The organism is Corynebacterium sp. ES2730-CONJ, from assembly GCF_024834055.1.
Lineage (GTDB): Bacteria > Actinomycetota > Actinomycetes > Mycobacteriales > Mycobacteriaceae > Corynebacterium.
Map to the genome: position 1 here is coordinate 1 of NZ_JANUXZ010000006.1, position 57671 is coordinate 57671.

Genomic DNA, 57671 nt, shown 5'->3' on the forward strand with positions numbered 1-57671 from the left:
TGAAACCAGGATCAATCATGAACTTGGTGTTAGCCGGAACATCAACAGCATCACCATTAGCATCCGTGAAGGTAGGAGTCACCTTCGAAGGAGTACCAGGAACAACCAACTGCTTCTCATAAGCAGGTTCCAACTCATCAGCAATTAGGCCAGCGAAGTCGAAGACTGCTGAAGCCAACTGATCAACCTTCTTATTTTGCCTAGCCGCATCGGGCACCTCGGCGATGACAGGGACTTCTACAATGCCGGTAGGTCGATCGCTCCCTAGGCTCCGCCAAGAAACAACACCCGTGGCAGGGTCTACTTCGAATCCCTCTGGAGCACCGTCGTCGAGACGGTAGGTTGTGGACGCAGGCGCGTCGTCCTTCTCAACAACATTCTTGGTTGTTGGATCGTCGAAGGTCGGTCGTTGGCTACTCGCCTCTTTAGAGTCATCGGGAACTTCCACCGGCTCGTAGGAAGGAACTGGAACCGTGGAGACAACCAGGGAATCGATCGAGATGATCTTGCCGCCCGATTCTAGTTGAGCGGTGAAGACATCTCCGGCAACCGCTGTATCCGGGATTTCAAAGGTGCAAGCTCGGGCCATACTCAAGCTAGTTAGCCCGTCGCAACGCTTAACTTCCTCCCTGCCATTCTTTTTCCAGACTATGGAGGATCCGCCACTGCCAATGATTCCCTTGACGCTGAGCTTGGCAAGGCCACCGATTGGTGCGGGTCGGTCGGTGGAGTTGTAGTTTGTAATATCCAAGCTAGGCGCGACATAGCGATTCAAAGCGTAGTGGACATTAGAGTAGGACTCTTGGATTGGCCGCCAAAGAGGCTGGGCGAGAGGCTTAACCAGGTTCGACCCCTGCGTTGGGTACTTGAAGATAGGCAGCGTGAAAGCGCTATAGGCTGGCAGGAGGTTACCGTCTGGATCCTTCACAAAACCATAGAGATACGCTTTGCTCAAGTCAACCTCTGGGCCGAACTGAGTGACGTAGTTACCCTTAGAATCGGTTTGCGCCGTTACTGTTGCCGCGATGTATTCAGGATGTGCCTCAAGGAGCCGCTTGAAGGCCCTGGGTTGCTCACCTATCTCAAGGTCGAGAATTTTCTCAGCTTCTCGGCCGCCCTTTTCGGTTAGCGCAGAGGTTACAACCGTATACGAGTCGGCGGGCGTATCTTTACCAACGATACCGTTGTATACCGGGCCTGAGGCAAGATCAGAGCCGCCGGTTTCATGCCATACACTGCCTCGGACCTGATTGCGTGATCCAACTCCTCCAGTGGTCCCCGGTGGCGTAGCAACCCACTCACTCTCAGGTCGAGTCAAGTATTCGCCTGGAAGCTCGGTCATCATTACGGTCCAGTTGTTGGCATACTGCCCAGCTAGAGTGGTAACCGAGTCCGAGAACATCGTAAGTCCGTTAGCCCCGCTAGGGCGTGCATAGACATACGAAGGCACGTTCGAGCCTGCATTCCGCAACTCGACCAGCGTATTGCCCGTAACTTCGTCAACCAAAGGTTCGATCCAGACACGGACTAGTGGGTTACTAGACAAAGATATTTTAAGGGTGTGGACAGTACCACTTTCGTCGGTCCACTGCGGAATAGCAAAAGCATAGGCGCCGTTACTAGGAGCTCCGGGGAAGTTATCGTAGGTTCTGGTTCGGTAAATCGGAGAAACCTGCCCATCGGTATCTACCCACTGCAGATACACAGGGGTGCCATCTGGCAGTGCCCGGTTCCCGCCTCCGTTGAGCGCTGAGGTACTGTTGTTCAAAACAACACCGTAACCCGTGACTGTAGTTCCACCGTTGTTTCGGTTACGTACTTGCTCAATTTTATTCCAAGAATTCCAGTACCACGGGTTATCAACACCTTCAACGGATACCGTAATCTCACCGGTCAAATCGTTGATGCTAACTTGATACCCCTCAGGAGCCTGGTATCCATCAGCAATTTTGAAGGTTAGTCCGCTTGGGGCATCAACCGGAGAACCGTCCAGTCCTCTAAATGTCGGAGTTACTGTTGCTCGGGACTGCGGGGACACCAACTTTCCGGCGTATACAGGCTGAATCTCGTCAGCAGTGGTGCCAGCACCGGAATCAGGTGCTGGATTGGGCTGACGAGAAGCTCGTCCAGCGTCTGCGATTCCGTCGTCATTAGCATCGAGGTCGAAGTGCGCACTAGTCTTGTCGGTCGAGCTGTCCGCGTATGTTACCTCAACTGGGACGTCGAGGCGCGCCGCTGCGTTAAACCATTTTTGGCTAAAGGCGTCTGCATGAATGGCATTAGCAGTGCTAGCTCCGGGTTTCGCATTCAAACTATTAGCCACAGTTTGTTCTTGAGCAAACGCCACCTGAGTCATAGGAACTAGGGACATATTGCCGATGAGGGCGACGGCCGCCAGAGAAGCCAACGCCCGACGTCCGGCCACCTTTCGAGAGTTGCGTCCTCTGGGGTTCGCAAAAGATCCCCTCGCATGATTATTTCTTACCACTATTTCCATATCTCCTTTTCGAGATCCATCATGGCCACGCTTAGTCAGCTTGGCTGAATTATTTCAAGCACCATTTACTGACGCTACGGAGTTAGTATAGTCGCAAATGAAGTTTTCGCTAATATTTTCTTATATCCGCTTCAGTCCCATCTCAAAACACCCCATGATTGGGGCTCTATAATCCAGCATCCTTAAGGAATTCCCTGCTACTAGCTGTCCTCTACTGTCTCAACTTGTATGGTTCGTTTTAACGGGATGACTTTAGCGTTGATGGCAAATCATAAACATAAAAATCAACTCGGAGCTTTGCTTGTATGTAGATCCCTAAGATCGAGATAATCATCACAGTCCCAAATCCGAGAGCGACGTCTACATTTTCGAAGCCTGTCGGCTCCTTTAACAGGTCCACACAGTGACATTCTCCCAAACCTCTTCCACGAATCCTCTTCAAAGGGCTCTGAGGCACCACAGACCTCAGCTTCCGAGGAGAGAATCCCGACTCCATAAACGGGGATCAAAGTGGTGGCACTCCCCTACTCACACTGAGTCGCCCTTACGGTCACCAGTGGCATATTGATTATTGGTTGCTCATGAGCTTTATTCCCACCGATCTCGGACAGATTGAGCAAACACGACAGGCCAATCTATTACTATTCACCAGTATGGAAAAATCTTGGTTAACAGAAATTGAGAAAAAGTTCTCCGCCTCAGCAGAAATACCGGCTCCCGTTTTTAAGCGTAACTCTGAGTTCCTGACCCCGTCCCAGGGTTCACGCTATCAACTTTCCGCTCTTTATTATGACACTCCAGATCTCCGCCTCTGCCGAACGCGCATCACTTTGCGGTACCGTTATGGAGGGAAGGACGAAGGGTGGACCCTGAAGTTACCAGGAGAACGGGGTCGCATAGAGATCCACTCCTCCGCACCTGCTGATTGCGGTACACCTAAGTATTTAACCGACTTTATTGTTGCTGTTACTCGTGGAAAAGAATTAGTGCAGGTGGCAAGGATCGATAATCAGCGCGAAGAAACCGCTCTCCACGATAATGACGGTGTTGCGCTTCTGGAATTCTGTGATGACCATGTCAACACAGAATGCTTCATACCAGGCGGAAGAAATCTCACTTGGCGGGAATGGGAAATAGAACTAACCCAACCAGCCTTAGAGCGCAACGATGCATTCTTATTAATGGAGTCAGCGGCAGAAATTTTAAAATGTGCAGGCGCTCAACCTGCTAGCAGTCCATCAAAGCTCAGAAGCGCCCTTGGGCAAGCCTTTGACTTAGCCCCTACTCCACCACTACCTGCCTCACTGGATACCTGTTCTCCTGTTCATAACCTGTGGGAGATATTAGTACAAGCCAAAGACCAATTAATTGCCAGCGATATTGGATGGCGTTTGGATAAGGAAAACTCTCTCGAATCTTTAGGGACAGCGATCAATACACTTCTACAGTCACTAAGCGCTACGACAGACTTCTTTACAGCAGATCGATTGCAAGTTTTAGAACAAAGCCTGAGGACCCTAGCCAACAGCATCCAGCGCTGTCGGGAAGTTGGATTGGTTACGGATCTCGTCGACCGGGAATTTAGTTCCATCCTCCAAGAGGGTGTTGTTGATTCCGAGAGCACTTACACCATTACTCGGAATCTTGAGAACGAGCTGAGATCCCGCCTTCAATTCATGATCGCCCAGTTCACTCATCCGAGCTACTACGAGCTGCTCGATGAGCTCGACGCATTCCTATCCGATCCTCCCCTCGTTACCGCAGTATCAGCCGCTATTAAATACGATGACGGCCAAAATAATGACGCTCTCGCGGGAGGCCGCAAACGAAGTTTGGAAATCCTCAACAGGACTTACGAAAACCTATATCACGAGCTACGTGCCACTGATCAGCGGCTTAAGAATTCTCGAAACACACCGCACCATGTTGAACTATTATCCGAAATAGTAAATCAAACTCAGCAATTAGCTTTACTTGCTGAGTTATTGCCGAAGGACGGCGAAACCATTACCTCGAGCAAACTGGTTGCAAAAAATATCTGCGGTGCTCGGGATTACCTCGCAGGCCTCAATATGATCTCGGAAGCACAGCAAAGCGATGGCTTCAGCAGCGAAAGAGCCTACGTATATGGAATGGCCCTCCAGCGGGTCCGCCAATTCTTTCTAGAGGCGCTCGAGGAATACCATCGGGCGATGAATCGGCTCATAGAATGCGAAGGTGTCTAAGGAGAGCCCCAGTCATCGTCATCCTCTGCATCATTCTCGTCAGCTATTCGATTACGCTCCCGAGCGATTGCGAGCGCTTCCTCAGCTTCCTCGTAAGAGCCATAGGGGCCGAGGCGGTTGCTGAAACTACTGAGCTTGCCATGCTCCACTGCACCAGTTTCAATATTGTAATACCACTGGGTGTGTCCTCCATTGAGTGGAGTAATTTTCCGGGTTGATTCATGGGAAGACATTGGCCTACTTCCTTAGGTGATTAACTACCGCGCCAACTACTTATACTATGGACATTAGAGACTCTTACAGTAGTTACAAAGTATAGGTAAACGCATATGTGCTGAGCTTAAAGGAGATTGAAACTATGTCCATATGGTCCCCCACTCGTCCCCAGCCTTCGCAGCTCGTGCGGGACCTTACCGAACTCCATGTGGATCATTATGGGAAACGGCCGGATGCCATCGCAAGTGCTCCGGCTACGTGGGCTCTAATCGGTGACGGTACTGATCACGCTCAGGGGCTGACTCTTATGGGCTTAGGTCATCTGCGGTCAGCGGTGGCAGCAAGTCCTCGCTCAGATTTTAAAATCTCCGTGCACCTACATTCTCCCGATATCGCTAAAGCTGATTATTCTCACTCACACACGGAAAGCACTAAAGGCGATGAGGCTAACAAACACACGGGCGATATCACTCACCGTCTCATCAATGTAGTGCAATCACTCATGCAACGCCAGATGCTATCGCGGGACACTCAAGGCTTTGACATTACCATTTATAGCGAAATCCCATCTGGAGTGGGTTTGGGGGCTATGGCGGCCATTGAGTGTGCCTTCGCTTATGCGGTAGCTATGGAGCCCGAGGATATTTCCCATGCCCCCACCAAGGCTAAACTCGCCGAAGTGCTGCTTCAAGCGGCCACCTCCACGAGCACGTGTCCGCCACTTCGAGCCCGTTATACCGCCATGACGAGGGGGTTGGGTGAGATGACCAATATAATCGATTATGCGGACTTCTCCGTAACGCAGGCGGCTCCAGCGATCGGATCCGACACGGGAACACAGTCGTTTATTATCGCGCCATCTCAATTTGAATATGATGCTACCGAGATGACACAGCGGGAAGCCTTCGTGGACTACGCGACACGAGCTTTCGCTACGGATTCCTTAAGATCACTCCCCGACTTTGATACGCGAATTCTTTCGTGGCTAAAGGCGGTGCATAAGGTAGGGGCACACCAGGTTATACCCGAGCTCACCTATGTGCCAAGTGTAGAGAAGGCCCGCGTGTGGTTGGATTTTTACAGCGCCGAATTAGTGTTGGCACAAAAAGTTACCTCGCTACTTCGCTCGCGACGCCTCAGCGACGTGTATTCGCTACTCAATGCTTCTCATGATTTGATGGTGACAAATTTGGCTCTGAGCCATAATGAATACGAACTGGCTCAGCTTGTTCTCGACCGTGGTGCGCTCAGTGCACGGGCAACTCGAGCAGGTATTAGCAACGCTATTGTATCGATAGTTTCTGAAAAAAGAGCGAACAATATCGCCGCCGATTTAAGCGCGGACGGCCTCATAGTTATTCCGATGCACCCAGGAGAGCCTGCCCTGAAGCATTAACTCATGCACATGGTATTAAAGGCGAATGAGTCGGCCGATAAGCCGGATTCTGTCCCGATATACTCGGGGGCGATCATCCATCTGGGCCCTCTATTGCTAGAGACCTCAAGCAGCTACCCCGCAGACTCGGAAGAAAGCTCCTAATTGCGCCTGCGGCAGGCACACCCCCTATTCCTAGGGATGATGCGCCCTCTTGCCTTGCTCCCGGTGGGGTTTACATAGCCACCTGTGTCACCACAGATACTGGTGCGCTTTTACCGCACCCTTTCACCCTTACCGCTGCGCCCATATATGCACGCAGCGGCGGTTTCCTTTCTGTTGCACTATCCCTCAGGTCACCCTGGGTTGCTGTTAGCAACCACCGTGCTTTCTTGGAGTCCGGACTTTCCTCGGCGCATCGTCTAATCTCACCCCATGAGGATGAGTAGATACGTTGCGCCGCGATCGCCTGGCCGGCTCATTCGCGATTCAAAATCTTACCCCATTGACTTAATTCTTTGAAAGATAAGACGTGTTATTGAATTCGCGCATACAGCGTGGCCCGTCCGAATAAAACTCCACAGTCGACAGCGATGCCAGATCTAGATATAAGTGATACACCATCGACGGAGCACCCCCAAGGACTGCCCTGATAATGGATTTAATAGGGGTGACATGGCTGACAATCACAACGGTATCACCAGCGTGCTCCGCTAGCACTTCATTAAGACCGGCCATCACGCGCTCATAAGCTGTGCTAAGGGATTCTCCCCCGGGGGCTGCAATCTCTGGATTCCCCAGCCACGACTGGTGAAACTCAGGATCTTTATCGTGGGCTTCTGTAAAACTCAACCCATCAAAATCTCCAAAATCAAGCTCTACAAAGGCATCGACGGTGGTGACCTCTAGGCCGAGTTCCGCGGCTACCGCCTGGGCAGTCTCCTGGCAGCGCTTAAGGGGGGAGCTGATAATGGCGCTGATATCGTCTCGATTGCGGAGATACTGCGCAGCGGCGGCAGCCTGCTGGGCACCAGTCCCATCAAGGGGTGGATCGCTGCGACCCGAGTATCGCTTGTGCGCGGAATACTCAGTCTGCCCATGACGCAAAAGCAGGAGCCGTGTGGGCTGCGTGGTCGCGCCATTCCACCGAGGAGTTGCCCCTTGGAACTCTTTGTGATCGCTGCCATTAAGATGCTGATTCTCTTCAGCTGGCTGAGATATTGTGGGGGCTTGAGCTGCGGATGTTTCCGGTTTCACGGGGGAATTCGGGGGAAGATCCACGTCGAAGATCAGCTGAGAGCCCGCCTCAGGGATGACACTTGGTTTCCGGTCACGAGACTTAGAGCGAGCTGGCGCAGTCGGCTGCGAGTCTTTACCACGCTCGCCCTGAGTAGAACGAGCCGATGTTCCGGAGGATTTCAGGTGTGAGGTATCTGTATCCGGCTGCTGTGAGGAGGACGGGCTAGGTTGCGGCGCAGCAGTATCACCTGTTGGTTTTCGGTCACCGTTAGATGCCAGAAAACCAACCGCAGCACCTTTGGCAAGGGCGTCCATGGCCTCATTTGCGAGGGCATCAGCGGCGGCATTGTCCTTGCGGGGCACCCATGTAAAAGTCACGCTCTTAAAAGACTTCATGACCCCGCGACACTTCAGGGCGAGCTCTTTCATATCGGGGTGCTTGATTTTCCAGCGCCCCGACATTTGCTCCACAATCAGTTTGGAATCGAGACGAAGATCTAAATCACTCGCCCCTAATTCGCGAGCCGCTATGAGCCCATTGAGCAGGCCATAATACTCGGCAACATTATTAGTCGCTGTACCCACACAATAAGCAATGCGCTGTACAACGTTGTTATCTGCGTCGTAGATGACGGTGCCCGCGCCGGCCACGCCCGGGTTTCCTCGCGAGCCCCCGTCGGAATAGATCACCAGCTTCATCTAGGCCCCTTGGATATTGCGGATGAGATAGGAGCCACAATCGGGGCATTGGGGGAGCTCATCGGCCGGGGTACGGCGGATCTCCGAGAGATCGGCAGGGGGCAGGATGATAAAGCACCCACCGCAACTGCGACCATTGAATTGGGCGGCGCCTACTCCATTCTCGAGGCGCTGCGCCTCGTATTCTGCAATAACATCGGCGGGGAGAGCCTGTCTAATCTCAGTAATGCGCGAGGCTCGATCGATAAGAGTGGTATCCTCACCTAGATTCTCAAGAGCCTTCTCAGCGTCTTCCACGCGTTTATCGGCTGCGGCGAGATCAACACGACGAAGATCGATATTGGAGCGCAGCGCGTGGATGTGGTTGTGTGCTTCCTGGAGTTCGCCGGTGAGATCGGAGATTCGCGCATTAGAGGAATACAAGTCTTTTTCTAAGTCCTTGCGCAACTCCCTATCGGTTGCGGCAGAGAGCTGCCGTGCGGAGTCCTCCTTGCGGCGGCGCATCTTGCGCTCTTCTTCTTGGATACGCAGGATTTCCAATTCCATATCGTCGACAGCGAGCTGTGCTGCAGCGAGGGAATCACGAGCACGGCTGCGAATTTTCTTCGCAGCGTCTACTTCGCTTTGTTCTGCCGAGACCGCTGGAGCGATCCCGGTATCGCTAATGCGCTCAGCCGTGGCAAGTTCGAGGAGTAAGGGTTGCAGGTGGGATTCTAGTTTCACGGTTCGGTTTTGTCCTTGTGCCTTTTGGTCTAACTATCGAGTTCTCTTCTCACCCTAGTTTCGCACCTCATCACGGTATGCGGTATGTCCACCCAAGTGCGATGGCCCGCTGTTGACGATTATCGGGGGAAAATCCGCTCGTCATAAGCGCCAATACGATTAACAGCAGCGAATCACAATCGGAGATCGAGGTGGGCTGGAGTGTCTACAATTTTAAGGCTACTGCACATTGTTGAATCTGTAACTTCGTGCTGCGTATGCGCATGGGTTGCAGCCTTAAAATTCTGCTCCTCGCTTTATCACTGCACAGACAATTATGAGGCTATGACCAGCTTGCTACCCGGTAAGACAGTACAGGATTACCGTCGCTAACCGGTTGGGTGGGGGCCAAGGTAATTGGAGCAACAGTGTCCCTGATTCGATTTCTGCCGCCGCGTTTTTCTTTTCTCATGCGCTATGATGCGCCCACCCACGGTACGTGGAAATCTAAAGACCTTAAGAGATCTCGCAGAAGAGGATAACAAGGGGGTCCTTTGGTATGCACAAATAAAAGCTGCTCCTCCACTCTGAACATTTGAGAGCAGATTTCAGGGGATGACCTTGCGCCAGAACTTGAACAGTCTGCTATCCCGCGAAGATGAAGCGGTGCGAAGATTGAGGCTGGTAAAGGGATGGAGCGCATTTTCTACTATCTCTCCAGCCTCCACGTCCCAGGAGTAAAAAAGGGGGCCTTGGTAAGCCCCCCCTTTTTTCGCTTACGCGGCATCAAGCACCGCCAGTTCTCCACCGTAAGGTGCACATCCTGCACACCCGGTCTTGGGCTCCTTGGCCGTGAGTGCCTCCGCTGGTGGGTGCCTCTGATTGTGGGACTTAGTGTTCTGGGTGTGCCGAGAGCGTCCACGGATCGGTCCGACAGTTTAAAACCTCAATATCAAGCTCGGGGTGGGCCTGGCGGAGGATCTCTTGTGCTTGTAGGGTCCAGGGATATTCGCTAGCCCAGTGGGCGGTATCAATAATCAGCGGACCATCGGCGCGCAGGTGCTCATCCACAGGGTGATGGCGCAGATCGCTCGTGAGATAAACATCTACACCGAGTTGTCGCACCTTCTCTAAGAAACTATCGCCCGAGCCGGAGCTCACAGCGATCGTATGCACCATGCGCTCTGGGTCACCTGCGGCTCTAATCCCCCACACCGTCTCAGGCAGTGCATTGGCGACCTGTTGCACGAAATCAGCAAAGCGCATGGGCTCTGGGAGCTCGCCGATTCTACCCAGACCCGGCGCGCTATCGAGCTGCGTGGTGGGGGCTAGTGGGGTGATATCAAAGGCTGGCTCTTCATATGGGTGCGCGCTGCGGAGAGTGTCCATAAGGCGTGCGCGCAATCCTCGCGCGGCGACGAACTCAATGCGGACCTCCTTGAGGGTTTCTTTTTCTCCGGCGGTCCCGATCGTGGGGTTGGCATATGTGCCAGCCCGGAATTCTCCTTGCCCCTCCCATTGGAAGGCGCACTCGGTATAGTCACCAATTGCTCCGGCGCCTATGGCAAAAAGTGCTTCTTTTAAGTCTGTGGCATGCTCTGGGGGAATATGGACTCCCCATTTATCGAGGGAGTCGCGCTGCGGTGCAATGGGGCGCCCTGGGGTGATTCCCACCAGCTCGGCTAATTTGTCATTGACTCCGGGGCGAGCGCTATCGGCATTGGTATGGGCTGAGAATAGAGCGCAGCCCGAGCGGATCAGTGTATGCACGATGCGCCCTTTGGGAGTATGAGCGGCCACGGAGGTGACCCCGCGCATGAGGAGGGGGTGGTGGGTGATAATCAGGTCGGCGCCGCGCGCGATGGCTTGATCGACAACGTCATCGGTGCAGTCGAGGGCGAGGCATATAGTTTTCACTTCTGCTTCAAGGTCACCACATACCAGCCCGACGGCGTCCCAGCTTTCGGCAAGATGGGGCGGGTAGGCCTGATCGAGGGTGCGGATTATATCTTTAAGGTGCATCATATTCGCCTATATCTTTGGGGAGAAAACTATCTGTTTTTTGTCGAGCTGTTCCCACTCTAAGTGCCAATACTAAGAGCTAACAATCATATCGTCACCGCGGACGGCTGTTATGCGAACCAACTGTGACCACGGGGCGCGCTTGAGGGGTTCGTATCTAGCAAGACCTCTTCGCGGAAGGCGCCAATCAGCTTTTCAACCTCGGAACTATCTCTGAGCGCTAACCGCCAATATCCTTGGTCAAGACCAGGGAAGCTCTCGCACCCTCTGATCGCGATTCCTCTTAAGCGAAGCCTTCTTCGTAGCTGCTCATTCCCCCCACGAACCAGCAGGAAGGGGGCGGAAGAGTTACTAGCTATGGTCAGACCCGCTGCTTCTAGCTGTGGAATCATTGCCGTGCGCCTGGCGCTCATCTCTGCACGAGCTAGCTCTAGATGACCCTGAGGTATCCCTATTTCAAAGACAGCGCGCGCCGCAGCGATCGCTAGGGAGCTCACCGGCCAATGGGCGCGCCGACGGCATAATTCCCGCAAGGTAGCGGGGTCAGCTATGAGGTAACCGACTCGTAGACCGGCGAGCCCCCAGGTTTTCGTTAGCGAGCGCGCCACGATCACTCGCCCTGGACCTGCTGCTGCTATAGCACCGACCATAGAGTATTCTTCGCTCACACAATCGAGGAAGGCTTCATCAACGACGAGCGTTCGGCCTGGCTTCCGCAGCGTGGCCAGCTGCGCCGGAGTAAGAACCTGGCCTGTTGGGTTCGTGGGGTTGCCAATAATCACCATATCGATGTGATCGGGAATCTCAGGCAGCTGATCAAAGGGGGGATCCACGATGAGCTGCTCTGGAGTGTAGCCAGCGTCGATAAGCATGAGCTCGGGTTCGCAGAAGCCAGGGTGGATCACCGCTGGGTGCGCTGGTTTGAGGTGAGGTAGCATCGCGAAACCCTCGGAGGCGCCGCTTATTAACAGAATATGATCGGGTGGGACCTGATGATAATCAGCGATCAGTTCTTCCACTTTCGCTACCTCTGGGGCCGCTGGGTACCGGTGGATCTCCCCGAGCGCATCGATGAGTGCAGTGCGTAGCCATGGTGGTGGTGGCCCTGTGACATTGACCGCGAAATCGAGGTGGGCCCCGAGGGCGTCGGTATCGCCGTGGGTTCGAGAAAGCATGGCTACCACTTTAATAGTAGGAGAAAAATCTGTGGCACTATAGAGCGTATGGCCCTGCTGATCTTCGACGTCGACGGAACACTCATCGACTCCGCACCTGGGATTATCCACAGCGTGCGGCGTGCCCTTAATGATCTGGGGGTTCCAGACCCTGATGAGCAGTGGTTTCAGGATCTCCTCGGACCACAGATTAATGTCAGTTTTGCCCGTATCGGTTTAGGCGATGAGGCCGTAGGGCGGTTTCGGGGCTATTATCTCGACTCCGGCATCCAACACGCGTCGGTATACCCTGGCATCATCGACGTGCTCGAGGTTGCGCTAAATAAGGGGCATGTGCTGGTCACGGCGACTAATAAACCTCAGGCCACGGCTGAAAAATTTCTGCAGATTCATGGCCTCGCCGATTATTTTGCAGCGATTATTGGCTCCACCCCAGAGCGTGATTCCAAAGAAAAGGTCATTGCCCAGGCTCTTGCTAAATCGCGACCGGAAGAGACCACGCTTATGATTGGCGATCGGGACCACGATATTCTTGGCGCTCGGCTCAATGGGATTCCCGCTGCGGCCGCGACGTGGGGCTATGGGAGCGCTCACGAGTGGGAGCAGGCCCGCTATAAGTTAACCAGACCTGCTGATTTGAAAGGATTACTATGAGTTATCACATCACTGTGCTGTGCACGGGGAATATCTGCCGCTCCCCCATGGGCGACGTGATCTTAAACGATGCGATAACCACAGCGAACTTTAAAGATCTCGTTCGCGTGGACTCCTGCGGCACCGGCGGCTGGCATATCGGCCAGGGCGCCGATAAACGTGCAGTCGCCGAACTGAACAAGGCTGGATATGACGGCTCGCAGCATCGCGCCCAACAGTTTGGCGAGGACTTCGAGAACGCCGATCTCATCATAGCGATGGATCAATCCCATGTGGATTTCCTCAAAAACTACGGAGTGAATCCCTCTCGAGTACGCCTCCTGCGCAGCTTTGATCCCGATGCGGATTCCCTCGAGGTGGAGGACCCCTATTATGGTTATCCTTCGGATTTTGAGGTGGCCCGGGTGCAGATTGAACGGGCTGTTCCAGGTATCTTGAATTTCTTGCGTCACGAACTTGATCTCGACGAGTAGATCATGATGCGTTCTCGTCCCACCACCACTGGCGTTAAAGCATTTCTTAGCCCCGGCTGGGTTATCACCACTCTCCTGGTCGTGGCATTTTCCTATGCGGCTTTTACTATTTTGTCCCCATGGCAGTTAAACAAAGACGCCATGATCGTCTCCCGCAATGCCCATATTGAACAAGCCTTCAAAGAGGCTCCGCAGCCTTATGAAGAAATCTTCGATGCCTCGGGGGCAATTACCAATGATCAAGAATGGATGCGGGTCAGTCTAACCGGGCATTATCTCCCCGATCAGGCGGTAACCCTACGGCTGCGGCCCGTAGGTGGCACCCCTGCGTACCACTCACTGACCCCTTTTCAGCTCGACTCCGGTCCAACAATCCTCATCAATCGAGGTTTTATCCCATCAAAGGCCGGATCAACCACAGTCATCCCGCCGGCACCCACCGGAGAAACCACGATTATTGCTCATGCTCGCACCAATGAATCTGTGCCCTCGACTCAGCCTATGACCTCGACTCAACCTATCCAGGTCTACGGCATTAATACTGCACAGATCGCTGAGCTTACCGGGGCTGATCTGGGGCGAGATTACGCGCAATTAGCTGAAGATCAGCCCGGTGGATTACAAACCATACCCATCCCTAAGCTGGATCGAGGTAATCATCTCTCCTACGGTTTCCAGTGGATCGCCTTTGGGGTGATGGCCCCATTGGGTCTGGGATATTTCATTCTCACGGAATCAAAAGAGCGCAGGCGGGCACGCGAGGAAGAAGAGCAGATGGCCCAATTGGCAAGCGATCACCCTCGTGGCCCCGACCCGCTCGGTACAGATATACCGGCTGAAGACACCATAGAGAAGAACCAAGAGTCAAGCTTAGAGGACGCAATTGATAGAAAGATGCGCTCTCGCTACGGTGACCAGAAGCGCAACTACTACCAGCGCGATTACTGACAATCCCAGCAACACGTGGGGGGGTATCGGCGCTTTAAGGGGTTGAGCGCGCTTTATGTGCTCGCCATATGAGCGGGAGCGCGATGGCAAAATACGTACCCCATTGGGTAAAGCGGGAGAGCTTAATGGCCCTCTTAATTGCTGGCACATCTGGGGGTTGGCCGAAACCTAGAATGGGTCGCATTTCCACCCCATGGTGGTAGTGCGTTGGACCTCCGAGTTGTATTCCTAGCGCGGCGGCAGCGGTGGCTTCCACGGGCCCTGCATTAGGGCTGGGATGATAGGGGGCCTGGGTACGTAGCGCTCGTATTCCCTCGGGCAATCGACCCGCCCTAAGCGCATAGATGAGGTGGAAGAAGGTTGTCACCCGGGCCGGGATATATGCGGCTATATCATCGAGCTGTGCCGCTGCCCACCCAAATTCTTGATAGCGGGGGTTTTTATACCCCACCATGGCGTCGAGAGTATTAATAGTGCGATGAAAAACCACTCCCGCTGGGCCACAAAGTGCCCAGCACAGCGGGGCTATCGCAGAATCAGAGGTATTTTCCGCCAATGATTCCGTGGTAGCACGGGCCATCTCGGCGCGGTTGAGTAGCTCAGGGTCGCGCGAACATAACCAAGGGATATAGGAGCGGGCGTGCTCATCATCCCCAGCTTCGAGCGCGGATGCCATTCTATCCCCAATTCTCTCTAAGGTGGTGCCACCGAGTGAGGAAAAAAGGCTAAGTCCTAGGAGAAAATCGCGTCCGCGTGGGGGCAGCATTCTACTGATAGCTATAGTTGAAACTACTGGAGGGATAACGGTGAGTGCCACATAGGCGGCCCCAGCTGTGCGGGTGGGTTGATAAATTCTCTTTTCAACCCATATTGCATACCGGCCAAAGATAGCTACCGGGTGGTACGCATTAGGGGGGTCACCGCATAAACGATCAGCAGCCATGCCTAAGGTGATACCTAGAAACATGGCTGCTGATCTTTTCTCTTGGTGCGCCCTGACGGGCTCGAACCGCCGACCTGCTGGGTGTAAACCAGCTGCTCTCCCAGCTGAGCTAAAGGCGCTTATACTCGCTGAGTACGTCTTGCGTACTGCAACGAGTAGTTACTCTAACAGTAAATCTTTAGGTTATACAAAACAGCAGCTTATACACGTTAACACAGTTCTTTTTAACGAGCGCTGCTACCGCTTTAACTGTGCTTGACTCCACCTGGCACCAGGCAGGACCCTTGCCATTGGCTAAGGCGCTCCGCCTTAGTTTGTACGAGCCCGGCAAGCTGTGCTGCTTCGGAGATGATTCCCGGCTCGAGAGCGCCTAGTTGCCCAGTTCCTGGGGTTAAAAGCCAAATACAGCCTCCCTCATCGAGGACTCGAATGGTGTCGACGAGGGTATCGACAAGGTCGCCGTCTTCGCTGCGCCACCACAAAAGGACGGCATCGCAGGGTTCAATCGAGTCTTCGTCGATAAGCTCGGAGCCAATGACGTCTTCGACTGCTTCACTGATGGTTGTGTCGCAGTCTTCGTCCCAACCTATTTCTTGGACTACCATCCCGGGTTTGAAGCCGAGACGCTCGGTGCCGGTGGTAGGAGTATTCTGATTCAAATCTTCAGCGTTCATCAGAAGACCAGAATACAAGCATTCCTGCTTTTCTACACCTTCAATCCTCGGCCGCTTCCTCCCCTTTACCCCCATGTGGTGAGGGGCATGACATAAATGCTTTTCCTAGTTATCCACCACAGGGCCATAAAGGTGCATCAAGGCGAAAGGGGCGGCACTACCTAAAATGGTGGCAAGGCACGTAAAGTAAAAAGTTAACGTAGTCTGTCTATAGACTATGAGGGGAGTTGCACCCACTCTTTCGGGGTCTTTTCCTCCCCCTGAAGCTGCGCGCTCTCACGTTCGCTGTGAGTTTGGGCAATCTGATAACTACATATTTTTTACTAACCCCAATTACCCCCCCTTGGAGGTGTGGAATGGCTGAACCAGTAAACGGTAAGCACACAGAAGACACCAATTTCGCCATGATCCGTGACGGCGTGGCCAGTTACTTAAACGACGTTGATCCTGAAGAGACTCGCGAATGGATGGAATCACTCGACGGCATGCTCGCCGATTCCAGTCCGGAGCGTGCTCGTTTTATCATGCTACGACTACTCGAGCGCGCCTCGGCGAAGCGCGTCCCACTGCCGCCGATGACCTCGACCGATTATGTCAATACCATTCCTACCACCATGGAGCCGGAATTTCCCGGCGATGAGAGTATTGAAAAGCGCTACCGGCGGTGGATGCGATGGAATGCCGCAGTGATGGTTCACCGCGCGCAGCGCCCTGGTATCGGTGTTGGTGGCCATATCTCCACCTATGCTGGTGCCGCTCCCCTCTACGAGGTTGGCTTTAACCATTTCTTTAGGGGTAAAGATCACCCAGGTGGCGGCGATCATATCTTCTTCCAGGGACATGCATCTCCTGGTATCTATGCCCGCGCCTACCTTGAAGGTCGCCTATCCGAGGATGATCTTGATGGATTCCGCCAAGAAGTATCCCGCCCGCAGGGTGGTATACCTTCCTATCCACACCCGCACGGAATGACCGATTTCTGGGAATTCCCCACGGTGTCTATGGGTTTGGGCCCTATGGATGCGATCTATCAGGCTCGCTTCAACCGTTACCTGCACAACCGCGGTATTAAAGATACCTCGCAGCAGCATGTCTGGGCCTTCCTTGGTGATGGCGAAATGGACGAGCCCGAGTCGCGTGGCCTCATTCAGCTAGCCGCTTTGAATAATCTCGATAACTTGACCTTTGTTATTAACTGCAACCTGCAGCGTCTCGATGGTCCTGTGCGTGGTAATACCAAGATCATTCAAGAGCTCGAGTCATTCTTCCGCGGCGCTGGCTGGTCGGTTATTAAGGTTATTTGGGGTCGTGAGTGGGATAAACTTTTCGACGCCGACAAGGATGGCGCCCTGGTGGAATTGATGAATACCACCCCCGATGGCGATTTCCAGACCTATAAGGCCAATGACGGCGCCTATGTGCGCGAGCACTTCTTTAATAGGGATGAGCGTACCGCCAAGCTAGTCGAGGATTGGACTGATGATGAGATCTGGCGCCTGCCTCGTGGTGGACACGATTACCGTAAGGTTTATGCCGCGTATAAGCGCGCGATGGAAGTCAAGGATCGCCCCACGGTTATCCTCGCGCATACCATCAAGGGCTACGGCTTAGGCCATAACTTCGAGGGCCGCAATGCGACCCACCAGATGAAGAAGATTACTCTCGAGGATCTCAAAGTCTTCCGCGATAAGATGGAAATCCCCATTAGCGATGAGGTTTTGGAAAAGGATCCTTATCTGCCTCCGTATTATCACCCGGGTCCAGATTCCGAAGAGATCAAATATATGATCGAGCGCCGTAAGGAACTCGGCGGGTATCTCCCCGAGCGCCGCGTGGACTATACCCCCATCCAGGTGCCGCCTATTGAGAAGATGCGCAGCCTCCGCAAGGGTTCCGGGAAGCAGCAAGTTGCTACCACCATGGCGGTCGTCCGTGCCTTCAAGGAACTCATGCGCGATAAGGATCTCGGCCGACGCGTGGTGCCTATCATCCCCGATGAGGCTCGTACCTTCGGTATGGACTCCTGGTTCCCCACCATGGGTATTTATAATCCTCATGGTCAAAACTACGTGCCCGTCGATCACGATCTGATGCTCTCCTATAAGGAGAGCAAGGATGGTCAGATCATGCACGAGGGTATTAATGAGGCGGGATCGGCTGCCGCCTTTATGGCTGCCGGTACCTCCTATGCCACCCACGGCGAGGCCATGATCCCGCTGTATATCTTCTACTCGATGTTCGGCTTCCAGCGCACCGGCGATTCATTCTGGGCTGCCGGCGACCAAATGGCTCGAGGCTTCATCTTAGGCGCCACCGCTGGGCGCACCACGCTCACGGGTGAAGGCCTGCAGCATATGGATGGCCATTCCCAGATTCTGGCCTCTACCAACCCGGCAGTAGTGTCCTACGATCCCGCCTTTGCCTACGAGGTTGCCCACCTGCTCCACGAAGGTATTGACCGTATGTACGGTCCAGGCCGCGGTGAGAATGTCATGTACTATCTCACCATCTACAATGAGCCCATCACGCAGCCAGCGGAGCCCGAGGATCTTGATATCGAGGGTCTCCACAAGGGCATGTACCTGTGGAAGAAGGCCGAGGAGACACAGTCGCACGAGGTTTCTCTCCTTGCTTCTGGTATCGGGATGCAGCAGGCCATCAGGGCCCAGGAGATTTTGGCTAATGATTATGATGTAGCCGCCAATATCTTCTCTGTCACCTCGTGGGTCGAGCTTGCTCGCGAGGGTCACGCTAAGTCGAGGGAGCAGTTACGCCACCCCGAAAAGACCATCGAGGAAGCATTTGCGACACGCCAGTTGAAGAAGGCTCGAGGCCCGTATATTGCAGTCTCGGATTTCGCCACCGATTTGCAGGAGCAAATTCGTGCTTTCGTCCCCGGTGATTACACCACCTTAGGTGCCGATGGTTTCGGCTTCTCCGATACTCGCGAAGCAGCCCGTCGCTTCTTCAATATCGATGCTGAATCTGTTGTGGTTGCTGCTCTCAGTGCTCTCGCGCGCGACGGTCAACTTGATATCTCCGTTGCCGCCGAGGCCGCTCAGCGATTCCACATCACGGATCCAACAAAGGCCTAGGTCCTAGATAAAAATTAGAGGGCTTCTTTTTCCTAACCGGAAAGAGAAGCCCTCTTTTTCTAGCGGTTACGACTGTGATGATTATCCTCTATCACTTGTGCAATGAGGTCGGCGATCTCGGCGTTGACGATCCCGGGATTCTCCATGGGTAGCATATGTCCCACATCAGGCACCACCACCAGGCGGCCCTTGGTTAATTGGGACAATATGAAGCTTGACTGCGATTCGGGGGTGAAATCGTCCTTATCGCCCACCATGATACGGGTGGGGATATCCCGTATATATTTCAACGCCTCCGACTCATCATGTGTTTCTAAATCGTCGAGGAAGCCCACCAAGGTCTCAATTGGAGTCCCATCGATCATCTTAATGTGGTGCTTGCGTGTCTCCTCCGTGGAGCGCGTCACGATAGCTAAATTGCTCAACAGCGGCACGAGGGTTGTTTGCAATACCTCGCGCACATAGTCAGTCTCCTCCGCTGCGGCTCGCGCTATCGAGCGAATATCGTCCACGATAGGAAGTTGGAGCACCTGTGACAGCCCCGAATGAGCAAATGGCCTCGCTGAGGTGGAAATGAGGGCAATTCCTGCGCAACGAGAACGCAGCTGCGGGTAGCGGCGCAAGAGGTTCAGAATCACCATGCCACCCATCGAGTGGCCCACCAGAATAATTGGCCCCGTAATCTCAGCATCGTCAATAACTAGCATAACGTCATCGGCAGCTCCATCGATGGAGCATTCACTGACAGGGATGACCTCTGATTTGCCGTGCCCCCGCAGATCCATAGCCACACAGGAAACCTGATGAGCTAGCGATGCGATCTGTAAGTGCCATGAGGTGGCGGTCAGGGTATACCCGTGGACGAATACGACCGTCACGGGTGCGTCGTTTGAGGGTTCCCCTTCGCAGTAATAGCGGACGCCGTCGGCGTTGAAGCCAGTACTGAACTGGGGTGGTCGATACTCCTGCTCCCGGGTATTCTGTGCGATTCGCCATCTCTGATAGCGCTTCTTTAACTGACTCAGGAGCATAAATATTACACTACCGCATGAGGCGCGTAGCCTTAGATGTGATAGTTAAAAAATAACAAGAGCGCGGTATGAGATAGTTGACATTTCCCTCTTTCTCAGCGCGCGTTGGAAGGATCCCCCAATCATGTCATCACTCCACGATCAACTGCAGGCTCTGATTACTCCCGATGAACCTGAGGAAATGTCCGAGGACTATCCCCAGCTTCGGGCTTTACTATCCCGCCTCAGTGGAATTGATGCCGAGAGCATCCTCCCGGAGGCAACACTTAAGGAAGGGCTTGGTTTAAGCTCGCTGGATCTTATAGAAATCGCCATTAGGATTGAAGATCAGTGGGGCTTAAAGGCAAGCTTTGAACGCTACGCGAAGGTTGAGACAGTCGCCGATCTGCGCGCCTTAGTTGACGGGCGTGAGGGAGACGAGGAATCCGAACTCGGCGGCGAGTGATTTCATCATGGACTCTAGTTCCGCGAACTCTTTCGCTTCAGCGTTAAGTACTTGACGGCAGTCTACTGCACCCCTTTTACGCGACTTTCGCCATGTTGTGCATTGCGCTACGTCTAAATAGTCTGTTCCCGGCAATGCTGCGACAGGTTCAGACTGTAATGCCGAGGCCATTGCTTCTTCGACTCGCATGCGACAGCGAGTCGGCATCCCCCAGATTTTTAAGACTGCAAAATTCAAGGTGGTGGGCATGGTGGTGTCCTTTCGTTTAACAAGTTCTGTCTTCCCCAACAAACTTGTGAATAAACAAAAGGAATCACCCTATGATTCAACGCAGAATGAAGCCACAAATCAACTCTCAAGGCGAGCTTTAACCCCCAGCTCACCACCTATGTATTAAAGCTAAAGTTAAGCTTTAAAGATCTCTTCGTTGGCCACAGCCCACAGATCTTTAGCCCACGGACCAAAGGGGCGATCAGTCAGCACCACCGCACCTTTGCCGCTACGGGGGTGCACCCACATAAAAGTGCCCGACTGCCCAAAGTGGCCCACTATATCGGCAGGCATGGACCGACCCAACCAGTGCGGCGATTTTTCTCCATGGATCTCGAATCCTAAGCCCCAGGGGCAGGGTTTGTGCATGCCATAGCCTGGCACAATCCCATCTAGCTGTGGATACTGGACGGTCCACGCCTGTTTTAGGGTTTCAGAGGCAAGTAGCTGAGGGTGAGTGAGCTCTTGCATGAACGCTAGGAGATCTCGCACACAACTTCGCGCCTCGTGCCCTGCCGATCCCCATAAAGAAGTAGCAGTCATTCCTAAGGGCTGGAATATCGCTTCATCGAGGTAGGTGGCAAAGCTCATCTCTGCTTCTGCTTGCACTTTCTGCGCTAGCATCTCAAACCCGTAGGAGGAGTAGATGCGCCGCGTCAGTGGTGGCTTTGCGCTGTCAGAGGCGCTAAAACCGACTCCCGAGGCGTGGCTGAGCAGGTGTCTCGCGGTGATGTTGTTGGGGAAGATCTCCTCGTCCAGCTCGAAAATGCCTTCTTCATAGGCGATGAGGAAGCCGTAGGTTGCAAGAAGTTTCGTCACACTTGCGAGCTCAAAAATATGCTGCGGATCGCCGTATAGCTGAGGTGGCTGCGCAGGATCGCTCATGATTGCTGCGGACACGGTATCGACAGGCCACTGGCTGAAATCGGAAGACATAATTCTTAACTTAGCGCGCTTGCTTGGTGTTTTTAAACTCCCCCTCGAAGGTGGGATTAGAACCGCGCCCTTTATTCCACCCCTTGCGCTCCGCGCGCTTGATAAGAGCTCTCAGCTGGGCTGCCGTCATATTCACAGGTGCCCACTCGGAGCTTCTAAAGAGGACCCATCCGCGCCAGTAGGCAATAATCGCAAGACCCGCCCCAATTAGTGGCGCAATAATCATCCCGATAACGTCATGGCCTGCAGCATGACTAAAGGCCATGGCTGCGGCACTCGCAGAAGCAGGTACTGCATAGAGTGTGCCTCCGCCGAAAATTGTGGGCACTTGCCCGGTGACAACATCTCGGATCATTCCGCCGCCCACGGCGGTTATGACGCCCATGAATACCGCAGAAACAAGCGGCATATCGAAGGTCACTGCCTTCACGCACCCGGTGACAGCCCAGACACCTAGGATAATGGCATCGGCATGTACCTTGAAGAGCTCCCACGCACGACCTTTGAGTGCGGTGACGAGGGCAATCACCGCGCCGAGTAGGGCAAGGAGGAGGTAGGTGGGATCAGCGATGGCCGCAGCGGTACCGCGCTGCATGAGCACATCACGGATCATACCACCACCGAGTGCCGAAAATAGGGCTAGGAAGACAAAACCTACGAAGTCAAAATTCCGCTGCCGCGCAATCGTGCCCCCAATGATTCCATTGAGGACAACCCCTATGAGGTCAAAAATTTGGTAGAGATTCCAAATCAAGGGGTCGACGTCAGCCACTTCGCACCGAGCTTTCTTTTTGTACAACGACGATCTAATGGCACAGCAATCACTAACTGTACAAAAATTTTTGGCGATATCCTAAGAGTGGTTCATCCTCCACCGTGGGAAAATCTAGCAGTCCATTCGTTGGGGTCTACTGACATAAATGCGAGCCAGCAGTCAGGAGCTGAATTTATATTTTTCTCACCTGATCATGCTTTAGCATGTGAGGCGTGCGATCTAAGGGTAGGGTGCAATTCTCCGCTTTAATTTTCTCGGTTGTTAGATGAGGCACACCTCCCAGGTTTTTAACTTGTGGACATGAACCCCGCGATCTACTCGAGGAGGTCGCGCCGGATATAGCCCTGAGCAGCGTGAATGTGAGCTCGTTACGGTCTGAGCACACTACAGCACAGAGATCCTGCACTGGCTGCTGCTAGGGCCTCCACTAGTGCTCGCTCCTCGCGTGTAGATCGTAGGGAGATAGCACTCCCCTGCAGGCAGGCGTGTGGACTGCATGCATCTGGGCGCGGCTCACCAAATAAATTCGCACCAGCTAAGGTCCAGAAGGGAGCATGTGCGAAGCAAGGCAAAACGCATACGAAAAAACCCAGACTGTTGATTATCAGCCTGGGTTGTTATGCTCCCCCAACTGGACTCGAACCAGTAACCCTTCGATTAACAGTCGAATGCTCTGCCAATTGAGCTATGGGGGAATATGCTTTGAGAAGCTTTGTACTTAAAGCGCCTCCGTGGCAACGATTGAAACTATACACAGGACCGCAAAGTGGCACAAATTAGCAGCTCATCGCCAATAATTTTACTCGCGATCTGAGATGAGTTTTGCCAATTATTCTTCTGAGTACTTAGCTGGTATTTTATTTTTTGGGGCTATAGCTCAGTCGGTTAGAGCCGCGGACTCATAATCCGTTGGTCCCGGGTTCGAGCCCCGGTGGCCCCACAAAAGATCCCTGCACCTGTATGGTGCAGGGATCTTTTTCTTAGCTGCACATCAAGGGTATTTTCGGTAGAGTTGGAAGTCAGATTTCAACCGAGCAAAGGGAGTTTTATCCAGATGTTTCAATTCGTCGTCGGGGCCGCTGCTGGCTATATTTTTGGCACCAAGGCCGGTAGACGCCGGTACGAACAAATGAAGCGGGGTTACCGGGCGACGATGAACTCCCCCGTCACCAAATACGCGCTCGGAAAAACTCGTTCCGCTCTTGCCAATAAGCTTGACCCTCAGCCTCGTTTGCGCGAAGTCAAAGGCGTGAAGAAGAGTAAGAACGACCCCGAAATCTTTGAAGTAGACCACGATTAATGACTAGAAAGACATTTAAGGACACGATTATGGCACGTTCCCTGCGCTTCTCCGCAGTCGCCCTCTCATCCCTCACCATTGCAGGACTCGGCCTTGCGGCATGTACCCCTCCTTCTCATATTGATTCCGACAAGAAAGTCGATACCGCGGTAGACGGTCAGGTGGCCGTTAAGAGCACCGAGGGTATGGAGGATAAGGAAGCCGCCGAGATGACCACGAGTGTGGAAAAAGCCGCACCCAGGGAAGAAAACGTCACGGTAGCTCTCTCCGCAACCGAACTCACTGAGGGAGAGCTCGTCGATGTAGAGATCACTGGGCTGGCCGCGGAAGCTGGTTATTATACGGCTATTTGCAAGACTCCCACCCCCGATGGTGCTGCACCACTATGTACAGGCACCTTGACTGACCCCAATACCGCTGCGTGGCTGAAAGGCGACGATAGCGGCACCGTGAAGATCTCCGACGACGGCACCGCTACCTTTACCTTGACTGCTACCGCTGTTGGTGAGGGTGTCGATTGTTCCACTGATGCTTGCTTATTGCAGGTTTTCGGTGATCACACTGAGGGCTTCCGCCCTGTTGCTGCCATCCCTGTTGCGTTTAAGGCCTAGAAATCTCAGGTATAAAAAAGCCCACTTCGGTGGGCTTTTTCTTTAGGAGAATATCCGCTCGATGAGTTCTCGACGGGCCTGCTCAAGGGCCACCAAATCGGCGAAGAGATCACGGTAGGAATCACCGTCCTCGTCGGGGCGCATTCTTTGCAGCTGGCTTTTCAAAATGGCAATCTGATTACCTACTCGCTTCTCCTGCAGGCGTGAGAGGGCCTTCGTAGCATAGGCATCAAGATCTGATGGATCATCAAAATCAGTGTGGAATTCTTCCACTACGAGTTCCGAAAGCACGGAGCGTCCAATAAGGTCAGGAATTTTTTCTGCCACCTGGGCGATGAAATCTTCAGCAGCGTGCTCACAACCCCCGACCTTAGCAATGGCCCGGGCGATCACCTTATAGGTCTCGTGCCCAAAGCTCTCCTCACTCAATCCGTCGAAAAAGCTCCCCGCGGTCTGAGGAAATTGCAGCGCCAGTTTCAACACTTCCCGCTCCGGCCATAGCTGACTATCTTTAGGATCGGGGTGGCTGAGCATCTGGGTGGCAGGAGCCTGGTCGGTGTTGGGAGAAAAGCGTTGGGCACGCCTAGGCGGTTGGGATTGTTGAGGGGATTTCGCTGCCGCTCGTACCTGGTTGAGAACCTCTCTTTCGTTGGGCCAGCCCACCCATCCGGCGAGTTGCCGTGCGTACTCGTCTCGCAGCGCCCGGTCATGTATACCAGCGACGATAGGGACGGTGCGCCGCAGGGCTTGGAGGCGCCCTTCGGCGGAATCAAGGGGGTAGTCACTGATGAGGTTGCGAATGATAAATTCAAACATTGGTTGGCGCTGCGCCACCAGATCCCGCAGAGCTGCATCGCCTTTTTCCAGCCGCAAATCGCACGGGTCCATCCCGTCGGGAGCGACGGAGACATAGGACTGTCCGGTGAATTTTTGATCCCCATCGAAGGCACGCACCGCGGCTTTTTTCCCGGCTTCATCGCCGTCGAAGGTATAGATTAATTCACCGCGGAAATAGCTATCGTCAAGCATGAGCCGCCGAATCATCTGGAGGTGATCCGGGCCGAAAGCGGTACCGCAGGACGCTACAGCCGTGTCGACGCCGGCCGCGTGCATAGCCATGACATCGGTATAGCCTTCGACGACCACGCACTGATGCTTGTGGGCGATACTTTTTTTGGCTTTATCTAAACCAAAGAGCACCTTGGACTTCTTATACAAGATGGTCTCAGGGGTATTCATATATTTTCCCAAAGTGTCGTCATCGAACAGCTTGCGGGCGCCGAAGCCGATAACATCACTGGAGGTGGATTTAATGGGCCATATTAGCCGCCGCCTGAAACGATCCACGGGGCCGCGTTTGCCCATGGTAGAAATTCCGGCCGCCTCCAACTCTTTGAAACTAAAGGATTTCAGCAGGTGCTTGGTCGTGGTATCCCACCCTTCAGGTGCGTAGCCGCATTCGAAGGTATAGATAAGATCCTTGCTAAAGCCTCGGTCAAGCAGGAAACGGCGCGCCGTCTCTGCCTCGGGAGTTTCAAGTTGTTCCCGGTAGAAGCGGTGAGCGGCCCGATTGGCTTCAATCAGACGTTTGCGGGTGCCGGGCTCAACGGCCGGCGCACCTGTGGTTCCGCCTTGGTAATTGATGCGGTAATGGATGTGCTCGGCCACTGCTTCCACTGCCTCAGGAAAGGACATATGTTCCATTTCCATGAGGAAGGTAAAAACATCTCCGCCTTTTCCTGTGGAAAAGCAGTGGAAATAGCCGTGTTGCGGGCGCACATGAAAAGACGGAGTCTTTTCATCCTTAAAGGGGCTTAAGCCCTTGAGGCTATCGGCTCCGGCGGGTTTGAGCTGGACGTACTCGCCGACGATCTCCTCGATCGCTGCCTGTTCGCGTATGGCCTGAATATCAGATTCCGGAATTCGTCCTTTGCCCATAGTGTATGAGTGTAACAAGAGCCGATAATTTTTCCGCTCCCTATTCCACCGTCACACTTTTTGCGAGATTGCGCGGCTGGTCCACGTCATAGCCCTTGGCTTTAGCGACGGCTGCTGCAAAGATCTGCAAGGGCACGGTTGCAACCAATGGCTGCATGAGGCTGGGGGTGGTGGGAACGCGGATAATATGGTGCGCGCATTCTGTCACCTTCTCATCCCCTTCCTCGGCGATCACGATGGTATAGGCGCCGCGGGCATTAACTTCTTGAATGCTCGAGAGCACTTTGGCGTGTAGTAATCCTCGTCCTCTCGGGCTAGGAACCACCATGAAGATAGGCTGCCCTTTTTCAACGAGGGCGATGGGGCCGTGCTTGAGTTCGCCCGCGGCGAACCCTTCCGCATGAATATAGGCGATTTCCTTGAGCTTTAAAGCCCCTTCGAGGGCGACGGGGAAGCCAACATGGCGACCAAGGAAGAGGACAGATTGTGCCGTAGAGAGCCTGCGCCCTAGGTGTTGAATATCAGGCTCGGATTCTAAAACTCGTGCGATCTTCTCTGGGATGCGGCGCAGTTCCCCGTAAATGGCTGCTACTTCGTCGCTGAACATATTTCCGCGCAATTGCGCAAGGTAGAGTCCAAGGATATAGGAAGCGGTGATCTGGGCTAGGAATGCTTTCGTGGAGGCCACAGCGATTTCGGGTCCGGCGTGCGTATAAATTACTGCATCGGATTCTCGCGGGATTGTGGATCCGTGGGTATTGCAGATGGCCACCACTTTGGCTCCTTGTTCACGGGCATGGCGAACCGCCATGAGGGTATCCATAGTCTCCCCAGACTGGGAGACCGCCACAACGAGGGTCTTTTCGTTCACGATGGGATCGCGATAACGGAATTCATGGGCGAGTTCCACTTCCGTAGGGATCCGGCACCAGTGTTCGATGGCATAGCGCGCCACCAGGCCAGAATAGGCGGCGGTACCACAGGCGATGACAATGATCTTATCCACCGACCGCAGAATGCTCTCGTCGATATGGAGTTCGTCTAGAACAATATGGCCGGTGGCATCGACCCTCCCGAGAAGAGTATCGCGAACGGCGGCGGGCTGGTCGTGGATTTCCTTTTCCATAAAGGAGTCGAAGCCCTCTTTTTCGGCGGCTTTGGCATCCCACTCCACCCTGAATGCGCTTCCTGTGATGGGGGCTCCGTCGAAGTCGGTGATCTCGTATCCGGTGGCGGTAGCCGTCACGATGCTGTCATTTGCTATCTCAACGGCATCCCTGGTGTAGTCGATGAAGCCGGAGACATCGGAACTGAGGAAGATCTCGTTATGGCCCACACCGAGTACTAGAGGAGAATTGCGGCGAGCGGCCACGATTCGGTCGGGGGCATTCTGGTGTATGGCCAGGAGTGTAAACGCTCCTTCCAGCCGCTGGCAGACAGCCCGCATTGCGGATTCGAGATCACCCAACTGATGTAGCTCATAGGCAATAAGGTGAGCGACAATCTCGGTATCGGTATCAGAAATAATTTCGATGCCAGTGCTTATTAGCTCGGCTTTTAATTCAGCAAAATTCTCAATGATGCCGTTGTGAACGAGTGCAAGCGCCCCATGATCGGCTAGGTGCGGGTGCGCATTGGCATCGGTGGGACCACCGTGGGTTGCCCACCTGGTGTGTCCGATCCCGATCCGAGAAGGCTGCACAGGATGAGCCGCGATCTCTGCTTCGAGGTCTTTGACCTTCCCGGCTTTTTTGCGCATATACAGCTGCTCGTTAGCTATGAGCGCCACACCAGCAGAATCGTAACCTCGGTATTCGAGGCGCTTGAGTCCCTGAAGGACCACGTCGAGAGCTTGGGGTTGATCTTGGCCAATATATCCTACAATTCCGCACATAGTCCCAAATGTACTGCAGCTCTGCTTTCTTGCACTAATTTTTTTTTAAAAATCTGCGAGAATATATAACTATGCGTCGACTCCTCGTAGCCCTCGGTGGTGTGATGATAATAGCCATGTTTTTCTTCGGCGAAGAGTTTAACACCGATATGAGCTACCCAGATTTTCCAGGTAATGCTTTTTCCGAGTGTTATGTTAAAGATCTCCCCGACCAAGCGTGGGAGACTATCCGCGATATCCGCAGTGGTGGGCCGTATGATTTTCCGGCCGATGATAATCGGCACTTTGGCAATTACGAGGGATTGCTTCCTTTAGACTCGCAGTACCGCGAGTACACAGTTAAAACTCCAGGCCTCAACCATCGCGGCCCCCTGCGCATCGTCACAGGTGGTGGAAGTGACACAGACCCGGATAGGTGGTACTTCTCCCCCGATCATTATCAGTCTTTCTGCCTGATCCCTGATGCGGAGAGTAATCGCCTAACTGAAGTAGGACCGTAGCTCAGCGCTACGGTGCGCCACTCGCTCGAGGCGCGACTCTGTCATGGAGGCAATGGCATCGATTATTACCCGCTGACGCTGGGCTGAGGTTTGGGCCCGCTCGAAAAAATATTCGTAGAGCGGATCAAGGGCACCTGGACCCGAGGCCTCAAGATAATCATAGACTCGGAAGAGTCGATCGCGTTGTCGATCTTGACGCTGCTGGTGGTGCTCGTCTTCCATAACATACAGCACCGCAATGGTTTTGAGTAAGGTGACTTCGTTCACAACGGTCTCAGGTACCACGAGTGTGCCTAAGCAGCGTCCGACGGGCATATCGTTGGCTAACCGGGTTGCGGCGACTACCGCCGAGATATACCGACCAACGAGCTGCGAGGTCAAAGCCTTGAGATCACAATAGCCTTGAAAAGTCCCCGAGAAGTCTGCGGCGCGTTTGACCACCGGTAATTCCCGCAGTGCGCCGGCTGCATCGATGAGGCCGTCGATATTACCTCCGAAAGCCTCCGCACCTTTATCCGCAAGCGCAGCCAGCTCGACGAAATCCCAGAGCACTGCTAGATCAATGCGGCCGGACACGATCCCGTCCTCGACATCGTGAACGCTGTAGGCGATATCGTCCGAAAAATCCATAGTTTGGGCTTCCATGGAGCTTTGTTGATCCTCATGTCCGGCGCGCACCCACTCAAGAAGCTCCGCGTCCTCGTCATAGCAGCCGTATTTACGGTTGGTGCTGCCGTCAGGGTTGGTGCGTGTGCGTGGATATTTACATGCCGCATCCAAACTGGCGCGCGTGAGGTTGAGTCCTACACTCTCCCCTGAATCAAGAAGCACTTTTGGTTCTAAGCGGCTTAGGATGCGCAGGGTCTGAGCATTACCTTCGAAGCCTCCGCACTCGGTGGCGAGCATATTGAGGGCTTGTTCCCCGTTGTGGCCGTAAGGCGGATGCCCAATATCGTGGGTGAGTCCGGCCATCTCGCAGAGATCGGCATTCAGCCCCAGGGACGACCCGATACCGCGGGCAATCTGAGCTACCTCGAGCGAATGGGTGAGCCGAGTGCGGGGGGTGTCTCCGTCGCGGGGACCTACGACTTGGGTTTTGTCAGCAAGGCGCCGCAGGGCTGCTGAGTGCAGGACCCGTGCGCGATCACGGGCGAACGGTCCGCGTTCCTCAGGGGTGGAAGCCAAACCGTGGTGCTTAGCAGGCTCCTCATAAAGCCGCTGACGGTCATGGTCGGAGTAGCCGTATGCGGAAATCATGCACCTATTCTAAGGCTTTTTCCAATAGCTTTGCCCGAGCAAGGCGGTGTGGTGTGAAGTATGCCTGGAGGCGGCGAAGCCAGCGCTGGACGACTTTGGCCAGCCTGGGCGAGATAAAGCGCTCAACTGCTAATACTGTCACTCCTCCCATTTCGTGAATGAGCGGACCCACTTTTACTACACCTGAATGATAAGGCGTAGGTGACAGCTGAAAATCAAAGCCTTCCAGTTCCCCCAAAAGACGCACCCGCAAGGCATGGGAGGGGTGAGTAATCACGATCCACGGTGGTGGGCACATAGCTGCGACATCGATAAGGGAGCCGCGGGTGTCATGACCTGAGGCGATCACCCGGATCTTGTCCGCTGCTACCCCCATCTCTTCAAGAGTCTGGCGGCCCACGTCGGCCTCAGAGTGGGATTCTCCCGGCATCTTTCCGCCCACCGTCATGATCTCTTGATTGCGATCACGCTGGTGAAGCTCTGCAGCCCACTTAAGGCGCTGGGCGAATATGGGCGATGGCCGGCCCTCTTTTTGGGCTGCACCTAGTACGAGAAACGGGGCGTGCGTATGGGGCACGCTGCCTGTGCGCAGCACCCCGTAGCTCCAGATCGTGAGGCCTAGAAAAAAGGGCGGGAGGAGGACGAGACGAAACATGGGTGCCAGTGTAATCGCCCCTAGAGATATGGCTGTGATTAGCTATTGTAGAGGGTATGACATCATTGCTATCACGCACCTTTACTACTGCCGTGGGGATCTTGGGATTCAGCGTCTGCGGATTCTTAGCAGCTGCTCCCCTGGCCTATGCCAGCACCCTGAACGTTATCGCGGAACCCGCGGTGAGCTATCCCCAAGTCGTGACTGATTTCACCGATCGCTTAAGCGCCAATGATATCGAGTGGATTAATGAGCGTGCTGCTGATTATGCTGCCGGTGAGGATGGCACGTTTACCTTGGTAATGGTCAATGATTTTGATGGCTTGACCCCCGAGGCTTGGAGTGAGCAGGTCCTCAATGAGGGTGCGGCGCGCCCCCGGGATATCATTATGGTGATTGGGGCGAATAGTTATGGTTTTACCGGTGGCTCTGGCTTTAGTTCCGCTGAGCTCGATGCCATGTGGAATGCCTCCTCGCAGGCGTTGAGTGCGAGAGATTTTGCGGGATCTGCCGTGGCGTTGATGGATGCCGCACATCCTGCCGGCACCATGATTGCCGTAGATCCTGCCTCGGACTCAGACGGTTCGTGGGGATGGGTTGTCGGAGGTCTCGGCGCCACTGCCCTGGCGGGAGGGGGGATATATGCCGCAACTCGTCGGAAGTCGAAGAAATCTTCTCAGGAGATTTTAGAGAAGGCGCGCGCTCTTGATCCCGCCCAGCCCTCTGCGTTGCAGCAACTACCGCTGGATACTTTAGAGCAGCTTGCTGCTGAGGAGTTGGTGAGTACCGATGAATCGATTCAGCGGGCGCGCACCGAGCTCGATATCGCTATGGCAGAATTTGGGGCCGAACGCACTCGGGCCTTCACCAGCGCAATGAATCATTCCACACATACCTTGCAGAAGGCCTTTGAATTAAAGCGCCAACTCGACGGCGGCCTCTATGCGGGCGAGGTCGAAAAACGCGGATTGCTCGTCGATATTATTTCCTCGTGTGGCCAAGCCGATGATGCACTCGAGGCACAGGCAAATAATTTTGCCCAGTTGCGCAACCTACTTGTCCACGCCCAGGATAATTTAGACCGAATTACGCGAGAGACAGTGGAATTATATGCACGTCTCCCTGAGGCTGAGGCGCAGCTCGACGCCCTCAAGGAAGAATTTGAGGAGCCAATCTTAAGCCCGATCGCTCATAATATTGAGATCGCCCAAGCCGCCCTCAAAGAAGCTGACCAGCAGCTTGATATCGGGCGCAGTCTCCTTAATCGCCCCGCAGGTGAACAAGGTGGGCTCGTCGATGCCATTCGCCTGGCCGAAGCCGCGAGTGCGCAAACTGATCGGATGCTTAAAGCTATCGAACATGCGCACAGTGATATTAGTCGCGCGCGTGCAGGCATCGGAGGTCTCATTACCGAAATTGAGGAGGAGATCCAGCAAGCCATAGATATTCGCGCGCAGGGCGAATCTCAGGGGACTCCGATGAATTGGCAGGCTGTGGAAGAGACTATTGAGCAGGCGCGCCACGTGGTTGAGCAAGCTCGGACGAATGCCCAGACTGATCCCCTGGGTACCTGGACTCTATTGAGTGATTGCGATGCGCGTCTTGATGAGATGCTCGAGCAAATCCAGGAGGGTACCACAAGTCATGCTCGCCTTCTGCAGGTATATACGCAACAAGCTGATGTCGCTGCTGCTCATATTCGGGCCGCGCGGGATCTGATTTCTACGCGAGGGCGCATCGTCCGGGCGGGGGCGCGCACCAAGTTGGCGGAGGCTGAGCGGTCCTATGCACAGGCTGAAAATGAACGTAACCGTCATACCCGTCAGGCTATTAATTACGCAAGGCAGGCGGCTCAATTAGCCCAGTCCGCGCTCACCTTAGCGCAACGCGATGATGACGATTACCGGATGCGTCACTCCACTCCGCGTTCCGGGGGTGGAACAGGTTCATTTGTCGCCGGAATGGTCATTAATGAACTTCTGAGCGGTGGCCGCCGCGGCGGGGGCTTCGGCGGAGGTTTTGGTGGCGGTTTCGGCGGCGGAGGCTTTGGGGGAGGCGGTTTTGGGGGCGGCTCCCGCGGCGGCGGTTTCGGCGGTGGCGGCTCCCGCGGAGGCAGCTTCTAGTCCCAAAAAGATCCGGTTCACAGGCTATGTGAACCGGATCTTTTTTATTGGGTCAGTGCGATTAGGTCAGCAGGGTGAATATTGTAATCGCAATGGCCATGAGGGAGGTGAGGATGAGCGCCAGAGTCATTGACATCATCTTCGACTCTAATTGCGTGCGAGTCACCCACGAGAGGAATACGCGCTGCTCAGGGCTTAGAATATCGTCGGTACTGCGCCCGGTCTCGTCGGCGAATTCGGTAATGGCTTTCCGAACCCCGTTATTGCCGCCAGAAAACTGCCCGACTTTGCGATTGGTGGCGTCGAGGTATACCCAATCTTGACCACCTTCATTGACGGCTCGGATTTTAGTTCCGGCAAGATCGATGGTGATCTCATGCGATCGACCAAAGGGCTTATCGCCAGTGGTTGCGCGATACACCTGCGCGGTTGGCAGCGTGGCCTCGAGCTCGTTCTTATCGGCGCGTACCTTCCACGGACTAGTTCCCACCATGGCAGTATCGGGCTCGGAGCCGACCTTGAGTGGGAATACCGCGATTTCATCTTCCACGGGGTCGAGCAGGCGTGCAAACTCGCCCGTGCGCTTGGCCCACTGGGTGTATATGGGATCGGACATATTTGTTAACAACCTACCAATCGGGCGGCTAGATAGGACTCCAGTTCGGAGATCTTGACGCGTTCTTGCTCCATGGTATCGCGCTCGCGCACGGTTACGGAGTCATCATCGAGTGAATCAAAATCGACCGTAACGCAGAAGGGGGTGCCGATCTCGTCTTGTCGACGATAGCGGCGTCCAATAGCACCCGCGACATCATAATCGACATTCCAGAATTTCCGCAGCGATTGCGCAATGCGCTCTGCTGTTGGGGTTAAGGTGTCTTTTTTCGATAGTGGCAATACCGCGACCTTGACGGGAGCCAAACGGCGATCGAGGCGTAAAACTACGCGCTTGTCCACCCCGCCCTTGGCATTCGGGGCTTCATCCTCGTAGTAGGCATCGCATAGGAACGCCATCATGGCGCGGGTGAGGCCGAAGGAGGGCTCGATGACATGTGGGACATAACGCTCGCCGTTGACCTGGTCGTGGTAGGAGAGGTCCTCACCGGAATGCTCAATATGGCAGCCGAGGTCATAGTCGGTACGGTTAGCCACGCCCATTAATTCGCCCCACTCGCTACCTTTGAAGCCAAAGCGGTATTCGAAGTCGATGGTGCCGGCGGAATAGTGAGCGCGCTCCTCCTCTGGGACATCAAACTGACGCATATTGTCGGGGTTAATACCGAGGTCGATGAACCAGTTCCAACAGTCATTAACCCACTGGTCGAATTTTTCTTGAGCCTGATTTTCAGGTACGAAATACTCGATCTCCATTTGCTCGAATTCACGGGTTCGGAAGATGAAGTTGCCCGGAGTGATTTCGTTGCGGAAGGCTTTACCAACCTGGCCGATTCCAAAGGGTGGTTTCATGCGGGCGGTGGTCATGACGTTTTTGAAGTTGACGAAGATACCTTGAGCAGTTTCGGGGCGCATATAGTGTAGCCCCTGCTCATTATCGACTGGGCCGAGGAAGGTTTTCATCAGTCCGGAGAACATCTGGGGTTCGGTCCACGCACCCGGTTGTCCGGTTTCTGGGTCGGGAATATCAGCGAGGCCATTTTCGGGCTTGTGGCCGTGCTTAGCCTCGTAAGCTTCGATTAGGTGATCGGCGCGGTAGCGCTTGTGGGTGTGCAACGACTCCACGAGGGGGTCGGTGAATGTGGCTACGTGGCCGGAGGCCTCCCAGACTTGGCGCGGCAGGATAATAGAAGAATCGAGCCCAACCATATCGGCGCGACCTTGAACGAAGGTGCGCCACCACTGTTTCTTAATATTTTCTTTGAGCTCGACACCCAAGGGGCCGTAGTCCCACGCGGAGCGGGTGCCACCGTAGATTTCGCCACACGGGTATACGAGGCCGCGGCGTTTGCAGAGGTTTACTACGGTATCAATGACTGAGCTTTGAGCCATGGAAAAAGGTCTCCTTGAGGTTTCTTAGTAATTAGCCTTCCCCCAGTTAATCGCGGGGAGTTCCTCCAACTTTACTAGTTCTTGACTGAGAAGCCTAAGCCGATTGCCGAAGAGAATCTCCTCCACGAGTTCCCTAAGAGAATTGGTGCCCTACGGCAAGCACTTTTGAGAAGTATAAGGCTTACCTAAGTAAACAAACAGGCCAAATACCTTATATATGGGCTTTTGTTCGGGAGCAGTTCTTAAAGTTCTGAGCGAGGAAGTGGTACGAGGTAGAATCTCCGCTATATTTAAGTATCAGGAACGCTACAGTTTAGGTATATACACGTAACCACTGTTGACCTATCGATTTTTCCACCTCCATTAACACCGAAGGGGATATATCGATTGAACAGTGTTTAGTTAGCCAAACGCAACGACTGATGGAGAGATGATGGGATCATTAACCGGTACCCAAGAAAACCGCAATACCTCGATGAATTGGGGCCACGATTTCACAATGGCTGCGGGGTTTTTTACCTCCCTTAGCTGCAGCACTCGTTTAAGCATCATCCAGCTTTTAAGCGGCGGCCCCCTATTTGTTAACGAAATTGCCGAACACTTAGACTGCAGCCAACCGCTCATTAGCCAGCACTTGAAGATACTTCGTACAGCTGGCATCGTGGGTAGTACCCGAAAAGGCCGAAAAATCGTTTACCACATTAGCAATCCCCTCGCGCTCGACATTGTTCAACGGGTCACCATGCAAGCGGAATCATCGAGATAAATATCTTTTAAAACAAAAAACAACCCCTCGGAAAATCCGGGATCAAACCGTAACCCATGATGGCATTTTGCGGCTAATGAAAGCGAAATCTAGTATGATTTGAGTCATAGCTAGACTGTAAAGTGCTGTTTGTTCCAGCTGACCGGTCCCCGCGACCAGTGAGCACCCTATGGAAGCTAGTCAGCTCAGGCTCTTGAAATTTTCCATCACGTGGCCTGTTTACTTCTAGCTATAGCAACGTTTTGCTTCATCTACCACCTCCTAGGTCTGACACCCTACCTGGTGCCAATAGCGCTCTGACAGGCGCGTATGAAGCTAAAAAATCATAAAAGGGAATGGAATCATGAACCGCACTTTAGAACCGAGGGTTCCGAAGCTCGGTGTCCGCAGCACCCGCCAACGCGCCGCTGTCGTCACTGTTCTTCGCGACTTTGATAATTTCGCCTCCGCAAAAACGATCCACGAGGAACTCACCAAGAGAAATCTCAAGGTAGGGTTGACAACCGTTTATCGCACCCTGCAGTCGCTGACTGAGATCAAAGCAGTCGACGCTTTGCACATGTCCAACGGCGAAACCCTTTATCGGCAATGCCTCAATAACGCTCACCATCACCACCTCGTGTGCACCCAATGTGGACACACAGTTGAGGTCGAAGGTGGCCCGGTCGAAGAGTGGGCGAAGGATGTCTCCCGCGCCCATAGCTTCACCCTTACAGGACATGACGCCGAAATATACGGCACGTGCTCACAGTGCGCCGCAACTATCTAGCCCCTAACCCAGGGCACTAACCCTGGGTTCAGCCGATAATCGTGCCAAAGGCCATACCCAATACATAGGTGATACCTGCAGCACCGAGTCCTATTAGCAGTTGACGGATCGCCCGGTACACAGGAGGTTTCCCGGAGAGTACACCGGTGAGACTACCCGTAGCAATCAGGGCGATGCCAACTAATATAATGCCTGCTAGACCCAAGACGAGGCCACTAAATTGAAAAGCCAGGATAAACGGGATAAGCGGGATAAATGCTCCCCCAGCAAAGCAACAGAAGCTGTAGATGGCCGCATGAATAGCTTCCTTGGAGTCGATGTCGCTGTTCTCCCCAAACTCTTCTATCAACGCCTGATCATGGGAATCCGCTAAGGAATTTAAGACCTGCTCCGCCTTGAGTTGAGCCTCGTGATCACCTAATCCACGTGCTCGGTACACCAGCGCGAGCTCATTGGCATCCACATCGAGTGCCGCCACACTGCGCTGCGCCTTCTGATCCGGGGCGGACGCCTCGCGCAGCTCCTGAGAACTCTTCACCGAAATATATTCTCCGGCCGCCATAGACAGAGCCCCTGAGAGCAAACCAGAGATACCCGCAAGAAGGACGAAGCGAGAATCGACGCCCGATCCCATCACTCCCAAGACGAGCGCCAAATTGGAGACGAGGCCGTCATTTGCACCGAAAATAGCAGCACGGAAGGAGCCACTCATTTTCTCCCTGGCATCCGCAGCTAAACCACGAATGACCTCGCCATGCATCATCTCATCAGCGTGCATTTGCGCCGTGGCATCCGCATCCTTCTCATAGGGACTGCGCATTTCCGCGTTCTGCATTAATGCAAGAGCAAAAAGAGAACCGAAGTGCTTGGTCATAAACGCCAGCACTAAGGTGCTAAAATCTGGGCGGCGCGGGAGCCCCACATCATCACCCAACTTTTCGCGCCAGTATTTCTCGTGGCGTTCTTCGGCACGCGCCAAACTTAAGAGGATCTCTTTCTCCTCACCGCTTCTCTTATGAGCTAACTGCCGATAAACCGCGGCCTCGGCGCGTTCATTGGCCAGATACTGCTGCCATTTGCGGATTGTTTTGGCATCCGGGGTAGGGGTCACTTCACTCCTCCGAAACGACGGTCACGATGAGCATATTCAATAACTGCGTCAAAGAGATCAGCAGGTGTGTAATCGGGGAAGAGCTTATGCTGATAAACCATTTCCGCGTAGGCAGATTGCCATAACAAAAAATTTGAGGTTCGCTTTTCCCCCGACGGTCGCAGGAATAAGTCCACGTCGGGCATATCGGGCTCGTCGAGAAAGATGTGAAAATTCTTCTCCGTTATGTCTTCTGGATCTAAAAGGCCTTGCTGAACCTTCCGGGCAATATCGCGAACCCCGTCCACGATCTCCGCGCGACCACCGTAATTAACACACATATACAGCGTCATCGCCTCATTATTCTTGGTGAGCTCTTCCGCCGCTTCAAGTTCGTTAATGACACTGCGCCATAGCCGTGGGCGCCGGCCAACCCAGCGAACTCGCACCCCACGCTCATGAAGCCACATTTTTTGGCGCGATAATACATCACGGTTAAAGCCCATGAGAAAGCGCACTTCTTCTACGCTGCGCCGCCAGTTCTCGGTGCTAAAAGCATAGGCGGAGAGATTTTTCACCCCTAGCGCTAAACAAGCAGAGACCATATCCAACAGTACGGCTTCGCCGCGCTGGTGCCCTTCGGTACGCTTTAAGCCGCGCTGCGTAGCCCACCGCCCATTGCCATCCATAACGAGGGCGATATGATTGGGGATAAACTGCGGATCTATTTGAGGTGCCTGTAGATTATCGCTCACCTCTCCTATCTTGCCATTAGCGACAGCCGAGTCCTAAACCTGATCGAGAACTTCTAAGGCGGCAATTTTGCGTTCGGCATACCACTGAAAATGGAGGCGCACGAACTGATGAACTTCGGCCTGAAAATGCGAAGATTGCGCAATGATCTCGATCGCGTTGTCAAGGAATTGATGCTCGAGAAGCCACGCTATATGCAAGGCTTCGGGATCTAATTCCTTGGAACCGGGGGGCCGACAATTCACACATACCGCACCCCCAGGTGCCGGGTGAAAAGCATGATGGGGCCCCGGTTTCTGGCATTGCGCACACAGGAAGAGGCTGGGCGCCCAACCCGCGATATGCATGGCTTGCAATAAGAATGCATCCAGGACGACCGTGGGATAAGCCGTCTGCCGCATCAGTTCGATATGGTCGAGAACGAGATCATAAAGATCATCTTCAGCCAGGCGCTCCGCCACTTCAAGAATTGCTGTGGCGGCAATAAAACGCTGCGAATCCTCCACAATTCCGGTGGCAAAAAAACGCACCGTATCTGCTTGGGTAAGAGTCTCTAGATTACGACCCGGATAAAGCTGTACATCTATCTCCACAAAGGGCTGCAGCCTCGATCCGAAGCGGCTTTTTGCGCGCCTGACTCCCTTAGCTACCGCACGGATAATGCCATGCTCTTTACTTAAGAGAACAACGATACGATCGGCTTCTCCAAAATCATAAGTGCGCACGACAACCGCGCGCACCTTATATGATTGTCTAGCCACTAGAATCCAAGGCGACCGAGCTGCTTTGGATCAGACTGCCAGTTCTTCAACACCTTCACCCGCAGGTCAAGGAAAACATTGCTGCCAAGTAGCTCGATAATTCTGGGTCGAGCTTTAAAAATGATCCGGCCCAGACCGCGTCCGCCGCGACCGATAATAATGCTCTTCTGCCCCGGGCGTTCCACATAAATCACAACATGAACATCGAGAACTCCCTCACGTTCGGTGCTCGGGATGATCTCGTCAACCTCCACGGCCACCGAGTGAGGCAATTCTTCCTTGAGGCCAGCAAGTGCGGCCTCGCGCACGATCTCCGCAATCCGAGTGGGGGTATCGTCGTCGGTGATGTGATCATCGGGGTAAAATTTCGGGCCCTCGGGAAGCTGATTGATAATCACATCGATCAGTACCTCACGCTGTTCACCCGTGATCGCCGAGACTGGTACCACCTCGCACTCACTACCGAGAAGTTCATGCAAAGCCATCAGCTGCACGGCCACTTGATCGCGGCTGACCTTATCCACCTTGGTCACAATGCCCATCAGAGGCGTTCTCGGGGCGACGCTGCGAATATTGTCCACAATCCAGCGATCACCCGGCCCAATCTTTTCATCGGCTGGGATCGTGACCGCAATCAGATCCATATCCGCATAGGTATCTTTGACCACCTCATTGAGGCGCTCACCCAAAAGCGTGCGCGGGCGGTGTAGACCCGGGGTATCCACGACGATGATTTGGGCGTTGTCGCGGTGCACCAGGCCTCTAATGGGGTGGCGGGTTGTCTCGGGCTGATTGGCGGTAATCGCAATCTTTTCTCCCACCAGTGCGTTGGTGAGCGTGGACTTTCCCGAATTGGGTCGTCCTACAAATGAGATGAAACCGGAGCGGAATCCCTCGGGGGTATCGGTAAAATTCACCCTTCTCCTTAGATTGAGTGTTGGGATTTCTTTAGCTTAGCGGATTTTCGACGCCACAAAGTGATGGTGTGGATTCACAAAGGAATCTTGGGCCTTAATCAACAGCAATTCCCGAGAGTTTTCTTCGTACGTCATCGAAATAAGATCAAAGATGGCGGCCGCTGTTTTTTCTAATGCCTTTTTGGCATCGAAATCGCGAATATAGTGGCCGGTAAATAAAGCTGCGGTGACATCCCCGGAGCCATTACGCTTAACGTCGAGATAAGGGGTTTGGATGATCCACGCACCCTCATCATTAACAACCACCATTTCCACGGTGTGCTCTGGCCGGCCCGGACGCATCACAGAGGTCACTAGAACCGTATGCGGACCGAGGGCGCGCGCCTTATCAGCTGCAGCGATAGTGGACTCAAGATCGCTCGCCTCCATCCCCGTGAGATAGCCCAGTTCAAACTGATTGGGGGTGATGATATCTGCCACAGGCACGACGACGTCGCGGAGCAAGGGCGGGATTAATTCCGACACAAAGCACCCCGACTTCGCATTACCCATAACGGGATCGCAGGCATACTGAGCTGAAGGATTCTTTCTCTTTATCGCAGCAACCGTCTCGGTGATAACCTCAGCGATATCGGATCCACCCTGATAGCCCGAGATAATGGCCTCGATATTGGCGAAAGCACCGCGGGCGGAAATTCCGGCTATGACATCGCGAACGTGGTCAGCCGGAATGAGCTGACCACCCCAATCTCCGTAACCGGTATGGTTAGAAAAATTAACGGTATGCACGGGCCACACCTCGTGGCCGATACGCTGGAGGGGGAAAACTGCCGCAGAATTACCCACGTGCCCATAGGAAACGTGGGATTGAATCGAAAGAATGCTCATATCGAGTATTCTTCCACGCTCCTAGGCGGAAGTGGAATTATCCACCATGTCGATAAAGAGCTCGTGGACCGTGGTATCTTGTCCCAGCTCGGGATGAAAACTAGTAGCAAGCACATGATTGTGCTTTACCGCCACAATCGCCCCGTTCGCGGTACGAGCGAGAACTTCGACGCCTGGGCCAATCTCCTCCACCCAGGGAGCCCGGATAAAGGTTGCATTGACCTTCTTACCAGCTATATCGAGAGTTTCCTCGAATGAATCGACTTGACGCCCAAATGCATTGCGACGCACCGTTATATCTAGTGCCCCTAGGCAGTGCGCATCTGCTCTGGTATCAAGCACACGTGAACTAAGGAGGATCATGCCAGCGCATGTGCCATAGGCGGGCAAGCCCTGCTGCACCAGGTGGCGCAGCGGTTCTAATAGGCCCCCTAATTCGAGCAAGGTCGATATCGTAGTGGATTCGCCGCCTGGCAAGATAATCCCGGTAAGCCCCTCAAGGTGCTCGACCCGGCGAACCAACCGGTACTCCCGACCCAAAATTTCGAGCATGCGAGCATGTTCGCTGACGCCCCCTTGGAGCGCCAAGATGCCGATCATCTACCAACCGCGCTCGGCCAAGCGATGCGATACGGGGATCTCATCGACATTAATGCCCACCATGGCTTCGCCCAGACCGCGGGAAACGCGAGCGATCGTATCGGGGTCGTCATAATTTTGGGTTGCCTGAACAATTGCGCGGGCCCGTTGTTCTGGATTACCGGACTTGAAGATGCCAGAGCCGACAAAGACTCCCTCCGCCCCCATCTGCATCATCATGGCGGCGTCAGCTGGGGTGGCAATGCCTCCAGCAGTAAAGAGCACAACTGGGAGTTTCCCAGTGCTGGCTACCTCCACGACTAATTCATAAGGGGCTTGGAGCTCCTTGGCCGCCACGTAGAGTTCATCACGAGACATGGAGCTGAGGCGATTGATCTCAGCACGAATGGTACGCATATGAGTGACTGCATTGGATACATCACCGGTGCCTGCCTCACCCTTGGAGCGAATCATAGCTGCACCTTCGTTGATGCGGCGCAATGCCTCTCCGAGATTGGTTGCCCCGCAGACGAATGGGATGTCGAAGGCGAATTTATCGATGTGGTTGGTGTAATCGGCAGGGCTGAGCACCTCCGACTCATCGATGAAGTCTACCCCTAGAGATTGCAGTACTTGAGCTTCCACGAAGTGTCCGATCCTCGCTTTGGCCATCACGGGGATGGTGACGGCGTTGATGATGCCGTCGATCATATCGGGATCTGACATGCGCGATACCCCACCTTGGGCACGAATATCGGCTGGCACACGCTCGAGTGCCATCACAGCGGTGGCTCCCGCGTCCTCGGCGATCTTGGCCTGCTCCGGGGTGACCACATCCATGATCACGCCTCCTTTGAGCATCTCCGCTAGGCCACGTTTAACACGCGCGGTACCAGTAAACTTTTCGCTGCTCATCAATTCTCCTTGAAGTGAGGTACAAAGGTACTGCTTTATCATAAGGGGTGAGCCGGCTTCACGCCCTCACCCAGGTGTTATTAATAATGGATTTCATCGAAAACGTCCACATCAGTGGACTTTTATTCAAAAATCCCTCATTCTTGATGCGTGTCCAAAAGGGTGACCAGAACAGAGCGCACACGTACCCGCCCACGCGTGTCCCGTCCCCCTTCGGCCTGTAAACGCAGACCGTTAGTTTCAACGACCGTGCCAGGCAAGGGCACGCGGCCTTCCTCGAAGGAGATGAGCCCCGCCACGGTTTCCACCTGGTCTTCAATTTCATCTGAGAATTCGAAGTCAATGCCGTGCTTTTCTCGGATGTGCTCCACTAGTTCCTCGAGATTCAGGCGTGCCACCACGCGGTAGCTATAAGAATCATCGGCGAGATCCTCGATTGGAGCCAGTTCTTCCTGATCGTATTCATCAGCGATCTCGCCAACGATTTCCTCCAAGATATCCTCGATCGACAACAGGCCAGCAACTCCTCCAAATTCGTCGATGAGGATGGCCAGGTGGAAACGCTCGGTTTGCATCTCCTGCAGTAAAATATCGAGTTTTTTTGAATCTGGAATGAATTTTGCTGGCCTGAGGATATCGTCGATAGGTGTAGTGCCGGCATCATCGTTGAGGAAGGTATTTTTCATCACATCCTTGAGGTAGACAATACCGACGATATCGTCCACATTCTCCCCGATTACAGGAAGCCTAGACAGACCCGAGCGCACAAAGACTCCCGTGGCCTGGCGGGTAGTAATGCCGGAGTTCAACCACACCATTTCAGGGCGCGGCACCATCACTTCGCGGGCCGTGGTATCAGCTAGATCGAAGACATTTTGGATCATCCGCCGTTCTTCGTTTTCCATGACGCCCTGCTGCGAGGCGATATCGACCATCTCACGCAGCTCGATCTCCGTCGAATACGGACCATCTCCATAGCCAGCGCCGGGCGCTATGCGATTTCCCACATAGACTAAAACCCGAGTTAGCGGGCCTAGGATGACGGCCAGCGTATTCAGAAAGATTGCCGCATTCACGCTAATCGCATAAGGGGCGGCCCGGCCAATGGAATTAGAAATAACGGCCAGCAGCATATAGGCGATAAGAGTGGCAAAAACCAGGCCCACCGAGATTCCCCAATGGTGCCACGTGGAGTCAGCGAGGAAGCCCGCACTCACGGCTGCGATAGCACCGAAGAGGGTACGAGCGAGACCAAGTATATTACTGTGTTCTTCGCGGCGCTCTAGAACCTTAACCAGGCTCTTATGGGTCTGGGTGGGGGCATCTTTGACATCTTTGATCGCTCGCGCTCGGGAGACATGCGCGATAGCGGCCTCGATGACGCCTAGAGTTGTGGCGATCAGGAGGCTTAAGACAATAATGACGATGAGGCTAAGCGAGTTCACTGTTCTCCAATAGCAGGGATTGACTGCTCAGAGTCCATCTGTTGATCGAGGGCCAACCGCTGGGCCGCGGTGGGAAAAGCCCCCTCATTTTCAGGGCGAGGCTGGAAGTCCAGACCGCGCGCGGCGCAATCGTCGTACCAATCCCGCAATAAATCATTCTGGAGGGCAAACATATATTGCTCTTCGCGCGGCTCAATATGGTCATAGCCTAAGAGATGCAAACAGCCGTGCACGGTTAATAACGCCAATTCATGGGCGAGATCGTGGCCGGCTTTATCAGCCTGTTGAGCGGCAAATTCGGGGCACAAAATAATATCGCCGAGCATTGCTGGCCCTAGGTCCACAGCATCTGGGCGCTGCGAATGCGGAGTGAGTTCATCCATGGGGAAACTCAAAACATCCGTCGGTCCCGGCAGGTCCATCCATTGCATATGCAAATCACTCATCGTGGCGGTACCCACCAACGAAATAGTCAAGAGCGCCTCCGGGTGAATATCCATCTCCCGCAACACAAAACGAGCGCAATCGACGAGTGCTACCTCATTGATGAGCGTATACCCAGATTCGTTGAGAATTTCGATGCTCATTGTTATCTTTCTTGTCGACGCTTTTCTTCCGCGGCCTCATAGGAATCATAAGCAGAAACGATGCGACCGACGAGCTGGTGACGCACCACATCCTCAGCACCGAGTTCAGCAAAGTGGACACCTTCCACCCCACGCAGAATGGAGCGCACGAGGCGCAGTCCAGACTTTTGGCCACCAGGAAGATCCACCTGGGTGATATCGCCTGTAACAACCATCTTGGAACCGAATCCAAGCCTGGTCAGGAACATTTTCATTTGAGCCGCAGTCGTATTTTGAGCTTCATCCAAGATGACAAAGGCATCGTTGAGGGTGCGGCCGCGCATATATGCAAGCGGAGCCACCTCGACAATCCCTGCTTCCATGAGCTTAGGAATAACTTCCGGCTCCACCATATCGCGCAGTGCATCGTGCAAAGGCCTCAAGTAGGGATCAATCTTATCGTTAAGAGTGCCGGGTAAAAAGCCCAGCTTCTCCCCTGCTTCAACAGCAGGGCGAGTCAAAATGATGCGGCTCACGTGCTTAGCTTGGAGAGCTTGGACAGCCTTAGCCATGGCGAGATAAGTCTTACCCGAGCCCGCAGGACCCAGCCCGAAGACGATCGTATTATCGTCGATCGCGTCCACATATTCCTTTTGGCCATAAGTTTTGGGGCGCACTGACTTTCCGCGGCGCACCACAATATCGCTGGCGAGCGCCCGGGCTACTGACTGGGGGGACTCAATGGTAATCATCGACAGCGTATGTTTCACAGCATCTGGTGTGATCTCCACTCCGCGGCGCGCCATAGACTGCAATTCCTTGAGCACTTTGATCGCCCTGGAGACCTCATGATCCACCCCATTGAGGGTGACAACAGTTCCGCGTATATGAATGCTGCAATCGAGGTGGTCTTCTAAGACCTTGATATGGCGATCATTAATGCCGAAAATTACCGGCGCATGATTACTATCTACTTCGACCGTGCGTACTATCTGAGTCAAAAAAATTTACCTTCCACAAGTATGATGTCCACCTCACAGTATCAGAGCGACCACCGTGGGGTGAGTACGCCCAGAGCCGCTAAGGCCACCATTCCAGCTGCAGCGGTGCGCAGTACCTCGGGGCCCAATTTGACCAAATGCGCTCCGAGGTCGATGAAAACCTGGTATTCCTCTGGGCTGATTCCCCCCTCCGGGCCAACAATGAGTGCTAAGCGCTGGACGTGGGGATAATCACGCAGAGCCTGAGCAATAGGTTGCGCAGAATCCTCCGCCAGCACGAGGACCAGGTCCATTTCGGTGCAAATCTCCCTTAATTGAGGTGTCGAACTCAGGGGATAGATCTCGGGGAGATAGCTTCGCCGGGATTGTTTTGCGGCGGCTAGGACTGCGGATTGCCACTTCTTTATTCCCTTGTCCGCTTTAGGCCCCGACCATTGAGCGATGCACCGACTCGCCTGCCATGGCACGATGGCATCCGCACCAGCTTGGGTGAGCAGGTCGACGGTGAGCTCACTGCGTTCAGACTTCGGCAGCGCCTGAATCACCGTAATATGTGGGCACTGAGGAATTTCTTTATCGCACTGGAGGATCATTCCCCGCAGAGTATCTTTGCCCGAAATCTCCTGAACCTCGATCAACGCCCGGGAACCGTGGCCGTCGACAAGCTCAATATGTTCCCCGATTCCAATCCTTTTAGCGCTCACCGCATGCCGCCCTTCCGACCCTGTTAGTTCAACGGCGCCTGTTTGGGGCAGCGGGGCGGAATGGAGGAATACTGGTAGTGACATGACTACTTCCGGAATTTATTACGGATCCGCGAGAAGAATGAATTATCATCCGCGGATTCATGGACTTGTGCTAAATCTTGGCGGTGATCTCGCAGAGACTGCAGAATCTTGCGCGATTGTTCATCCAATTCTCGCGGAACCATGACATTGATATGGGCAATCATATTGCCGAAGCTGTCCGCGCGCAGCTGCTTCATGCCCTTTTCCTCGATAGTGACAACTTCACCGGGCTGGGTACCGGCTGGGATCTCGAAAGTGATCTCGGCCCCGTCCAGACCTGTTACTGATAAGTCGGTGCCTAAGGCCGCATCAACCATCGGGATATTGGCCCGGAAATGGAGGTGATCGCCTTCTCGCTCGAAGATAGGATGCGGTGCAACGGTGATCTCGATATACAGATCACCGGCAGGGCCACCGCCCAAGCCCACCTCACCCTCGCCACTTAAACGCAGTTGCATACCACTGGCAATGCCCGCTGGGATACGAACCGACTTATTGCGTCGGGTGCGCACCCGGCCGTGGCCGGCACACTTATCACACGGGTCTTCGATGATATCGCCGAAGCCCTCGCAGACTGGGCATGCGACGGTGGTGAGCATATTGCCGAGGAAGGAGCGCTGCATCTGCTCGATATGACCCGAGCCTTGGCATCGAGAACACCTGACGGGCTGAGCCTTGGTTTTCGATCCCGAACCGTGGCAGATATCGCAGACCACGGCGGTGTCGATGGTGATCTCCTCATCGACACCTTGGAAAGCGTCTTCGAGAGTGATCGACAACCGCACCAGGGCGTCATCGCCTGGGCGTACCCGGCTTATTGGGCCCCGTCCGCCACCACCGCCACCGAAGAAGGCGTCGAAAATATCTCCGAAACCGCCGCCGAAGCCCGGGTGCTGTCCCCCGCCGCCCTGCTGCATGGGGTCACCGCCCATATCGACAATGCGACGTTTTTCCGGGTCGAGGAGAACCTCCTGGGCGAGGGAGATATCACTGAATTTCTCTGCCGCCTCTGGGGTGTCATTGACATCCGGGTGGTATTTACGAGCCAACTTACGGTAGGCCTTCTTGATTTCGTTATCAGATGCATCCTTGGAGATATTGAGAATGCCGTAGTAATCGCGAGCCACAAAAAGTCCTTTATTATCTACTAGTTCGAAACGGTGATCGTGTCTAAAAAGCACATTCTAGTCACGTTCCCATAACTAGGCCCTAATCGCCCTCAATGGATAAACCGCCCTCGGCTAACTTGACCGAGGGGCGGGAGAGAGAAACTCATACTACCGGCCGAGGAGGAAGTGATTGAATAGCCCACCAAAGATTCCCACAATCGAAATGAGTGCTGCGATCACTGAGCCAATGATGGCGCCGCGGCTACTTCCGGTGGACTGCTGAGGGGAGTCTTGGTCTGCCGGAGGAAGTGGCTGAGCAGGTTGCGAAGGCTGAGAAGGTTGAGGCTGGTTTTTGGTAGCGGTAGGGATAGGCCGTGGCTTTTCTACAGCGGGCTTCTCTTGGGTGCTACTGGGAGAATGAGGACGTGGCGTCGAGCTGGGTGCATGAGGACGCGGTGTGGAGCTGGGTGCATGGCGCTTCGATATCAATGGAGTGTCGAGAGTGAAGATCGCCGAGCAGATCGGTTCAGCCGAGGGGCCCTCGCTAATCGGTGCAGACACTTCTAGGTGTGCGGTGCCAGCGGCGATATCTTCGTGAGTCAGCGTGCGAGTATAAGTGAGATAGATCGATGATCCGTTCTCGACTACCGGATCTCGCCGTCCATCCTTGACGTGCCAAGGTAGGTACAACAGGAAGAGGTTATCACTGTTGGTGTGGAAATTGAGGAAGGGATCAGCTGTGACACCGACATAGAACGGCCCACGAGAGAAGCCATTATTACGGATTCCCAGTTCGTAGGAAATTGTATCGCCAGCGCGCGCATCGCGATCCTGCCATGACACGGTGACCTCAGGATGGGTGGAGACATGATCGCAAGCGACTGTGCGCCACGGAAATTCAACTCCCTGTGGAGGCTGGGTTTGGGCTTGGGACACAGGGGCGATGAGGCCAGCGGTAAGAACCGCGAGGAGGCCGGCAGCTCCAAACCGGGTGATGGATCGCGAACCAGCGAAGATACGAGGCTTCATGATGAGATGACCTTTCCTGTCGTGGGCACTAGAGATTGGTAAATATGTCCAGAAAAATATAGCTCCCACCATTTTCCCTTGCAAAACGAAAGCTCAACCCTTATTTTCGGAGCATTTTTGGCCATACTGGAGATAAAAATCGAATCTACTGCCCGCTGTCATCATCCCTTATAGGTATTAACCATCGTTGGCTGATGATTCTTAAGGCTTTGGGCTGCGCCGCGTCGAGTGTGGGCGAAAATTCTCAGGTCTCTAACAATAAGTTTTCCGACGCAGGGCCGCTCTCATATCGATAGCGCTTAAGCTAGCAAGCTCAAGCGTAATCGATCCTCTCGCTCTAGGTCCCTTAGATTTTTCTTCTTCTAGTAATTGATCACAGCCTTAGAGACATAGTGCGCTACCGCCTGTACCTTGGCCATTGTTGCTGGGTAGTCCATGTGGGTGGGCCCTACAACCCCCAGACCGCCCACCCCATAGCTGGTGGCCACCACAGATGCTTCGCGCATCTTATCGTCACGGGTTTCCTCGCCAATCATCACGCTCGTTGTCCCGAGATCTTGCACATTCGCTAAAAGTTCCAGCACCACGACTTGCTCCTCGAGTGCCTCCAGAACACGGGGGAAATCAGCGGAGAAACGCTGCAGGTGCGGGGTTCCAGCCAAGATGAGGCGATCACTAGGGTGCTCGATAAAAGTATCGACCAACGCACTCACACAGCTGATGAGGTGCGGGCTTAAATCTGCTTCAGCACGGGCCATCAGCCCGCTGAGCGCTAGGGCGGCCTCGGATAAGAAGACACCGTCCAAGGCACTATTAATCAGATATTTCAGGCGCGCTACTTGATCCTCGTCGATAGCGGCGTCGAGGTCGACAATGCGCTGCTCTACGCGACCGGTATCGGTGATCAGCACTAAGAGCAGCCTGGTGGGATTGAGAGTCACCAATTCGAGGTGCTTAACGCGCGCCGCTTTTAAAGTCGGCATTTGCACCACTGCCACCTGATGCGTGAGCTGCGCGAGCAGGTGGACCGAGCGCTTGAGCACCTCTTCAAGGTCGATGGCCCCTTCGAGGAAGCTCGAGATTGCCCGACGCTCCGCGGGATTCAGGGGTTTTACCTCGTGCAGTGAGTCGACAAAAAGCCGGTAGCCTTTATGCGTCGGAATTCTGCCTGAACTCTTATGTTGCTGCGCGATATAGCCTTCTGCCTCTAGTGCGGCCATATCATTGCGGATGGTCGCGGAGGACACGTTGAGTTGATGGCGATCGAGTAAGGCTTGCGACCCAACAGGTTCTTGGGAGCGAATATAATCGGCGACGATTGCACGCAACACTTCTTGCCGACGCTTCAGTGTGCTCATATCCCTACCTTTCTCCTGCTACTAGGATATCTGCAATCATTCCGTCGGCAAGTAGTCGCCCCCTATCACTGACCGCGACGCGCTGCCCCACCGTCAGGAGGCCGCGTTCGGCGAACCGCTGAATCACCTGCACCTCCAGCTCGTTGAAATGCTCTTTTCCCAAACCTTCCTTAAGCCGAAGCCCCAACATGACTTGCTCTTCGTGGCGCTCTTGAGTGCTCAGCACCTCGCGTTCTGCGATAGGCAACTGACCTGCATTGATCATCTGCGCATACCGCGCGGGGTGTTTAACGTTATAAAAGCGTGTGCCGTCTAGATGCGAGTGAGCCCCTGGCCCTGCTCCCCACCAGTCGTGATTGCGCCAATAACCTAGATTATGGTGGCACTGCCCGCCCTTTTTTGCCCAGTTAGAGACCTCGTACCAATCAAAGCCTGCGGCCTGTAAGGCACGATCGATCATCTCAAAGCGGTCAGCGTAAATATCTTCATCTGGTGCGGGAATATGGCCGTTTCTAATTTTCCGGGCCATCCTCGTGCCGTCCTCGACAATTAGGGAATAGGCCGAGATATGGTCGATATCTAAAGCAAGGATCTGCTCGAGGGTGGCGCGTATATCTGAGTCGCGTTCAGTGGGGGTGCCATAGATCATGTCCAGATTGATATGGTTAATGCCCGCCCGCTGAGCCTCCCGCACCGCCTCGAAGGCGCGCCCGGGGGTGTGTTGGCGCTCAAGAACTTTAAGAACCCTAGGGCTCGCAGATTGCATGCCGAGACTGAGTCGGGTGAACCCCGCCTTCAGCAGAGAGTCAAAGAACTCGGGTGAGGTTGACTCGGGATTGGATTCCGTAGTTATTTCCGCACCACGGGCGATTCCGCACGTAGATCTAATCGCATCGAGGATTCGGCTCAGCCCCTTAGCCCCGAGAACTGATGGGGTTCCCCCACCAATAAAAACGGTATGTGCTGGACCTATATCGTAGCTTTGAACCATGAGCTGAAGCTCGCGCTCCAGGGCGTCAAGGTATGTAGCGGGTGAAAACGCACCTAATTCGCCTGGGACGTAGGTGTTGAAATCGCAGTAACCACACCGGGATTGACAAAAGGGGACGTGGATATATACGCCGAACATCTGAACCTAGGATACTTTGTTGTGTTTTTTGGCTTTGACCCGAGCCACCACAGCATCGATACGCGCCCGCTCACTCAAGAAAGCCGGTGGGTGAGATCCGCGCAGCCCAGCGGTAAAACGTGGGTGTTCGGTTGCTACCGTCTGCAACCAGGCATCGCTGGCCGCTGTGACTGCTTCAAAGGTGCGGGCATACAGCAGCGGCAGACTAAGGCTGTCAACGTCGCGAGCCGCGCGTTCCGTTTCTTTGAGTTCCCACTGCACAATATGGTCTAAATATTCGCCTATGAATTCAGTGCGAGCCCGCAAGGCTATGCTCAGTTCTTGAACACTCACCGGCGATTGCCGGAGCGGAAAACGTTCTCTGAGACTAGCGCTATTGACGATCACGGGCCGATCCGTCTCTTTTAATCGCGGCGCAGCCATAGATACTGTTCCAGAGGCAAGACCAGAGGTTAGGGCCTGACGCAAGCCGATCAGCTCGGCCATCACGCGCCGAGAATCATCGCGAGCGTCTTCGACAATCAGGGAAAATTCTTCGAGGCAATCCTCAACCAATTCGGCATCCCAATCGGCGATGGCTTCGGCCAAGTTTTCGATATAGGTGGCAACTTCATCGCCGATATTAAAGATTTCCTGAGTTAGTTGCAGGTGTCGAACGGTTGCATCGAAAACATGTAGCACCCGTTTACACCCCCTTTTTTTGTCGAGACCTGTAGGCGGCACTCCTAGGTTGTCGCCCTCGCTTCGATCACTCTAAAACATCTGACAAGCAAAGGGGGCACGGCTCGCCGTGCCCCCTTTATAATTTCTTCTTCGCTACTCAAGCGCACCCTGGAAGATTACTGATTGCGCTGGTAGAGGTGCTCAATCTCGGCTGCGTAGCGGCGCTGTACCACGGCGCGCTTTACCTTCATGGTGGGGGTGAGTTCATCATCACCCTCGGTGAGATCGCGATCTAAAATATAGAATTTTTTGATCGCTTCCGCATGCGAAACACTCGCATTGGCCTGATTGACGGCATCCTGTATTTCAGCCCGCAGCATAGGGTTGGTAGCGAGATCGGCGATGCTGCGCGATTCCGGAATATTCATATTCAATTTCCACCGTTTCATGGCCTCTTCATCGAGTGTGACCAATAGGCCCACGAAGGGTTTGCCGTCACCAACCACCATGGCTTGAGAGATCAACGGATGAGATCGTAGCGAGTCTTCCATGGGGCCGGGATAAACATTCTTGCCGCCGGCAGTGACAATGAGATCCTTTTGCCGCCCAGTAATAATGAGGTGACCTTCGGGGCTCAACTCGCCAAGGTCTTCTGTGTGGAACCATCCCTCTTCGTCAAAGACTTTGTCGGTGGCTTCGGGGTTATTCCAGTAACCATCAAACACAGTGGGACCTTGGATGAGAATCTCAGAGTCTTCGGCGATGCGGACACTCATTCCGCCGATGGGTGGGCCAACGGTACCAATCCTTTGATTCTCGAAGTCCACTGTTACGGCAGCGGCCGTTTCAGTGAGGCCATAACCCTCGTAGATGCGGGCTCCTATCCCGCGGAAGAAGTGCATCAATTCTGGATCCATCGCACTGCCGCCGGAGATGGCATATTTCACTGAATCACCCATGGCTTGGCGAATCTTCGCATAGATCAATTTATCAAAGCCTGCATGTTTAATCTTTAATACCCGAGATGGCCCCTCAGGATCGTCGAGTGCTTTGGAATATTCGATCGCAACTCTTTCTGCACGCGCAAATAGCGCCGCCTTCACCGGTCCCCCCTCCGCGGCATTAGCCGCTGCGGAGTTGCGCACCTTTTCAAAAACTCGAGGGACCCCCAAGATAAGATTGGGGCGAGAGCGTTGGAATTGCACGCCGAGAGTGGAGAAATCTGACCAGTGCGATTGCGTGGCGCCACTGATTGCCACCGCAAGTGATACAGATCGGCTGAAAACGTGCGCGAGCGGGAGGAAGGTAAGCACCTGAGTTCCCGGAGCAGCAATGCTGCCAATTTTGTTGGTTAATAATCCCCACGCTTCGGCAAGCCAGTTTTTATGTGTTAACCGGCATCCCTTCGGCCGCCCTGTCGTACCGGACGTGTAGACCAGCGACGCGAGATCGGAGCTCTTAGTTGCAGCGATGCGGGAGGAAATATCCTCATCGGGTATATCGCGGCCCTCAAATTTTAACGTTGAAATAGCGGAGGCATTAATCTCGAGTACCCGGCGCAATTGCGAGGTGGACCGAAGAAGTGGCGGTGTGCCCGACTCGTCGAGGACGAGGTTCTTCATGAGCTCGGTATGCTCACGTGTCTCGGTCACGGCGAAAACCGCACCCGAATCTTCAATAATCCACTGCACTTGACTGATCGAGGAGGAACCATAAATGGGCACACTCACCGCTCCCGCCGCCCAGATGGCAAAATCGAGGAGCGACCACTCGTAGCGAGTCTCAGAGAGCAATGCAATGCGATCGCCCTGCTGCACCCCGTTGGCTACAAAGCCTTTGGCTACTTCGAAAACCTCGTCGATGAATTCCTTAGCGGAGACATTGACCCACTCGAAATTCTTAGGCCTGGTAAACATCACCCCATACGGGCGGGCTTTAGCGGTAGCCATCAGGGCAGTCAGACATGTATCGTGCTTGCCTATCGTGTACTCAGCTTCGGTAGTCACTAACTGCATAACGTGTCTTTCATCTCCATCTTCTCTCCGAGGTGCATCTTCGACCTAGCACTATACCCCCGCCTGCCCAGGAAGCCCGTGCCACGCGTAACTTAAGAGATCATCATATTCATCACATTTAGGCTGAAAAATTCCCACGTTCACTCACGGTGGTGGCACAATGGGCAACTGTGGGTTATCAAGAATCTTTGCGCGAATTAGCCGCTGCATACGCAATATCAACGGGCTACACCGGATTCGGTGGACAGCCCATCGAAGTGTCTGACGACACCTTAATCAAGACGCTGAAAGCCTTAGAGGTTGATATCAGCGATCACCCTTCCGAGGAGGAGATTCACCGCAAGCTCCAAGAGCGACACGACGGCGAATTCTCAAGACCGCTGCCGCGCAGTGTGGTCATGATCGATGAAGCCAACTATTACCTGCATGTGCACGTCCATGATGGTGCGCCCGCAGATATTTCCATCACGCTCGAAGATGGTAGCTTAGCTAAGGCCGATCAGGTAGAGAACTGGACTCCAGCTCGCACGATTGCCGGTGTTACATGGGGGGAGGCAACTTTCGAGATCCCAGCCGGACTCCCGCAAGGCTGGCACACCATTACGCTGACCTCTACAGGGATACGTGAGACCTGTCCTTTGATAGTGACCCCTGCGCGACTGTCTACCACCGCTACGTATATCGACCGGCCGGTGCATGGAGTGATGGCACAAATGTACTCGGTGCGCAGCGAAGACAGCTGGGGCATCGGCGATTTTCACGATCTTGCCACCTTAGGTGCTTTTATCGCCGAGCAGAAGGCAGGCGACTTCCTCCTGGTCAATCCGATGCACGCTGGGGAGCCGCTACCCCCAGTGGAGGATTCCCCCTACCTGCCTACCTCACGTCGTTTTACCAATCCGATTTATATACGCATCGAAGATATCCCCGAGATTGATCTCCTTGATAGCGATATTTTGGAAGATATTGCTGATATTGCTGAGGAATTCCAATCCCAGAATCGTGATGCCTCCATCATTGACCGCAACCCCATTTATGCGGCGAAGTTACAGGTACTTCATGAGGTCTTCAATGCCGGGCGAAATAAGAAACGGGAAGCTGAATTCCAGGCATATATTGCCCGCGAAGGCGAAGGTCTCGCACGCTTTGCATCGTGGTGTGCCAAACAGGAAGCTAAACTCGCCGGCGGCCACGCCATGGATAACGCAAATGCTGTGGAATTTTATATGTGGCTGCAATGGATCTGCGATAGCCAACTCGCTGCCGCCCAGCAGGCATTGCGCGATGCCGGTATGAAGATTGGCATCATGGCCGATCTTGCGGTGGGCGTACACCCAGGTGGATCCGATGCAGAAAACCTCGCCGAATATTTGGCCCCCGACGCCAGCGTCGGCGCCCCACCGGATGCGTATAACCAGCAAGGCCAGGACTGGTCGCAGCCTCCGTGGCATCCGGAGAAACTCGCTGCTGCTGGATACAAGCCATGGCGCGATATGCTGCGCACAGTATTGCGCAATTCTGGCGGCATTCGCGTTGACCACGTGCTGGGCTTATTTAGGCTCTTCTGGATTCCGCGCTTACAAGACCCATCCACTGGCACCTATGTGAACTATGATTACCGCGCTCTCGTCGGCATTCTGGCTCTCGAGGCTGAGCGCGCAGGAGCTGTAGTCATTGGCGAAGATCTCGGCACTTTCGAACCATGGGTACAACAGGCTCTCGCCGACTACGGCATTATGGGCACCTCCGTCTTGTGGTTTGAATCCTCGCCATCTCAGGGAGGGCCACGCTATCAAGGCGAGTACCGTCAGGCTGCACTAAGCTCGGTGACTACCCATGATCTTCCTCCTACCTGCGGGTATTTGGAAGGTCGCCATATCACTTTGCGCGAGCAGCTCGGCTTGCTGATTACTGATGCAGACCAGGAAATTGCCGAAGATCTGAATTGGCAGGCTGAAGTACTCAACCGGGTCAAGGAGCAGGGCGGTTTCGAGGGCGAGGATAACTCAGTGGAAAACTTCCACGGCGTAGCCCGCGATGAGCGCGGCGATACCGAAACTCTCGTCGCAGCTCTACACCGCTTTATCGCCCACACCCCATCCGCGCTGACCTGCACAGCTTTGGTAGATATGGTTGGCGATCGGCGCGTGCAGAATCAGCCAGGTACCACGAAGGATCTTTACCCGAACTGGTGTGTGCCACTTACCGATCATGAGGGCAAGGCAGTGCTGATCGAGGATCTGTATTCGAGCTCGAGTTTCCAGCATATTGCGGCCGCCTCCGCGCGACCCTAATGCGCTTCTGATGCAGGCTTTCGGGCCTGCATTTTTTAATTCTCGCTGACGTATGCGGCCTCATCTGCGTAGAATAAATGGAGTACGAAGTGTCATCGCAGAAATGTATGTCTCTTCAAGTAGTGAACAAGAAGGCACAGATTTCCATGACTCCAGCTCCAGCCCTGAGCGCCCGCGGTCTAGCAAAAAGCTTCCGCAGGGGCTCTATTCATGCCGTGCGCGGTATTTCCTTTGATGTCCAAGAAGGCGAGGTCGTTGGCCTCCTCGGCCATAACGGAGCCGGCAAAACAACCCTGATCGATCTCATCGTAGGATTGACCTCCCCTACCGCGGGCAGTATAGAAGTCTATGGACTCAAACCCCGCCAGGCTATTGCTCGCGGACTGGTAGGCGCCATGCTACAAAACGGCAGTCTATTGCCTATTCTCACCGTTAGTGAAACTTTAAGAATGGTGCAGGCAACCTATAGCCAGCATCTCCCCTTAGAGGAAATTCTCGAGATCTGCGAACTCAACGAGCTGGCATCACGCAAGGTTGCCGCCTGCTCTGGCGGAGAGCAGCAGCGTGTCAAACTCGCCATTGCTCTCCTCGGCGATCCACACCTCCTGCTCCTGGACGAACCCACCACGGCGATGGACCCGAGTGCCCGACAAAAATTATGGGATGCTCTCGAACGCTTCGCCGCGCGCGGCAAAACGGTACTCTTTTCCACTCACTATTTAAAGGAAGCCGAAGACTTCGCCCACCGGCTTATTATCCTTAAACGAGGCCGCGTTATCGCCTCTGGGACTCCACAGGAGATTCTCCAAGCCCAAGGTGAAATCAGTATCGATGTGGACTACCCGGGTGATATTCCCCCGCATATTATTGATCTCAGCTCTGGGTACAGTCGTCATGGGCACACCCACCACTTCTTAACACGCGATTCTGATTATCTCGCCAAGGCGCTCTTATCTTTGAACGGTACTCAGAATCTTCGCATTAGTGCCATGAGCTTGGACGAGCTCTTTGCCTTAGAGAAGAACTAGAAAGAAGGCCGCCTGTGCTCGATTATTATCTGTTATCCATTAAGCGTCCTTTTAAAGACACCACTAATGTCATCCTCACCTCGGGTCTGCCCGTGGCCTTGTATATTATTTTCGGTGCCGCCCAGGACTATCAGGGGGTAACGCTTAAAGGTGGGAATGTAGAAGCCTATATTCTCATCGGTCTCGCCCTTTATGGAGGGGTAGTGGCGGCAGTCAATACCGCTGGCAGCGCGGTGGTTGACCAAAACAGTGGGTGGGGTCGCATGATGGCTACCACGCCCTTGCGGTTACGGCATTATATCGCTGCCCAAATCTGTACGATTTTCGCTTTTACGATGCTACCCGTGGCGGCCGTTCTTGCGACTGGCTATATGCTGGGCGCACGAATGGATGAGTGGATACTCACTTTTTTCGTCACCGTCGCGGTCGCTGTCCCCTTCGGCTTTTATGGGCTCTTATGGGCCAGCTTCCTCCCCTCCTCCACCTCGATTACTATCGCCACAACCTCGATCGTGCTGCTGGCTTTTCTAGGCAATCTCTTTATGCCCATGCCGGAGGCAATTGTGCGGTGGGGGGAGTGGACCCCGATGTTTGGCAGCGGGGTATTAGCCCGGTATTTCGTGGCAGAAGGCTCTCAATTCACCCAAGATGCTGGGCTGATGACCACCTCTTTGGCCCTTGCCTTCGCCAATTTCGGGATCTGGACCACGATCTTAGTCACTGGTTGTATTTACGCAGCAACGCGGGATAAAAACCGGGCTTAGTAATAGAGCGAAATCACGGCGAAGGTAACGATCATCCCGGTGAAATAATTCATCACGAGAAATACCCGCCACGCCTTATTGACCTCCTCACAGGTCTCGTCGGTGATAAAGAAAAACCGTGCCGTATTGGCCACATATCCCAGACCGCACACCCCAATGAGCCAACCCGGGAAGGGCAGGGCGAAGAGCATCACTGCAGCCACGAGGTAGAATAGACCCGCTAATCTTGTGGTCAATCTAGGCCCTAGTGCGGTTGCGATCGAGTGCAGATTCCCCTCTCGATCCGCCTTCACATCTTGGACTGCCCCTAAAGCATGGCTAGCCATCCCCCAGAAGAAGAAGGAGAGGATAGGTAGCCAATACGT

52 protein-coding genes, 3 tRNA genes and 1 other RNA gene (1 of these 56 running past the window's edge) are annotated in these 57671 nt (G+C 54.1%); 17 read left to right on the top strand and 39 right to left on the bottom strand.

Annotated elements, in window-relative coordinates; genetic code table 11:
- On the bottom strand, window positions 1-2425 hold a 2425-nt coding region (locus NXS13_RS07850), incomplete at its 3' end, for a Rib/alpha-like domain-containing protein (RefSeq protein ID WP_310593321.1).
- Window positions 2426-3078: 653 nt separating this feature from the next.
- Between NXS13_RS07850 and NXS13_RS07855 the strand changes: the two genes are divergently transcribed.
- Complete coding sequence (locus NXS13_RS07855; protein WP_259289588.1) at window positions 3079-4722, top strand: CYTH domain-containing protein; 1644 nt, start codon at window positions 3079-3081, stop codon at window positions 4720-4722.
- Here NXS13_RS07855 and NXS13_RS07860 read toward each other — a convergent pair.
- Window positions 4719-4955, bottom strand: a complete 237-nt coding sequence (locus NXS13_RS07860; RefSeq protein ID WP_259080019.1) for a hypothetical protein — start codon at window positions 4953-4955, stop codon at window positions 4719-4721. The genes NXS13_RS07855 and NXS13_RS07860 overlap by 4 nt on opposite strands.
- 125 nt (window positions 4956-5080) lie before the next feature.
- On the opposite strand from NXS13_RS07860, the gene NXS13_RS07865 reads away from it, so the two are divergent.
- A complete protein-coding gene (locus tag NXS13_RS07865) occupies window positions 5081-6334 on the top strand; it encodes a galactokinase family protein (RefSeq protein WP_259080013.1) in 1254 nt (417 codons plus the stop codon).
- Window positions 6335-6356: 22 nt separating this feature from the next.
- Here the strand turns inward: NXS13_RS07865 and rnpB are convergent.
- The 5 genes from rnpB to cobC all read right to left on the bottom strand — a co-directional run bounded on the left by rnpB (window position 6357) and on the right by cobC (window position 12150).
- Window positions 6357-6794: RNase P RNA component class A (gene rnpB / locus NXS13_RS07870), an RNA gene on the bottom strand.
- A gap of 29 nt (window positions 6795-6823) precedes the next feature.
- A complete protein-coding gene (locus NXS13_RS07875; protein WP_259289589.1) occupies window positions 6824-8251 on the bottom strand; it encodes a bifunctional RNase H/acid phosphatase in 1428 nt (475 codons plus the stop codon).
- Window positions 8252-8974 (bottom strand): zinc ribbon domain-containing protein, encoded by a 723-nt coding sequence (locus NXS13_RS07880; RefSeq protein WP_259289590.1) that lies wholly within the window; start codon window positions 8972-8974, stop codon window positions 8252-8254. It lies immediately after the preceding gene.
- 870 nt (window positions 8975-9844) lie between these two features.
- Window positions 9845-10978 carry a Nif3-like dinuclear metal center hexameric protein gene (locus NXS13_RS07885; protein ID WP_259289591.1) on the bottom strand — a complete coding sequence of 378 codons (1134 nt, stop codon included), beginning with the start codon at window positions 10976-10978 and terminating at the stop codon, window positions 9845-9847.
- 107 nt (window positions 10979-11085) lie between these two features.
- A complete protein-coding gene (gene cobC / locus NXS13_RS07890) occupies window positions 11086-12150 on the bottom strand; it encodes an Rv2231c family pyridoxal phosphate-dependent protein CobC (protein ID WP_259289592.1) in 1065 nt (354 codons plus the stop codon).
- A 48-nt stretch (window positions 12151-12198) separates the two neighbouring features.
- On the opposite strand from cobC, the gene NXS13_RS07895 reads away from it, so the two are divergent.
- Genes NXS13_RS07895 through NXS13_RS07905 form a run of 3 tightly spaced genes read left to right on the top strand, consistent with a single transcriptional unit; the run spans window position 12199 to window position 14225 of the window.
- Complete coding sequence (locus NXS13_RS07895) at window positions 12199-12804, top strand: HAD-IA family hydrolase (RefSeq protein ID WP_259289593.1); 606 nt, start codon at window positions 12199-12201, stop codon at window positions 12802-12804.
- Window positions 12801-13277 (top strand): low molecular weight protein-tyrosine-phosphatase, encoded by a 477-nt coding sequence (locus NXS13_RS07900; RefSeq protein WP_259080002.1) that lies wholly within the window; start codon window positions 12801-12803, stop codon window positions 13275-13277. Before NXS13_RS07895 ends, NXS13_RS07900 begins: the two co-directional genes overlap by 4 nt.
- Before the next feature lie 3 nt (window positions 13278-13280).
- A complete protein-coding gene (locus NXS13_RS07905; protein ID WP_259289594.1) occupies window positions 13281-14225 on the top strand; it encodes an SURF1 family protein in 945 nt (314 codons plus the stop codon).
- A 34-nt stretch (window positions 14226-14259) separates the two neighbouring features.
- On the opposite strand, the gene cbiB is transcribed toward NXS13_RS07905, so the two are convergent.
- The 3 genes from cbiB to NXS13_RS07920 all read right to left on the bottom strand — a co-directional run bounded on the left by cbiB (window position 14260) and on the right by NXS13_RS07920 (window position 15842).
- Window positions 14260-15192: an adenosylcobinamide-phosphate synthase CbiB gene (gene cbiB, locus NXS13_RS07910; protein ID WP_259289595.1), complete on the bottom strand. Its 933-nt coding sequence runs from the start codon at window positions 15190-15192 to the stop codon at window positions 14260-14262.
- A 19-nt stretch (window positions 15193-15211) separates the two neighbouring features.
- Window positions 15212-15287 (bottom strand) — tRNA-Val (locus NXS13_RS07915).
- Window positions 15288-15413: 126 nt separating this feature from the next.
- Complete coding sequence (locus NXS13_RS07920) at window positions 15414-15842, bottom strand: DUF3052 domain-containing protein (RefSeq protein ID WP_259079989.1); 429 nt, start codon at window positions 15840-15842, stop codon at window positions 15414-15416.
- A gap of 356 nt (window positions 15843-16198) precedes the next feature.
- Between NXS13_RS07920 and aceE the strand changes: the two genes are divergently transcribed.
- A complete protein-coding gene (gene aceE, locus NXS13_RS07925; RefSeq protein WP_259289596.1) occupies window positions 16199-18937 on the top strand; it encodes a pyruvate dehydrogenase (acetyl-transferring), homodimeric type in 2739 nt (912 codons plus the stop codon).
- A gap of 59 nt (window positions 18938-18996) precedes the next feature.
- Here aceE and NXS13_RS07930 read toward each other — a convergent pair whose 3' ends face one another.
- The gene (locus NXS13_RS07930; protein ID WP_259289597.1) at window positions 18997-19968 is read right to left on the bottom strand and encodes an alpha/beta fold hydrolase; all 972 of its coding nucleotides are present in this window, start codon (window positions 19966-19968) and stop codon (window positions 18997-18999) included.
- 124 nt (window positions 19969-20092) lie between these two features.
- Between NXS13_RS07930 and NXS13_RS07935 the strand changes: the two genes are divergently transcribed.
- Complete coding sequence (locus NXS13_RS07935; protein ID WP_259289598.1) at window positions 20093-20413, top strand: acyl carrier protein; 321 nt, start codon at window positions 20093-20095, stop codon at window positions 20411-20413.
- Here NXS13_RS07935 and NXS13_RS07940 read toward each other — a convergent pair.
- The 4 genes from NXS13_RS07940 to NXS13_RS07955 all read right to left on the bottom strand — a co-directional run bounded on the left by NXS13_RS07940 (window position 20363) and on the right by NXS13_RS07955 (window position 23089).
- On the bottom strand, window positions 20363-20662 hold the full coding sequence (locus NXS13_RS07940) for a hypothetical protein (protein ID WP_259079973.1): 300 nt from the start codon (window positions 20660-20662) through the stop codon (window positions 20363-20365). The genes NXS13_RS07935 and NXS13_RS07940 overlap by 51 nt on opposite strands.
- A 156-nt stretch (window positions 20663-20818) precedes the next feature.
- Entirely contained in the window at window positions 20819-21619 is an 801-nt protein-coding gene (locus NXS13_RS07945; protein WP_396124964.1) for a serine hydrolase domain-containing protein, read from the bottom strand.
- 10 nt (window positions 21620-21629) lie between these two features.
- A complete protein-coding gene (locus NXS13_RS07950; protein ID WP_259079971.1) occupies window positions 21630-22391 on the bottom strand; it encodes a trimeric intracellular cation channel family protein in 762 nt (253 codons plus the stop codon).
- 625 nt (window positions 22392-23016) lie between these two features.
- Window positions 23017-23089 (bottom strand) — tRNA-Asn (locus NXS13_RS07955).
- Between the two features lie 171 nt (window positions 23090-23260).
- Between NXS13_RS07955 and NXS13_RS07960 the strand changes: the two genes are divergently transcribed.
- From NXS13_RS07960 to NXS13_RS07970, 3 genes are all read left to right on the top strand, one after another.
- Window positions 23261-23334, top strand: a tRNA-Ile gene (locus NXS13_RS07960).
- 114 nt (window positions 23335-23448) lie between these two features.
- Complete coding sequence (locus tag NXS13_RS07965) at window positions 23449-23694, top strand: hypothetical protein (protein WP_259079970.1); 246 nt, start codon at window positions 23449-23451, stop codon at window positions 23692-23694.
- The gene (locus NXS13_RS07970; protein WP_259158694.1) at window positions 23694-24305 is read left to right on the top strand and encodes a thiamine biosynthesis protein; all 612 of its coding nucleotides are present in this window, start codon (window positions 23694-23696) and stop codon (window positions 24303-24305) included. The genes NXS13_RS07965 and NXS13_RS07970 overlap by 1 nt, the downstream gene beginning before the upstream one ends.
- A gap of 42 nt (window positions 24306-24347) precedes the next feature.
- On the opposite strand, the gene dnaG is transcribed toward NXS13_RS07970, so the two are convergent.
- Complete coding sequence (gene dnaG / locus NXS13_RS07975) at window positions 24348-26243, bottom strand: DNA primase (protein WP_259079966.1); 1896 nt, start codon at window positions 26241-26243, stop codon at window positions 24348-24350.
- A 40-nt stretch (window positions 26244-26283) separates the two neighbouring features.
- Window positions 26284-28137 (bottom strand): glutamine--fructose-6-phosphate transaminase (isomerizing), encoded by a 1854-nt coding sequence (gene glmS / locus NXS13_RS07980; protein ID WP_259079965.1) that lies wholly within the window; start codon window positions 28135-28137, stop codon window positions 26284-26286.
- Between the two features lie 71 nt (window positions 28138-28208).
- On the opposite strand from glmS, the gene NXS13_RS07985 reads away from it, so the two are divergent.
- Complete coding sequence (locus tag NXS13_RS07985) at window positions 28209-28637, top strand: ribonuclease domain-containing protein (RefSeq protein ID WP_259079963.1); 429 nt, start codon at window positions 28209-28211, stop codon at window positions 28635-28637.
- Here NXS13_RS07985 and NXS13_RS07990 read toward each other — a convergent pair.
- Both NXS13_RS07990 and NXS13_RS07995 read right to left on the bottom strand, forming a co-directional pair.
- Window positions 28617-29894: a deoxyguanosinetriphosphate triphosphohydrolase gene (locus NXS13_RS07990; RefSeq protein WP_259158692.1), complete on the bottom strand. Its 1278-nt coding sequence runs from the start codon at window positions 29892-29894 to the stop codon at window positions 28617-28619. The genes NXS13_RS07985 and NXS13_RS07990 overlap by 21 nt on opposite strands.
- Before the next feature lie 4 nt (window positions 29895-29898).
- Entirely contained in the window at window positions 29899-30549 is a 651-nt protein-coding gene (locus NXS13_RS07995) for a YdcF family protein (RefSeq protein ID WP_259158690.1), read from the bottom strand.
- A gap of 56 nt (window positions 30550-30605) precedes the next feature.
- On the opposite strand from NXS13_RS07995, the gene NXS13_RS08000 reads away from it, so the two are divergent.
- The gene (locus NXS13_RS08000) at window positions 30606-32672 is read left to right on the top strand and encodes a TPM domain-containing protein (protein ID WP_259289599.1); all 2067 of its coding nucleotides are present in this window, start codon (window positions 30606-30608) and stop codon (window positions 32670-32672) included.
- Between the two features lie 61 nt (window positions 32673-32733).
- Here the strand turns inward: NXS13_RS08000 and NXS13_RS08005 are convergent, their stop codons facing one another.
- Together NXS13_RS08005 and NXS13_RS08010 are read right to left on the bottom strand one after the other, a co-directional pair.
- The gene (locus NXS13_RS08005; protein ID WP_259079950.1) at window positions 32734-33288 is read right to left on the bottom strand and encodes a hypothetical protein; all 555 of its coding nucleotides are present in this window, start codon (window positions 33286-33288) and stop codon (window positions 32734-32736) included.
- A 5-nt stretch (window positions 33289-33293) separates the two neighbouring features.
- Entirely contained in the window at window positions 33294-34679 is a 1386-nt protein-coding gene (locus NXS13_RS08010) for a glycine--tRNA ligase (protein WP_259079949.1), read from the bottom strand.
- Between the two features lie 430 nt (window positions 34680-35109).
- Between NXS13_RS08010 and NXS13_RS08015 the strand changes: the two genes are divergently transcribed.
- On the top strand, window positions 35110-35445 hold the full coding sequence (locus NXS13_RS08015; protein ID WP_259079948.1) for a metalloregulator ArsR/SmtB family transcription factor: 336 nt from the start codon (window positions 35110-35112) through the stop codon (window positions 35443-35445).
- Window positions 35446-35788: 343 nt separating this feature from the next.
- Window positions 35789-36214 carry a Fur family transcriptional regulator gene (locus tag NXS13_RS08020; RefSeq protein WP_259079947.1) on the top strand — a complete coding sequence of 142 codons (426 nt, stop codon included), beginning with the start codon at window positions 35789-35791 and terminating at the stop codon, window positions 36212-36214.
- Window positions 36215-36242: 28 nt separating this feature from the next.
- Here NXS13_RS08020 and NXS13_RS08025 read toward each other — a convergent pair whose 3' ends face one another.
- From NXS13_RS08025 to NXS13_RS08105, 17 genes are all read right to left on the bottom strand, one after another.
- Complete coding sequence (locus NXS13_RS08025; protein WP_259289600.1) at window positions 36243-37325, bottom strand: VIT1/CCC1 family protein; 1083 nt, start codon at window positions 37323-37325, stop codon at window positions 36243-36245.
- Complete coding sequence (locus NXS13_RS08030; protein ID WP_259289601.1) at window positions 37322-38059, bottom strand: isoprenyl transferase; 738 nt, start codon at window positions 38057-38059, stop codon at window positions 37322-37324. The genes NXS13_RS08025 and NXS13_RS08030 overlap by 4 nt, the downstream gene beginning before the upstream one ends.
- A gap of 33 nt (window positions 38060-38092) precedes the next feature.
- Window positions 38093-38818 carry a DNA repair protein RecO gene (gene recO, locus NXS13_RS08035; RefSeq protein ID WP_259079938.1) on the bottom strand — a complete coding sequence of 242 codons (726 nt, stop codon included), beginning with the start codon at window positions 38816-38818 and terminating at the stop codon, window positions 38093-38095.
- The gene (gene era / locus NXS13_RS08040) at window positions 38818-39735 is read right to left on the bottom strand and encodes a GTPase Era (RefSeq protein ID WP_259079936.1); all 918 of its coding nucleotides are present in this window, start codon (window positions 39733-39735) and stop codon (window positions 38818-38820) included. Before era ends, recO begins: the two co-directional genes overlap by 1 nt.
- A 36-nt stretch (window positions 39736-39771) precedes the next feature.
- Window positions 39772-40623 (bottom strand): pyridoxal kinase PdxY, encoded by an 852-nt coding sequence (gene pdxY, locus NXS13_RS08045; RefSeq protein ID WP_259079927.1) that lies wholly within the window; start codon window positions 40621-40623, stop codon window positions 39772-39774.
- 21 nt (window positions 40624-40644) lie between these two features.
- On the bottom strand, window positions 40645-41223 hold the full coding sequence (gene pdxT / locus NXS13_RS08050) for a pyridoxal 5'-phosphate synthase glutaminase subunit PdxT (RefSeq protein WP_259289602.1): 579 nt from the start codon (window positions 41221-41223) through the stop codon (window positions 40645-40647).
- The gene (gene pdxS / locus NXS13_RS08055) at window positions 41224-42117 is read right to left on the bottom strand and encodes a pyridoxal 5'-phosphate synthase lyase subunit PdxS (protein WP_259079917.1); all 894 of its coding nucleotides are present in this window, start codon (window positions 42115-42117) and stop codon (window positions 41224-41226) included.
- Window positions 42118-42254: 137 nt separating this feature from the next.
- Entirely contained in the window at window positions 42255-43562 is a 1308-nt protein-coding gene (locus NXS13_RS08060; RefSeq protein WP_259079916.1) for a hemolysin family protein, read from the bottom strand.
- The gene (gene ybeY, locus NXS13_RS08065; protein WP_259079914.1) at window positions 43559-44149 is read right to left on the bottom strand and encodes an rRNA maturation RNase YbeY; all 591 of its coding nucleotides are present in this window, start codon (window positions 44147-44149) and stop codon (window positions 43559-43561) included. Before ybeY ends, NXS13_RS08060 begins: the two co-directional genes overlap by 4 nt.
- 2 nt (window positions 44150-44151) lie before the next feature.
- Window positions 44152-45129 carry a PhoH family protein gene (locus tag NXS13_RS08070; protein ID WP_259289603.1) on the bottom strand — a complete coding sequence of 326 codons (978 nt, stop codon included), beginning with the start codon at window positions 45127-45129 and terminating at the stop codon, window positions 44152-44154.
- A gap of 41 nt (window positions 45130-45170) precedes the next feature.
- The gene (locus NXS13_RS08075) at window positions 45171-45917 is read right to left on the bottom strand and encodes a 16S rRNA (uracil(1498)-N(3))-methyltransferase (RefSeq protein ID WP_259158685.1); all 747 of its coding nucleotides are present in this window, start codon (window positions 45915-45917) and stop codon (window positions 45171-45173) included.
- 2 nt (window positions 45918-45919) lie between these two features.
- A complete protein-coding gene (gene dnaJ, locus NXS13_RS08080; protein ID WP_259079905.1) occupies window positions 45920-47044 on the bottom strand; it encodes a molecular chaperone DnaJ in 1125 nt (374 codons plus the stop codon).
- A gap of 150 nt (window positions 47045-47194) precedes the next feature.
- Window positions 47195-48055, bottom strand: a complete 861-nt coding sequence (locus NXS13_RS08085) for a hypothetical protein (RefSeq protein ID WP_259289604.1) — start codon at window positions 48053-48055, stop codon at window positions 47195-47197.
- Between the two features lie 362 nt (window positions 48056-48417).
- On the bottom strand, window positions 48418-49413 hold the full coding sequence (gene hrcA / locus NXS13_RS08090) for a heat-inducible transcriptional repressor HrcA (protein ID WP_259079902.1): 996 nt from the start codon (window positions 49411-49413) through the stop codon (window positions 48418-48420).
- Window positions 49414-49417: 4 nt separating this feature from the next.
- Window positions 49418-50542, bottom strand: coding sequence for a radical SAM family heme chaperone HemW (gene hemW / locus NXS13_RS08095; protein WP_259079901.1), 1125 nt, complete (start codon window positions 50540-50542; stop codon window positions 49418-49420).
- 6 nt (window positions 50543-50548) lie between these two features.
- The gene (locus NXS13_RS08100; protein WP_259079890.1) at window positions 50549-51223 is read right to left on the bottom strand and encodes a hypothetical protein; all 675 of its coding nucleotides are present in this window, start codon (window positions 51221-51223) and stop codon (window positions 50549-50551) included.
- Between the two features lie 158 nt (window positions 51224-51381).
- Entirely contained in the window at window positions 51382-53220 is a 1839-nt protein-coding gene (locus NXS13_RS08105; protein ID WP_259079888.1) for a long-chain fatty acid--CoA ligase, read from the bottom strand.
- A 170-nt stretch (window positions 53221-53390) separates the two neighbouring features.
- On the opposite strand from NXS13_RS08105, the gene NXS13_RS08110 reads away from it, so the two are divergent.
- The 3 genes from NXS13_RS08110 to NXS13_RS08120 all read left to right on the top strand — a co-directional run bounded on the left by NXS13_RS08110 (window position 53391) and on the right by NXS13_RS08120 (window position 57306).
- Window positions 53391-55514, top strand: coding sequence for a 4-alpha-glucanotransferase (locus tag NXS13_RS08110; protein WP_259080022.1), 2124 nt, complete (start codon window positions 53391-53393; stop codon window positions 55512-55514).
- A 146-nt stretch (window positions 55515-55660) separates the two neighbouring features.
- Entirely contained in the window at window positions 55661-56542 is an 882-nt protein-coding gene (locus NXS13_RS08115; RefSeq protein ID WP_259158683.1) for an ABC transporter ATP-binding protein, read from the top strand.
- A 14-nt stretch (window positions 56543-56556) separates the two neighbouring features.
- Complete coding sequence (locus NXS13_RS08120) at window positions 56557-57306, top strand: ABC transporter permease (protein ID WP_259079885.1); 750 nt, start codon at window positions 56557-56559, stop codon at window positions 57304-57306.
- Here the strand turns inward: NXS13_RS08120 and NXS13_RS08125 are convergent.
- On the bottom strand, window positions 57303-57671 hold the 3' end of the coding sequence (locus tag NXS13_RS08125) for a prenyltransferase (protein ID WP_259079883.1). Its footprint extends 489 nt past the window's final position; the window shows 369 of its 858 coding nt (coding positions 490-858); its start codon lies beyond the right edge, outside the window; the stop codon is at window positions 57303-57305. The genes NXS13_RS08120 and NXS13_RS08125 overlap by 4 nt on opposite strands.

Coding starts and splice junctions, on each gene's coding strand:
- NXS13_RS07855 (WP_259289588.1), top strand. CDS start 3,079: ATGAGCTTTATTCCCACCGATCTCGGACAGATTGAGCAAACACGACAG.
- NXS13_RS07860 (WP_259080019.1), bottom strand. CDS start 4,955: ATGTCTTCCCATGAATCAACCCGGAAAATTACTCCACTCAATGGAGGA.
- NXS13_RS07865 (WP_259080013.1), top strand. CDS start 5,081: ATGTCCATATGGTCCCCCACTCGTCCCCAGCCTTCGCAGCTCGTGCGG.
- NXS13_RS07875 (WP_259289589.1), bottom strand. CDS start 8,251: ATGAAGCTGGTGATCTATTCCGACGGGGGCTCGCGAGGAAACCCGGGC.
- NXS13_RS07885 (WP_259289591.1), bottom strand. CDS start 10,978: ATGATGCACCTTAAAGATATAATCCGCACCCTCGATCAGGCCTACCCG.
- cobC (WP_259289592.1), bottom strand. CDS start 12,150: ATGCTTTCTCGAACCCACGGCGATACCGACGCCCTCGGGGCCCACCTC.
- NXS13_RS07895 (WP_259289593.1), top strand. CDS start 12,199: ATGGCCCTGCTGATCTTCGACGTCGACGGAACACTCATCGACTCCGCA.
- NXS13_RS07900 (WP_259080002.1), top strand. CDS start 12,801: ATGAGTTATCACATCACTGTGCTGTGCACGGGGAATATCTGCCGCTCC.
- NXS13_RS07905 (WP_259289594.1), top strand. CDS start 13,281: ATGATGCGTTCTCGTCCCACCACCACTGGCGTTAAAGCATTTCTTAGC.
- cbiB (WP_259289595.1), bottom strand. CDS start 15,192: ATGTTTCTAGGTATCACCTTAGGCATGGCTGCTGATCGTTTATGCGGT.
- NXS13_RS07920 (WP_259079989.1), bottom strand. CDS start 15,842: ATGAACGCTGAAGATTTGAATCAGAATACTCCTACCACCGGCACCGAG.
- aceE (WP_259289596.1), top strand. CDS start 16,199: ATGGCTGAACCAGTAAACGGTAAGCACACAGAAGACACCAATTTCGCC.
- NXS13_RS07930 (WP_259289597.1), bottom strand. CDS start 19,968: ATGCTCCTGAGTCAGTTAAAGAAGCGCTATCAGAGATGGCGAATCGCA.
- NXS13_RS07935 (WP_259289598.1), top strand. CDS start 20,093: ATGTCATCACTCCACGATCAACTGCAGGCTCTGATTACTCCCGATGAA.
- NXS13_RS07940 (WP_259079973.1), bottom strand. CDS start 20,662: ATGCCCACCACCTTGAATTTTGCAGTCTTAAAAATCTGGGGGATGCCG.
- NXS13_RS07945 (WP_396124964.1), bottom strand. CDS start 21,619: ATGTCTTCCGATTTCAGCCAGTGGCCTGTCGATACCGTGTCCGCAGCA.
- NXS13_RS07965 (WP_259079970.1), top strand. CDS start 23,449: ATGTTTCAATTCGTCGTCGGGGCCGCTGCTGGCTATATTTTTGGCACC.
- NXS13_RS07970 (WP_259158694.1), top strand. CDS start 23,694: ATGACTAGAAAGACATTTAAGGACACGATTATGGCACGTTCCCTGCGC.
- dnaG (WP_259079966.1), bottom strand. CDS start 26,243: ATGGGCAAAGGACGAATTCCGGAATCTGATATTCAGGCCATACGCGAA.
- glmS (WP_259079965.1), bottom strand. CDS start 28,137: ATGTGCGGAATTGTAGGATATATTGGCCAAGATCAACCCCAAGCTCTC.
- NXS13_RS07985 (WP_259079963.1), top strand. CDS start 28,209: ATGCGTCGACTCCTCGTAGCCCTCGGTGGTGTGATGATAATAGCCATG.
- NXS13_RS07990 (WP_259158692.1), bottom strand. CDS start 29,894: ATGATTTCCGCATACGGCTACTCCGACCATGACCGTCAGCGGCTTTAT.
- NXS13_RS07995 (WP_259158690.1), bottom strand. CDS start 30,549: ATGTTTCGTCTCGTCCTCCTCCCGCCCTTTTTTCTAGGCCTCACGATC.
- NXS13_RS08000 (WP_259289599.1), top strand. CDS start 30,606: ATGACATCATTGCTATCACGCACCTTTACTACTGCCGTGGGGATCTTG.
- NXS13_RS08005 (WP_259079950.1), bottom strand. CDS start 33,288: ATGTCCGATCCCATATACACCCAGTGGGCCAAGCGCACGGGCGAGTTT.
- NXS13_RS08010 (WP_259079949.1), bottom strand. CDS start 34,679: ATGGCTCAAAGCTCAGTCATTGATACCGTAGTAAACCTCTGCAAACGC.
- NXS13_RS08015 (WP_259079948.1), top strand. CDS start 35,110: ATGATGGGATCATTAACCGGTACCCAAGAAAACCGCAATACCTCGATG.
- NXS13_RS08020 (WP_259079947.1), top strand. CDS start 35,789: ATGAACCGCACTTTAGAACCGAGGGTTCCGAAGCTCGGTGTCCGCAGC.
- pdxY (WP_259079927.1), bottom strand. CDS start 40,623: ATGAGCATTCTTTCGATTCAATCCCACGTTTCCTATGGGCACGTGGGT.
- pdxT (WP_259289602.1), bottom strand. CDS start 41,223: ATGATCGGCATCTTGGCGCTCCAAGGGGGCGTCAGCGAACATGCTCGC.
- pdxS (WP_259079917.1), bottom strand. CDS start 42,117: ATGAGCAGCGAAAAGTTTACTGGTACCGCGCGTGTTAAACGTGGCCTA.
- ybeY (WP_259079914.1), bottom strand. CDS start 44,149: ATGAGCATCGAAATTCTCAACGAATCTGGGTATACGCTCATCAATGAG.
- NXS13_RS08075 (WP_259158685.1), bottom strand. CDS start 45,917: ATGTCACTACCAGTATTCCTCCATTCCGCCCCGCTGCCCCAAACAGGC.
- NXS13_RS08085 (WP_259289604.1), bottom strand. CDS start 48,055: ATGAAGCCTCGTATCTTCGCTGGTTCGCGATCCATCACCCGGTTTGGA.
- hrcA (WP_259079902.1), bottom strand. CDS start 49,413: ATGAGCACACTGAAGCGTCGGCAAGAAGTGTTGCGTGCAATCGTCGCC.
- hemW (WP_259079901.1), bottom strand. CDS start 50,542: ATGTTCGGCGTATATATCCACGTCCCCTTTTGTCAATCCCGGTGTGGT.
- NXS13_RS08105 (WP_259079888.1), bottom strand. CDS start 53,220: ATGCAGTTAGTGACTACCGAAGCTGAGTACACGATAGGCAAGCACGAT.
- NXS13_RS08115 (WP_259158683.1), top strand. CDS start 55,661: ATGACTCCAGCTCCAGCCCTGAGCGCCCGCGGTCTAGCAAAAAGCTTC.